Annotated in this window: 50 protein-coding genes (2 of these 50 running past the window's edge); 22 read left to right on the top strand and 28 right to left on the bottom strand. The window is 67.1% G+C overall.

All coding sequences use genetic code 11. The features are described from left to right. Positions 1-1,180, bottom strand: partial view of an NAD(P)H-hydrate epimerase gene (locus tag AC3WS4_RS11720; protein WP_492742794.1) — the 5' portion only. The gene continues 194 nt to the left of window position 1, outside the view; the window shows 1,180 of its 1,374 coding nt (coding positions 1-1,180); its start codon is at positions 1,178-1,180; its stop codon lies off the left edge, out of view. A gap of 27 nt (positions 1,181-1,207) precedes the next feature. Between AC3WS4_RS11720 and AC3WS4_RS11715 the strand changes: the two genes are divergently transcribed. Continuing rightward, positions 1,208-1,783, top strand: a complete 576-nt coding sequence (locus AC3WS4_RS11715; protein WP_492742792.1) for a hypothetical protein — start codon at positions 1,208-1,210, stop codon at positions 1,781-1,783. On the opposite strand, the gene AC3WS4_RS11710 is transcribed toward AC3WS4_RS11715, so the two are convergent. From AC3WS4_RS11710 to AC3WS4_RS11680, 7 genes are all read right to left on the bottom strand, one after another. Then, positions 1,768-2,064: a hypothetical protein gene (locus AC3WS4_RS11710; RefSeq protein ID WP_187141545.1), complete on the bottom strand. Its 297-nt coding sequence runs from the start codon at positions 2,062-2,064 to the stop codon at positions 1,768-1,770. The genes AC3WS4_RS11715 and AC3WS4_RS11710 overlap by 16 nt on opposite strands. A 12-nt stretch (positions 2,065-2,076) precedes the next feature. After that, positions 2,077-2,466: a hypothetical protein gene (locus AC3WS4_RS11705; protein WP_187141544.1), complete on the bottom strand. Its 390-nt coding sequence runs from the start codon at positions 2,464-2,466 to the stop codon at positions 2,077-2,079. Beyond that, a complete protein-coding gene (gene ilvD / locus AC3WS4_RS11700; RefSeq protein ID WP_492738557.1) occupies positions 2,463-4,325 on the bottom strand; it encodes a dihydroxy-acid dehydratase in 1,863 nt (620 codons plus the stop codon). The genes AC3WS4_RS11705 and ilvD overlap by 4 nt, the downstream gene beginning before the upstream one ends. A 59-nt stretch (positions 4,326-4,384) precedes the next feature. After that, positions 4,385-5,116 (bottom strand): N-formylglutamate amidohydrolase, encoded by a 732-nt coding sequence (locus AC3WS4_RS11695; protein WP_492738560.1) that lies wholly within the window; start codon positions 5,114-5,116, stop codon positions 4,385-4,387. Then, positions 5,113-5,961, bottom strand: a complete 849-nt coding sequence (locus tag AC3WS4_RS11690; RefSeq protein WP_492738562.1) for a 4-(cytidine 5'-diphospho)-2-C-methyl-D-erythritol kinase — start codon at positions 5,959-5,961, stop codon at positions 5,113-5,115. Before AC3WS4_RS11690 ends, AC3WS4_RS11695 begins: the two co-directional genes overlap by 4 nt. Next, positions 5,958-7,418 carry a tetratricopeptide repeat protein gene (locus AC3WS4_RS11685; RefSeq protein WP_492738563.1) on the bottom strand — a complete coding sequence of 487 codons (1,461 nt, stop codon included), beginning with the start codon at positions 7,416-7,418 and terminating at the stop codon, positions 5,958-5,960. The genes AC3WS4_RS11690 and AC3WS4_RS11685 overlap by 4 nt, the downstream gene beginning before the upstream one ends. A gap of 187 nt (positions 7,419-7,605) precedes the next feature. After that, the gene (locus AC3WS4_RS11680; RefSeq protein WP_492738564.1) at positions 7,606-9,261 is read right to left on the bottom strand and encodes an electron transfer flavoprotein-ubiquinone oxidoreductase; all 1,656 of its coding nucleotides are present in this window, start codon (positions 9,259-9,261) and stop codon (positions 7,606-7,608) included. A gap of 143 nt (positions 9,262-9,404) precedes the next feature. On the opposite strand from AC3WS4_RS11680, the gene AC3WS4_RS11675 reads away from it, so the two are divergent. The 4 genes from AC3WS4_RS11675 (at position 9,405) to AC3WS4_RS11660 (ending at position 13,676) form a co-directional block, all read left to right on the top strand. Next, positions 9,405-10,175 carry a uracil-DNA glycosylase family protein gene (locus tag AC3WS4_RS11675; RefSeq protein WP_492738565.1) on the top strand — a complete coding sequence of 257 codons (771 nt, stop codon included), beginning with the start codon at positions 9,405-9,407 and terminating at the stop codon, positions 10,173-10,175. A gap of 3 nt (positions 10,176-10,178) precedes the next feature. Then, positions 10,179-11,924, top strand: coding sequence for a lytic transglycosylase domain-containing protein (locus AC3WS4_RS11670; protein WP_492738566.1), 1,746 nt, complete (start codon positions 10,179-10,181; stop codon positions 11,922-11,924). Then, complete coding sequence (gene moaB / locus AC3WS4_RS11665; RefSeq protein ID WP_492738568.1) at positions 11,914-12,438, top strand: molybdenum cofactor biosynthesis protein B; 525 nt, start codon at positions 11,914-11,916, stop codon at positions 12,436-12,438. Before AC3WS4_RS11670 ends, moaB begins: the two co-directional genes overlap by 11 nt. A 149-nt stretch (positions 12,439-12,587) precedes the next feature. Continuing rightward, the gene (locus tag AC3WS4_RS11660; RefSeq protein WP_492738570.1) at positions 12,588-13,676 is read left to right on the top strand and encodes a PA0069 family radical SAM protein; all 1,089 of its coding nucleotides are present in this window, start codon (positions 12,588-12,590) and stop codon (positions 13,674-13,676) included. A 31-nt stretch (positions 13,677-13,707) separates the two neighbouring features. On the opposite strand, the gene AC3WS4_RS11655 is transcribed toward AC3WS4_RS11660, so the two are convergent. From AC3WS4_RS11655 to tpiA, 12 genes are all read right to left on the bottom strand, one after another. After that, positions 13,708-14,106, bottom strand: coding sequence for a hypothetical protein (locus AC3WS4_RS11655; protein WP_492738572.1), 399 nt, complete (start codon positions 14,104-14,106; stop codon positions 13,708-13,710). Positions 14,107-14,183: 77 nt separating this feature from the next. Then, a complete protein-coding gene (locus tag AC3WS4_RS11650; protein WP_492738574.1) occupies positions 14,184-15,788 on the bottom strand; it encodes a long-chain fatty acid--CoA ligase in 1,605 nt (534 codons plus the stop codon). A 95-nt stretch (positions 15,789-15,883) separates the two neighbouring features. Continuing rightward, positions 15,884-16,291 carry a GFA family protein gene (locus AC3WS4_RS11645; protein ID WP_492738576.1) on the bottom strand — a complete coding sequence of 136 codons (408 nt, stop codon included), beginning with the start codon at positions 16,289-16,291 and terminating at the stop codon, positions 15,884-15,886. A gap of 4 nt (positions 16,292-16,295) precedes the next feature. After that, positions 16,296-19,784 carry a DNA polymerase III subunit alpha gene (dnaE, locus tag AC3WS4_RS11640; protein ID WP_492738577.1) on the bottom strand — a complete coding sequence of 1,163 codons (3,489 nt, stop codon included), beginning with the start codon at positions 19,782-19,784 and terminating at the stop codon, positions 16,296-16,298. Positions 19,785-19,841: 57 nt separating this feature from the next. Continuing rightward, positions 19,842-20,039, bottom strand: coding sequence for a hypothetical protein (locus tag AC3WS4_RS11635; RefSeq protein WP_492738579.1), 198 nt, complete (start codon positions 20,037-20,039; stop codon positions 19,842-19,844). A 10-nt stretch (positions 20,040-20,049) separates the two neighbouring features. Continuing rightward, a complete protein-coding gene (locus tag AC3WS4_RS11630) occupies positions 20,050-20,526 on the bottom strand; it encodes a glutathione peroxidase (protein ID WP_187141532.1) in 477 nt (158 codons plus the stop codon). Then, a complete protein-coding gene (locus tag AC3WS4_RS11625; RefSeq protein ID WP_187141531.1) occupies positions 20,513-21,232 on the bottom strand; it encodes an ABC transporter ATP-binding protein in 720 nt (239 codons plus the stop codon). Before AC3WS4_RS11625 ends, AC3WS4_RS11630 begins: the two co-directional genes overlap by 14 nt. After that, positions 21,225-22,475: a lipoprotein-releasing ABC transporter permease subunit gene (locus AC3WS4_RS11620; RefSeq protein ID WP_187141530.1), complete on the bottom strand. Its 1,251-nt coding sequence runs from the start codon at positions 22,473-22,475 to the stop codon at positions 21,225-21,227. Before AC3WS4_RS11620 ends, AC3WS4_RS11625 begins: the two co-directional genes overlap by 8 nt. 336 nt (positions 22,476-22,811) lie before the next feature. Beyond that, the gene (locus tag AC3WS4_RS11615; RefSeq protein WP_056347846.1) at positions 22,812-23,498 is read right to left on the bottom strand and encodes a Crp/Fnr family transcriptional regulator; all 687 of its coding nucleotides are present in this window, start codon (positions 23,496-23,498) and stop codon (positions 22,812-22,814) included. 27 nt (positions 23,499-23,525) lie between these two features. Further along, positions 23,526-25,157, bottom strand: coding sequence for a CTP synthase (gene pyrG / locus AC3WS4_RS11610; protein WP_492738582.1), 1,632 nt, complete (start codon positions 25,155-25,157; stop codon positions 23,526-23,528). A gap of 118 nt (positions 25,158-25,275) precedes the next feature. Then, entirely contained in the window at positions 25,276-25,716 is a 441-nt protein-coding gene (secG, locus tag AC3WS4_RS11605; protein WP_443028037.1) for a preprotein translocase subunit SecG, read from the bottom strand. A 225-nt stretch (positions 25,717-25,941) separates the two neighbouring features. Beyond that, positions 25,942-26,694: a triose-phosphate isomerase gene (gene tpiA / locus AC3WS4_RS11600; protein WP_492738585.1), complete on the bottom strand. Its 753-nt coding sequence runs from the start codon at positions 26,692-26,694 to the stop codon at positions 25,942-25,944. A 178-nt stretch (positions 26,695-26,872) separates the two neighbouring features. Between tpiA and AC3WS4_RS11595 the strand changes: the two genes are divergently transcribed. The 11 genes from AC3WS4_RS11595 (at position 26,873) to lexA (ending at position 39,004) form a co-directional block, all read left to right on the top strand. After that, the gene (locus tag AC3WS4_RS11595; protein WP_492738587.1) at positions 26,873-28,822 is read left to right on the top strand and encodes a peptidylprolyl isomerase; all 1,950 of its coding nucleotides are present in this window, start codon (positions 26,873-26,875) and stop codon (positions 28,820-28,822) included. A gap of 2 nt (positions 28,823-28,824) precedes the next feature. Further along, entirely contained in the window at positions 28,825-30,342 is a 1,518-nt protein-coding gene (trpE, locus tag AC3WS4_RS11590; RefSeq protein ID WP_492738588.1) for an anthranilate synthase component I, read from the top strand. A 462-nt stretch (positions 30,343-30,804) separates the two neighbouring features. After that, complete coding sequence (locus tag AC3WS4_RS11585; RefSeq protein ID WP_492738590.1) at positions 30,805-31,872, top strand: alpha/beta fold hydrolase; 1,068 nt, start codon at positions 30,805-30,807, stop codon at positions 31,870-31,872. Continuing rightward, positions 31,869-32,876 (top strand): NADP-dependent oxidoreductase, encoded by a 1,008-nt coding sequence (locus tag AC3WS4_RS11580; protein ID WP_492738592.1) that lies wholly within the window; start codon positions 31,869-31,871, stop codon positions 32,874-32,876. The genes AC3WS4_RS11585 and AC3WS4_RS11580 overlap by 4 nt, the downstream gene beginning before the upstream one ends. Before the next feature lie 79 nt (positions 32,877-32,955). Continuing rightward, on the top strand, positions 32,956-33,546 hold the full coding sequence (locus tag AC3WS4_RS11575) for an anthranilate synthase component II (RefSeq protein ID WP_187141524.1): 591 nt from the start codon (positions 32,956-32,958) through the stop codon (positions 33,544-33,546). Continuing rightward, complete coding sequence (trpD, locus tag AC3WS4_RS11570; protein WP_492738594.1) at positions 33,543-34,541, top strand: anthranilate phosphoribosyltransferase; 999 nt, start codon at positions 33,543-33,545, stop codon at positions 34,539-34,541. Before AC3WS4_RS11575 ends, trpD begins: the two co-directional genes overlap by 4 nt. Further along, positions 34,538-35,323, top strand: coding sequence for an indole-3-glycerol phosphate synthase TrpC (gene trpC / locus AC3WS4_RS11565; RefSeq protein WP_492738596.1), 786 nt, complete (start codon positions 34,538-34,540; stop codon positions 35,321-35,323). Before trpD ends, trpC begins: the two co-directional genes overlap by 4 nt. A 341-nt stretch (positions 35,324-35,664) precedes the next feature. Next, on the top strand, positions 35,665-36,537 hold the full coding sequence (locus tag AC3WS4_RS11560; RefSeq protein WP_492738598.1) for a hypothetical protein: 873 nt from the start codon (positions 35,665-35,667) through the stop codon (positions 36,535-36,537). A gap of 57 nt (positions 36,538-36,594) precedes the next feature. Next, on the top strand, positions 36,595-37,068 hold the full coding sequence (gene moaC / locus AC3WS4_RS11555) for a cyclic pyranopterin monophosphate synthase MoaC (protein ID WP_492738600.1): 474 nt from the start codon (positions 36,595-36,597) through the stop codon (positions 37,066-37,068). Beyond that, a complete protein-coding gene (locus tag AC3WS4_RS11550) occupies positions 37,065-38,255 on the top strand; it encodes a molybdopterin molybdotransferase MoeA (protein ID WP_492738602.1) in 1,191 nt (396 codons plus the stop codon). Before moaC ends, AC3WS4_RS11550 begins: the two co-directional genes overlap by 4 nt. A gap of 65 nt (positions 38,256-38,320) precedes the next feature. Beyond that, a complete protein-coding gene (gene lexA, locus AC3WS4_RS11545) occupies positions 38,321-39,004 on the top strand; it encodes a transcriptional repressor LexA (RefSeq protein WP_492738604.1) in 684 nt (227 codons plus the stop codon). On the opposite strand, the gene AC3WS4_RS11540 is transcribed toward lexA, so the two are convergent. Then, on the bottom strand, positions 38,958-41,045 hold the full coding sequence (locus tag AC3WS4_RS11540; protein ID WP_492738605.1) for a ComEC/Rec2 family competence protein: 2,088 nt from the start codon (positions 41,043-41,045) through the stop codon (positions 38,958-38,960). The two genes, lexA and AC3WS4_RS11540, sit on opposite strands and share 47 nt — an antisense overlap. A 130-nt stretch (positions 41,046-41,175) precedes the next feature. On the opposite strand from AC3WS4_RS11540, the gene gltX reads away from it, so the two are divergent. Beyond that, positions 41,176-42,630: a glutamate--tRNA ligase gene (gene gltX / locus AC3WS4_RS11535; RefSeq protein ID WP_492738607.1), complete on the top strand. Its 1,455-nt coding sequence runs from the start codon at positions 41,176-41,178 to the stop codon at positions 42,628-42,630. Between the two features lie 36 nt (positions 42,631-42,666). After that, positions 42,667-43,953 carry a citrate synthase gene (locus AC3WS4_RS11530; RefSeq protein ID WP_492738609.1) on the top strand — a complete coding sequence of 429 codons (1,287 nt, stop codon included), beginning with the start codon at positions 42,667-42,669 and terminating at the stop codon, positions 43,951-43,953. A 236-nt stretch (positions 43,954-44,189) separates the two neighbouring features. On the opposite strand, the gene AC3WS4_RS11525 is transcribed toward AC3WS4_RS11530, so the two are convergent. From AC3WS4_RS11525 to AC3WS4_RS11515, 3 genes are all read right to left on the bottom strand, one after another. Further along, the gene (locus AC3WS4_RS11525) at positions 44,190-45,566 is read right to left on the bottom strand and encodes a sensor histidine kinase (protein WP_492738611.1); all 1,377 of its coding nucleotides are present in this window, start codon (positions 45,564-45,566) and stop codon (positions 44,190-44,192) included. Continuing rightward, the gene (locus AC3WS4_RS11520) at positions 45,563-46,534 is read right to left on the bottom strand and encodes a hypothetical protein (protein WP_492738614.1); all 972 of its coding nucleotides are present in this window, start codon (positions 46,532-46,534) and stop codon (positions 45,563-45,565) included. The genes AC3WS4_RS11525 and AC3WS4_RS11520 overlap by 4 nt, the downstream gene beginning before the upstream one ends. A gap of 61 nt (positions 46,535-46,595) precedes the next feature. Then, positions 46,596-47,807, bottom strand: a complete 1,212-nt coding sequence (locus tag AC3WS4_RS11515; protein ID WP_492738619.1) for a hypothetical protein — start codon at positions 47,805-47,807, stop codon at positions 46,596-46,598. A 291-nt stretch (positions 47,808-48,098) separates the two neighbouring features. On the opposite strand from AC3WS4_RS11515, the gene gyrA reads away from it, so the two are divergent. The 3 genes from gyrA to AC3WS4_RS11500 all read left to right on the top strand — a co-directional run bounded on the left by gyrA (position 48,099) and on the right by AC3WS4_RS11500 (position 53,273). Next, positions 48,099-50,765 carry a DNA gyrase subunit A gene (gene gyrA, locus AC3WS4_RS11510; protein ID WP_492739173.1) on the top strand — a complete coding sequence of 889 codons (2,667 nt, stop codon included), beginning with the start codon at positions 48,099-48,101 and terminating at the stop codon, positions 50,763-50,765. After that, the gene (locus AC3WS4_RS11505) at positions 50,762-51,070 is read left to right on the top strand and encodes a DUF952 domain-containing protein (RefSeq protein WP_056347881.1); all 309 of its coding nucleotides are present in this window, start codon (positions 50,762-50,764) and stop codon (positions 51,068-51,070) included. The genes gyrA and AC3WS4_RS11505 overlap by 4 nt, the downstream gene beginning before the upstream one ends. A 130-nt stretch (positions 51,071-51,200) precedes the next feature. Further along, positions 51,201-53,273 carry an amidohydrolase family protein gene (locus AC3WS4_RS11500; RefSeq protein WP_492738626.1) on the top strand — a complete coding sequence of 691 codons (2,073 nt, stop codon included), beginning with the start codon at positions 51,201-51,203 and terminating at the stop codon, positions 53,271-53,273. Between the two features lie 655 nt (positions 53,274-53,928). Here AC3WS4_RS11500 and AC3WS4_RS11495 read toward each other — a convergent pair. Beyond that, entirely contained in the window at positions 53,929-54,486 is a 558-nt protein-coding gene (locus AC3WS4_RS11495) for a peroxiredoxin (protein ID WP_492738629.1), read from the bottom strand. A gap of 139 nt (positions 54,487-54,625) precedes the next feature. Continuing rightward, on the bottom strand, positions 54,626-55,006 hold the full coding sequence (locus AC3WS4_RS11490) for a glycine zipper 2TM domain-containing protein (RefSeq protein ID WP_056347888.1): 381 nt from the start codon (positions 55,004-55,006) through the stop codon (positions 54,626-54,628). A gap of 165 nt (positions 55,007-55,171) precedes the next feature. On the opposite strand from AC3WS4_RS11490, the gene AC3WS4_RS11485 reads away from it, so the two are divergent. Further along, positions 55,172-56,014 (top strand): TauD/TfdA dioxygenase family protein, encoded by an 843-nt coding sequence (locus tag AC3WS4_RS11485; RefSeq protein WP_492738632.1) that lies wholly within the window; start codon positions 55,172-55,174, stop codon positions 56,012-56,014. Between the two features lie 44 nt (positions 56,015-56,058). Here the strand turns inward: AC3WS4_RS11485 and AC3WS4_RS11480 are convergent, their stop codons facing one another. Both AC3WS4_RS11480 and AC3WS4_RS11475 read right to left on the bottom strand, forming a co-directional pair. Next, positions 56,059-56,757: an SDR family oxidoreductase gene (locus AC3WS4_RS11480; protein ID WP_492738634.1), complete on the bottom strand. Its 699-nt coding sequence runs from the start codon at positions 56,755-56,757 to the stop codon at positions 56,059-56,061. 109 nt (positions 56,758-56,866) lie between these two features. Continuing rightward, positions 56,867-57,255 carry the 3' portion of a lysoplasmalogenase gene (locus tag AC3WS4_RS11475; protein ID WP_492738636.1) on the bottom strand. Its footprint extends 298 nt past the window's final position, so only the last 389 of its 687 coding nucleotides appear in the window; the start codon falls outside the window, past its right edge — the gene reads right to left on this strand; its stop codon occupies positions 56,867-56,869.

Raw genomic sequence — 57,255 nt, 5'->3', positions numbered from 1 at the left:
GCCAGGCCGCGACGACACGGCCATCGGGCGCGGCGATCACGGTATCGGCGCCCTTATAGATGAGCACCGCGCCCGCATCGGCGGCGGCGGCCTTGGCGCGATCGATCTTGCTGCCCGCCAGCCCCGGAAAGGCCCTGGCGAACTCGCCCTCATGCGGGGTCAGGATCGCGGGCACCGCGCCACGGGACGCGCGCAGGCGCGGCAGAGCGGCAGCGATGGCAGCGGCATCGAGCACCAGCGGCTTCGCGCTATCGAGCGCCGACGCGACATCGCGCTCCAGATCGTCGCCCCCCGGATAACCCGGCCCGACGATCACCGCGCCGACCCGCGCATCGCCCAGCCGCTCGCCATAGCGCGCCGCCTCTTCGGCAATGATCGCATCGAAAGGCGCATCGTCGACGCCGCTCAGCACGACATAACCCGCCCCGCTCCGCAGCGCCGCGGCGGCGGTCAGCCGGGCGGCACCGCACATTGGCCCCGACCGGACCAACACCATCCCGCGGTTGAACTTGTGCGCGGTGGCGCCGGGTGCGACGATCAAGGGCAGCGCCGCGCTCCGCATCGCTCGCTCGGCCGCGATCCCGATCGCCGCCAACAAAACCCGCCCGCAATGCGGCGCAGCCGGCAGCAGCACATGCGCGGGCTTGAGCGCCCCCAGGGCGAGCGTCACATCGGCGGACAGCGGCGGTGTCCAGTCGTGAACCCCATCGCCATCGACCCCGCTCGGCACATCGACCGCCAGCACGCGACGCCCGGCGAAGCTCCGCAAGATCGCCGCGAGGTCGCCGCCGATCGGCCGCGTCAATCCGACGCCGAACAGGGCATCGACGATCAGTGGCGCCGGGCCCGTATCGCCCGTCAGCGCCTCGACCGGCCCGCCCCACAGCGCCCGCGCCGCGCGCGCCAGATCGGTCGCCGGTCCGGCCAGCGCGGCAACCCGCACCACCGCGCCACGCTCGGCAAGCAAACGCGCCGCCACATAGCCATCGCCGCCATTATTGCCCGGCCCGCACAGGATCAGCACCGGCCCGCCCGCCGCCATACGCCATGCCGTGTCGGCCACCGCCGCGCCGGCCCGGTCCATCAATTCGGACAGCGAGGTCCCGGCCTCCACGCACGCCGCCTCTGCCGCACGCATCGCGGCGGTGGTCAGGATCGGGGCGTCGCGGGGAATGACCATTTCCTTGTCGTAGCGCGTTTGCCGTCGATGCAGAACATTATACGCGTCCTGGTCGCCGATGCCCCGAACCGGCACGCCCGGTTGTTGACGTCCCGCAAAGCCGCGATAGGTTTGTATTCCAGGGTTTCGGGGACAGGGGAATATCGCCGCATGACGTCCGCCTTTTCGATCGAACCGGGTTCCGGCAACCTTTGCGTGGGCGAAGCACGCTTCGCCCCCTATCAAACCCGTGCCGAGATCGAGCCGCAGATCACCCATCTCGTCGAAAGGTCGCGAGACCATGGCAATGGATATGCATGGCTATACCTGCACGGCCTGAGTTTTGGCGGCCACCCGGCGATCGTCTCGCTATGTTTCCAGGACGACCGTCTGGAACAAGCCGGCTGGGGCGTGACCCTGCCGGATGCGGCAGAAGAGGACGGCTGGCCAACGCGCGGCGCCATCGATGCCGAGATCGCCTTTGTTCGCAAGGCGCTGGCCGAAAATCTCGGCCTCGGTCCGAACTGGAAATCCCCCATGACCTTCAAGTGGGGGGAAATCTGGAGTGCGTTCGACGCAAAGGGAGGTTTCGCGAGCAACGGCCTCCGCTACCGGCCGGCCTGACGCCTCGCCCATATGCCGACAAGCGCCGCGGTCGCAGTCAGCAACAGGGTCAACACGCCCGCCGCGAGCGGATAGAGGCCATCCATTTCGTCGAAAGCGCGGCGCCCGGCGGGCGTATATTGCCCCCACCAGGCAAAAATGCCGAGGGGGACGGCCGCGACGACGAAGAGCGGTACGAGCCATCGAATGACGCTCGCTTCAGGAAGTCCGCGCGTCCGACGCCAGGCCAGAGCGGCAAAAACCACGGAAAGAAACAGGCCGAGCAGCGACAGAATGTCCATGCCCCGCAAGGCTTAGTCGACCCCGCCCGTATCCGCCGGCAAACGATACTTGTCCGCTCCGATCGCGACCTCGATCATGCCTTCGCCGATGATCGTCACCGTCGCTTGTTCGGACCCGTCGGCCGAAATCACCCCGCGCCCGTCGGTGGTGATCTGCAAACGCCGATAACCGACGTCGCCGCGCCCGACCACCAATATGGTGCCCGCTTCGCCGTTCATTTCCTGCACCGTGCAGGTGCGGTCGAACAGCTTCGCGCCTTCGAGCGCGCATTCGATGCGCCCGTCATTCGCCGCATCACGCGATTGCTTCGCTTCGGTTTCGGCGAGCTTGGCATTGTCGGGGGCGCGGTCGCACGCCGCGAGCAACAACAGCGGCAGCGCCGCCAGTCCGATAGTCCTCAACCCTTGCCCCCCTTTAGCTGCGAAAGATCGCGCACCGCGCCGCGTGCGGCGCTGGTCGTCATCGCGGCATAAGCCTGAAGTGCTACCGAAACCTTGCGCGGACGCGCTTTCTCGGGCTGCCAGGCAGCCTCCCCCTTCGCCTCCATCACGGCGCGACGCTCGGCCAGCACGCTGTCGGCGACCGCAAGCGTGATCGTCCGCGACGGAATGTCGATGTTGATCAGATCGCCATTCTCGACCAGCCCGATCGTCCCGCCCTCGGCCGCTTCGGGCGAAACATGGCCGATCGACAGCCCCGAGGTGCCGCCGGAAAACCGCCCGTCGGTGATCAAAGCGCAGGCGGCGCCCAGCCCTTTCGATTTGAGATAGCTCGTCGGATAGAGCATTTCCTGCATGCCCGGCCCGCCCTTCGGCCCTTCGTAGCGGATGACGACGACGTCACCCGTCTCGACCTGCCCGGTCAGGATTCCGGCGACCGCAGCATCCTGGCTTTCATAGACCTTCGCAGGACCCGAAAATTTCAGGATGCTCTCGTCGACCCCGGCGGTCTTCACGATGCAGCCGTCGAGCGCGACATTGCCCGACAATACCGCCAGCCCGCCATCCTGGCTGAACGCATGCTCGGCCGAGCGGATCACGCCGGCTTCGCGGTCGAGGTCGAGGTCGTCCCAGCGCCGGTCCTGGCTGAACGCGACCTGCGTCGGCACGCCCCCGGGCGCCGCCATGAAGAATTTCTGGACCTCGGGGTCGTTGGTCCGCGAAATATCCCATTTGTTGAGCGCATCGCCCAAGGTCGCGCTGTGGACCGTCGGCAGGTGCGCGTGAAGCAGCCCGGCGCGCTCAAGCTGGCCGAGGATCGCCATGATCCCGCCGGCGCGATGGACATCCTCCATATGGACGTCGCTTTTCGCCGGCGCGACCTTCGACAGGCACGGCACGCGGCGCGACAGCCGGTCGATGTCGGCCATGGTGAAATCGACCCCGGCCTCGAACGCCGCAGCGAGCAGGTGCAGCACCGTGTTGGTCGATCCGCCCATCGCGATGTCGAGGCTCATCGCATTTTCGAACGCTTCGAAGGTCGCGATATTGCGCGGCAACACGCTGTCGTCGTCCTGCTCATAATGGCGGCGGCACATGTCGACGACGAGGCGACCGGCGTTCAAAAACAGCGCCTTGCGGTCGGCGTGCGTCGCCAGCGTCGAGCCATTGCCCGGCAGCGACAGTCCCAAAGCTTCGGTCAGGCAGTTCATCGAATTGGCGGTGAACATGCCCGAACAACTGCCGCAGGTCGGACACGCCGCCTGTTCGATCGCCAGCACTTCCTCATCGCTATATTTCTCATCCGCCGCGGCGACCATCGCGTCGACCAGATCGAGCGCGACGGCTTTGCCCTTGAGCACGACCTTGCCCGCTTCCATCGGGCCGCCCGACACGAAGACGACGGGGATATTGATGCGAAGCGCCGCCATCAGCATGCCCGGCGTGATCTTGTCGCAGTTGGAGATGCACACCATCGCGTCGGCGCAATGCGCGTTGACCATATATTCGACGCTGTCGGCGATCAGGTCGCGGCTCGGCAGGCTGTAGAGCATGCCGTCATGGCCCATCGCGATGCCGTCATCGACCGCGATCGTGTTGAATTCCTTGGCGACCCCGCCATGCGCCTCGATCTCGCGCGCGACCATCTGGCCGAGGTCCTTCAGATGGACATGGCCCGGCACGAACTGGGTGAAGCTGTTGACCACCGCGATGATCGGCTTGCCGAAATCGCTGTCCTTCATCCCGGTCGCGCGCCAGAGGCCGCGAGCGCCCGCCATGTTGCGGCCATGGGTGGTGGTGCGCGAACGATATGAAGGCATTTTGAGCAGTCCTGATAATAATATTTCAAAATTTGGCGAAGAAAGGCGCCTCTACACACCTATTCTGCGATATTCAATGCCAGTTTGTTGCACATGCGAGCAAGCCGTTCGGCGAACAGCGCCTGCCCCGCCGCGTCGCGTACCAGATCCTGCCGCATCTCGATCCCGACATACGGAATGCCGTTGGCCTCGGCATGCCGGTTCATCGTCGCGTTCAGGAGCTTGCCCGAATAGGGAAGCTGGTCGCCGACGATAAGTCCTTCGGCCTCCAGCGCCGCGATCGCGGGTGCCGCGAGCCGGTCGTCTTCATTATAAAGCACGCCGACCTGCCACGGCCGCGCCTGCTCCGGATCGCTCGCGAGCGACGGCGTAAAGCTGTGCAGCGACAGGATCATCGCCGGACGCTGCGCCGCGATCGTCGTGGCGATATGGTCGTGATAGGGCCGAAAGATGCGCGCGATCCGTGCCTCGCGGCCATCATGATCCAGCGCATTGCCCGGGATCGCGTGGCCGTCGCTCGCGATCGGCACCGCACCGGGCGCGTCCTCGTCGCGGTTGCAGTCGACGACCAGTCGCGACACCCCGCCGAGGATCGCGGCATCGACCGCTCCTGCCTCGACCAGCAGCGCCGCGACCTCGGCCACACCAAGGTCGATGGCGATATGCTGCGTCAGCAACGCCGGGTCGATGCCAAGGTCGATGTCGGCGGGCACATGGTTCGACGCATGGTCCCCGATCAGCAGCACCCCGCCCGCGCGTGGGCTACCGAGCGCAACCCACGCCTCGCTCATCGCAGCGTCCCCGCCATCTGCCACCAATGAGGGTGGCTCTGCGCCAGCTTCACTGACGCCGCATCGCGTTCGGCAAGCGCATCGAACAGCGCGAAGCAGGTCGCCCCCGAGCCCGACATGCGCACGAGCCAGGGGCTGAGCCCGCCGAGTTCTGTCAGGACGCTGACGATCGCGGGGCATTGCGCGATCGCCGCGCGTTGCAGGTCGTTGCGCGCCGCGAACAATTGCGCGCGCCCCGCCGGATCACCGAACAGCGCGCCCCGGTCGATCCCGTCCCACGCCGCGAACACCGGCCCGGTCGCCACCGCCTCGCGCGGATTGACCAGCAGCACCGGGGTATCGCCGAGGCGCAATTCGGGCACCGGCGAGAGTTGCTCGCCTACCCCCACGCCGAGGCAGGTCGCGCTCGCGACGCACGCCGCGACATCGGCGCCCAGCGGGGCGACGACCCGCGCCAGTGTCGCGTCGCCCAATTCGGGCAGGAAATGTGTTCGCACCAGCCGTGCCATCGCCGCGGCGTCGGCAGAACCGCCGCCGATCCCCGCCGCGACGGGCAACCGCTTGGTCAGCTCGATTGCGAGCGGCGGCACCCGGTCGGCGCCATAGCGTTCGCGGAGCAGGACAACTGCGCGCTGCACCAGATTGTCCGGCCCGGCGCTCAATCCCCCGGCAAATTCGCCGTCGATCGTCAGCCTATCGGCCTCTGCCACCCGCGCCGCGATCCCGTCGCCATGGTCGACGAAGGCGAACAGCGTCTCGATCTCGTGATAGCCATCGGCCCGCCGCGCGCGGACATGCAGCGCGAGATTGATCTTCGCCCAGCCCGTCTCGGTAAACGCGGTCATGGTGCGGTCGTCGCGGGGGTCAGCCCGTCGCGCAGCTTCGCCGCGATACGCGTCGCCATATCGGCTTCCGCAAGCAACGCCGCGGCACGCCAGGTGTAGCGCGCCTGGAACCGCCGCCCCGCCTGCCAATAGGCATCGCCCAGATGCTCGACGATCACCGCATTGCCCGGATCGCCGCCTTGCGCCTTTTCGAGCAGCGGCACCGCTTCATCGACACGCCCGGTCAGGAAATAGGCCCAGCCGAGCGAGTCGGTAACCGCCGCGCTTTGCGGGTCCTGCGCCCACGCCGCCTCGATCTGCGCGAGCGACTTGTCGACATTCTTGCGGCGCTCGATCGACGAGTAGCCGACGAAATTCAGGATGTTCGGATCGTCCGGGCGCAGCGCGATCGCCTTGTCGAGCAACGGCTCGGCCGCATCCCAGTCGTTCGCCTGCAACAGCAGTTCGGCGCGCGCGATCAAGATGCTGCCGTGCAGCGCCTTGTCGAAATCATCGTCGCCCAGATCGGCTTCGAGCCGCGCATAGGCGCGCTCGGCGGCGCGCGGATCGTTCGAGCGCCGCGCGACATCGGCATAGCGCACCAACAAGGTGCGTGCCGGCTTGTCGGTTGCCACCGCCTGTTCGGCGAGCGCCACCGCATCGGCCGTCTTGCCGTCATCGGCCAGCAGTTCGGCCCGCCGCATCATCAGCACCGGGGGCAGAGGCACCCGGCCGTCCTGCAGCACGCCGAGCGCATCATCTTGGCGCTCGTTGCGGTCGAGCGCCTCGACCAGCGCGGCGCGCGCCTGCCAGTCGCTGCCTTCAAGCCAGTAAGCGACGCGCGCGAAGAGCAACGGAATCTTCGGATTGCTGTTCGGGGTGCGCGCAAAGCCATCGGCGAGCAGGCCGAACCAGTGCGCCACCCCGCCGCGCGGGTTGATCACCGCCTGGTCGGGCAGCAACAGCACCGGATCTTCGCGCTCGCCGGCCGCCAGCGCGATCCGCCCACGCAGCCGCTTCGCCGCATCACTCTCGCCCGCCTTGTCGAGCGTCGCGGCAAGGCGAACCGCGACCAACTGGCTCGTGCGATCGGTCAGCGTCACCTTGTCGGCGAGCGCCACCGCATCGGCCTTGCGTCCCGTCGCAAGCTGGACCAGCGCCGCTTCGAGTTGGAACGCCGGCTGCGGCAGTCCGCGCCCGCCAGCGTCGAGCAGATGCCGTTCGGGCGATTTTTCGCGCAGTCCCGCGTCGATCCAGCTGTTCAGCGGCGGCGTCACCAGCCGCGCGACCGCATCGCCGCCGGTCTTGTCGGCGCGACCCGCGACATAGTCGCGCGCGGCATTCCAGTCCGACCGGCGCAGCGCGTCGGTGACCAGCACCAGTTGCGCATCGAACCGGCGGTCGCCGCCGGCCCACAGCAGCGCCGCGGCGCTGCGCGCGGCCTCGAGATTACCCGCGTCGATCGCCTGTTCGAGCATCCGCCCGCGCAGCCCGGGCAGGTTGGGGATCAGGCTCGACGCCGCGGTCAGCGCGGCGAGTGCCTGCTGCGGATCGCCGGCATCCTCGGCCAGCCGCGCGCGTGCCAGTGCGTTCAGCGCCGCATCGCCGCCGTCGGCCGCCTGCGCAGCGAACGGCGCCAGCGCCGCGACCGCGATCAGGCCAAACTTACATATTCGGATAATTGGGGCCTCCGCCGCCTTCGGGGGTGACCCAGTTGATATTCTGGGTCGGGTCCTTGATGTCGCACGTCTTGCAATGGACGCAATTCTGCGCGTTGATTACGAACTTCGGGTCGCCTTCGGCTTCGCCGACGATCTCGTACACCCCCGCCGGGCAATAGCGCTGCGCCGGTTCGTCATAGAGCGGCAGATTATACGCGACCGGGATCGACGGGTCCTTGAGCTGCAGGTGGACCGGCTGGTCTTCCTCATGGTTGGTGTTCGACACGAACACCGACGACAGGCGATCGAAAGTCAGCACGCCGTCGGGCTTGGGATAGTCGGGCTTCGGCATCATGTCGGCGCGATAGAGGCTCTCGTTGTCCGGATGATGTTTCATCGTGAACGGAACCTTGATCTTCAGCGTTTCGAGCCACATCGTCATGCCCGACAGGATCGTGCCCGCAAGGTCGCCCCATTTCTCGACGAGCGGCAGCACGTTGCGCACGACGCTGAGTTCCTTCTTCACCCAGCTGTCGTCATAGGCGTCCTGATAGGCGGTCAGCATGTCGCTCGTCCGCCCGGCGGTCACCGCCGCGAACGCGGCTTCGGCCGCCATCATGCCCGACTTCATCGCGGTATGCGTGCCCTTGATACGCGGCACGTTCAGAAAACCGGCGCTGTCGCCGATCAAGGCACCGCCCGGGAAGGCCAGCTTCGGCACCGACTGATAGCCGCCGTCGCTGATCGCGCGCGCGCCGTACGACACGCGTTTGCCACCCTTCAGGATTTTGGCGATCTCGGGGTGGGTCTTCCACTTCTGCATCTCCTGGAACGGGGAGATATGCGGATTGCGATAGTTGAGCCAGGTCACGAAACCCAGCGCGACCTGCCCGTTGGCCTGATGATAGAGGAACCCGCCGCCATTGGCATTGTTGTCGAGCGGCCAGCCCTGCGTGTGGATGACACGGCCTTCGGCGTGGTTTTCGGGCTTGATGTCCCACAATTCCTTGACGCCGAGGCCATAGACCTGCGGCTCGCAATCGCTGTCGAGCGCGAACTGCGGCTTGAGCATCTTGGTCAGATGGCCGCGCACGCCTTCGCCGAAGAAGGTGTATTTCGCATGGAGTTCGAGCCCGGGGGCGTAGTCGCCCTTGTGGCTGCCGTCGCGCGCGACGCCCATGTCGCCGGTCGCGACGCCCTTGACCGAGCCATCGTCGTTATAAAGGATTTCGGCGGCGGGAAAGCCGGGGAAGATTTCGACCCCTAGCCCCTCGGCCTGTTCAGCGAGCCAGCGGCAGAGATTGCCGAGGCTGCCCGTATAGGTCCCCTTGTTGTGCATGAAGCCGGGCGAGATGAATTCGGGAAGCCCGAACTTCTTGGTTTTGGTCAGCACCCAATGCTGGTTGTCGTTGACCGGCACCTCGGCAAGCGGGCAGCCCGAGGTCCGCCAGTCGGGCAGCAGCTCGTCGAGCGATTTGGGGTCGATGACCGCCCCCGACAGGATATGCGCGCCGACCTCCGACCCTTTTTCAAGGATACAGACCGACAATTCACTGCCCGCTTCGTTCGCCAGCTGCTTAAGCCGGATCGCCGCCGAAAGCCCCGCCGGACCCGCCCCGACGATAACCACGTCATAGGGCATCGATTCCCGTTCGCTCACCGCAATAACCTTTCTGCCGTCCCGGCGCCGGACATTCATCGTGCCCTGCGCTCATTCTGTCACGAATTGCGATGCCCGCCAATTGACGCGTCCGTCAACTGCCTGTTTGAACAAATCACATGGGTGGGCCGAATTCAGCTTTGTTGGCGGAGAGCTATAACGACTGGTGGTCGCTGGCGGGCGTCGACGCGCTTGTCGGCGAAACGCCGGCGGGCTGGCTCGCTGCGCCGCCCGCGAACGACCCGGCGCCCGCGCGTCCCAAAATGGCGCCCGCGATCGCAGCCGAGCCCGAAACCGCGCCCCTTCCCGCCGCGCTCCAGCGTCAGGAGGCCGTCGCAGCGCCCGTCGCCAAGGGCCCGGCCGAGTTGCCCGGGGATTGGGCGACGTTCCAAAGCTGGCTCGCCGACCATCCCGATGTGCCGGGCAGCCAGTGGGACGCGCGCCGCGTGTTGCCCGTCGGCGACGCCGGCGCGCCGCTGATGCTGCTCACCGCCTGGCCCGAAATCGACGACCAGCGCGACGGCGAGCTGTTCGCCGGCCCCGCCGGCAAGCTGCTCGACGCGATGCTGCGTGCGATCGGCACGACGCGCGACGCCTGCTATATGGCCAGCCTTGCGGTCACCCGTCCGCCCGGCGGTCGTTGCGACGAGCGCGACCTGGGCGAACTCGACCGGCTGCTCTGGCATCACCTCCGCCTCGCACGGCCTGACCGTTTGCTGCTGATCGGCAGCGACATCGTGCGGATGGCGGCAAAGCTCGCGCTGCCCGACGCGCGCGGAAACTTACTCGATATTAACCAAGATGGCGGCAAGGTGGAGGCGGTGGCAATCGCGCACCCCGCAATGCTGCTGGCCCGGCCCGCCCAGAAAGCGGCGGCCTGGGATAGCCTCAAACTGTTCAACCGGGGACGTTGACAGATGATCAAATGGACCGCGGCTCTCGCCGCATCGCTTCTTGTTTCAGTTGCAACGCCCGCGATCGCGGCCGACGCCGGAGACCCGCTCACCGCCGCGCCGCAGACGGTGCCGTCGGTCCTGTCGGGCAAGCAGAAACAGCTCTATTCGCAGGTTCTCGTCGCAATCCGCGCCCAGCGCTGGGCCGACGCCAAGGCGCTGCTCGACAGCACCGAAAGCGGTCCGCTCACCGACTTCCTGCGCGCCGAACTGCTCCTCGCGCCGAACAGCCCCAAGGCCGAAGTCGCCGACATCATGCCGATCCTGTCGCGCTCGCCGAATCTGCCGCAGGCCGAACAGCTCGGCCGCCTCGCCGCCAAGCGCGGCGCGACCGACCTGCCTAGCCTGCCCTATCAGACGCGCCTGTCCTGGTCGGGCAGCGCCCCACGCCGCCTCGGCGCCGACAGCGTCAGCGATCCCTTCGCCAGCGGCCTCGCCAGCAGCATCCCCGACCGCATCAAGAACGACGATCCCGCCGGCGCCGAGGCGCTGCTCAACGCGGTCCTCGACAAGCTCAGCCCCGACTCGCGCGCCGAGTGGCAGCAGAAAGTCGCCTGGTCCTATTATATCGAGAATGACGACCAGAACGCGCTGCGCCTGTCGCTCGCCTGCACCGCCAACGGCGGCGCCTGGGCCACGCAAGGCGCGTGGGTGCAGGGTCTCGCCGCCTGGCGGCTCCACGATTATCGCACCGCGCTGGCCGCTTTCGACCGCGTCGCCAGGGAAGCGCCCGACAGCGAACTCCGCGCCGCCGCTTATTATTGGGCCGCGCGCGCCGCAATGGCGGCCGGCGAACCGGCCGCGGTCCAGCCGCGCCTGCGCTCCGCGGCGACCAACGAGGAAACCTTCTACGGACTGCTCGCCGCCGAAACGCTCGGCCAGCCGTCCAACAATCCGACCGTCCGCGCCGACCGCAGCGCCTGGCGCGCGCTCGAGGAACAGTCCAATGTCCGCGCCGCGATCGCGTTCGCCGAGATCGGCGAGGACAAATATGCCGGCGACCTGATCCGGCATCAGGCGCGCATCGGCAACGCCGAACAGCATGAGCGGCTGATCGGCATCGCCGGCGCCCTGAGCCTGCCCGAGACCCAGCTCTATCTCGCCCACAACACCCCGCAGGGGCGCAAACTCGCCGCCGCGACGCGCTATCCGCAGCCGAAATGGGAACCCAATGGCGGCTGGCGGGTCGACCCCGCGCTCGTCTTTGCCCACACGCTGCAGGAATCGCGCTTCCAGCGTACCGCGGTCAGCGGCGCCGGCGCGATGGGGCTGATGCAGGTCCGCCCTGGCACCGCGCGCGACCTCGCGCGCTGGAACGGCGACGCATCGGGACCCGGCGACCTCAAGACCCCTGCGGTCAACATGGACTTCGGCCAGCGTTACCTCGAATATCTGAGCCGCGACGGCTCGACTGGGGGCCAGCTGCCGAAAGTGATTGCAGCCTATAATGCCGGCCCCGCGCCGATCGCGCGCTGGCAGACCGAGGTCCGCGACCAAGGCGATCCTTTGCTCTACATCGAATCGATCCCCTATTGGGAAACGCGCGGCTATGTCGGCATCGTGCTGCGCAACTACTGGATGTACGAAGCGCAGCAGGGCAAGCCCTCGGTCAGCCGCGCCGCGCTCGCGCAGGGTAAGTGGCCGCGCTTCCCCGATACCAAGGACCGGGTGCAGCTGACCTACGCCAGCGGCCTCACCAATGCCGATTGACGAAAGCCTGGCTTTCAAGCCGGTCCGCATCGCGGTCCTGACGATTTCGGACAGCCGCAGCGCGGCCGAGGACAGGTCGGGCGACAAACTCGTCGAACTGCTCACCGGCGCGGGGCACATCCTCGCCGACCGCGCGATCATCAGGGACGAAAAGGCGCTGATCGTCTCGCGCCTCCACAACTGGATCGACGATCCGGCGGTCGACGTCGTGATCACCACCGGCGGCACCGGGGTCACCGGCCGCGACGTCACGCCCGAGGCGCTGCACATGCTCGACGGCAAGGACATTCCGGGCTTCGGCGAACTCTTCCGCTGGCTCAGCTATCAGACGATCGGCACCTCGACGATCCAGTCGCGCGCCTGTGCGGTGGTCGCGCGCGGCACCTATATCTTCGCGCTGCCGGGATCGACGGGGGCGGTGAAGGACGCGTGGGAGGGCATTCTCTCCACTCAGCTCGACAGCCGGCACAAGCCCTGCAATTTCGTGGAACTGATGCCGCGGCTGACCGAATAACAACCATATTAGTCATCCCCGCGAAAGCGGGGACCCAGAGCGAAATTGCGCTAACCCTGGCTGCTGGAACTGGGTTCCCGCTTTCGCGGGAATGACGATGGAAGAGAAATGTTCTTCCTTTGTTCTATCCGGCGCGATATCCTCGCCAAGTGGAATCGCCCAAACCCCTCCCCCCGATCGCCGGCCGCGGCGCGCCGACCAACCTCCGCCCCACGCGCACCGGCTCGCTCGAACGCGCCGCCGATGGCGACTGGCTCGACGAAGCCGAGGCGATCGACGGCGACGCACCGCGCCTGCGCACAACGGTCACCGTCGAGCACCCGAAAACCATCATCGCGCGCAACAGTTCGCCCGACATCGGGTTCGACCGCTCGATCAACCCCTATCGCGGCTGCGAGCATGGCTGCATCTATTGCTTCGCACGTCCGACCCACGCCTTCCACGACCTGTCGCCCGGGCTTGATTTCGAAAGCCGCCTCTTCGCCAAGCCCGACGCCGCGAAGCTGCTGCGTGCCGAGCTTGCCAAGCGCAATTACCGGGTCGCGCCCATCGCGATCGGCACCAACACCGACGGTTACCAGCCGATCGAGCGCGAATGGGGCATCACCCGCGCGGTGGTCGAGGTGCTCGCCGAGACCAGGCATCCGCTGATCATCACCACCAAGTCCGACCGCCTGCTCCGCGACCTCGACCTGCTCGCGGGCATGGCGAAGGACGGGCTGGTCGGCGTCGCGGTGTCGGTGACCAGCCTCGACCCCGCGCTCGCCCGCACGCTCGAACCGCGCGCCCCGCACCCCCGCCGCCGCCTCGCCGCGATCCGCAAGCTGATCGACGCGGGCGTGCCGACGCAGGTCAATATCTCGCCGGTCATTCCCGCGATCACCGATCACGAGATCGAAGCCATCATGGCCGCTGCGGCAGAGGCAGGGGCGATCCGCGCCTCGTACATCCTCGTCCGCCTGCCGCACGAGGTCGCACCTTTGTTCCGCGTCTGGCTCGCGGCGCACTACCCCGACCGCGCCGACAAGGTGATGCACATGATCCAGGATATCCGCGGCGGCCGCGACAACGACCCGAATTTCGGCACGCGAATGAAGGGTCAGGGCGTGTGGGCCGACCTGATCCGCACCCGCGTCAAACGCGCCGCGCGCGAACATGGCATGGACCGGAAATTCCCGCCGCTCCGCTGCGACCTGTTCCGGCCGCCCGAACGCGACGGGCAGATGGAATTGTTTTAAAAGCTTTTCGCCACCGCGAGAGGTGGGGCCGCTACTTCGACACGCTGACGCTCGTAATATCCTCGATGAGAACAGTTTGGGTGGCGTCGCCCAGATAGCGCTTCTCGTGCGGATTTAGGCTTAGGCGTCCGACCAACTTTACCGCAAACCTTCCCCAAGGCGGCTCAGCCTTCCGCCAATCCGCTGCTTTTCGGGCTGCAGCGTCCAATTGCGCGCATGTGTCCCGAACGCATTTGATCGACGCGCCGTCGCCCTCTTGAAGCAGCTTTCCCGTCGCGTCCTGACATTGTTCAAACCGGCTATTCTCGAAGTTAGTGAACCAGGTGCAGGTCAGGCTTCGTTGCGGCCCGAAGGCTTCGCCATCGACGCTAAGCTTCGGTTCCCCAAGGGGAACCGAGGACACCAACGCAAAGATAGCCAGTTGCCACATATGATCGCCTATCCCCAGGCTCGATTTTCGAAATCCCGCCGGCATCGGCAAAATTAATAGGGACTGTCCCTATTTAATCACGCCGCAGCCAGCGACTTCAGCCGATAGTCCTTATAATCCTCGCGCAGCTGGCGCTTGAGCAGCTTGCCGGTCGCGGTGTGCGGCAGGGCGTCGACGAAGATCACCTCGTCGGGCAGCCACCATTTGGCGATCTTGTCGCCCAGATAGGCGGTAATGCTCGCCTCGCTGACATCCGCCCCCGGTTTCTTCACAACCAGCAGCACCGGCCGTTCGTCCCATTTGGGGTGATAGACGCCGACCGCCGCCGCCTCCTGCACCCCCGGTGCACCGAGCGCGGCATTTTCCAATTCGATCGAGCTGATCCATTCGCCGCCCGACTTGATGACGTCCTTGGCGCGGTCGGTGATCTGCATGACCCCGTCGGGGTGGATCAGCGCGACATCGCCGGTGTCGAACCAGCCGTCTTCGTCGGCCGCATCCTCATCGGCGCGGTAATAGCGCTGGATGATCCACGGCCCTCGGATCTGTAGCCGTCCGCTCGTCTCGCCGTCGCGCGGCAGGATCTGGTCCTCGTCATCAACGATCCGCAGCTCGACACCAAAGGGCGGGCAACCCTGCTTGGCGACATTGTCGACCTTTTCGTCGAAGCTCATCGCGTCCCAGTTCCACGGGCGCTTGCCCATGGTGCCGATCGGCGACGTTTCGGTCATCCCCCACGCGTGGGCGACCTCGATATCGTCCTTCATGAAGCGTTCGATCATGGCGCGCGGGCACGCCGAACCGCCGATGATCACCCGCGCGAGCTTGCCATAGCCCATGCCGGTCTTGTCCATATGCGCGAACATCGCGATCCACACCGTCGGCACGCCCGCGCTGTGCGTCACGCCTTCATTATGGATCAGGTCGCAAAGGACCTGCGCGTCGTTGCTCGCCGAAAACACCAGCTTCGCGCCGACAGTGGCGGCGGCGAAGGGGATTCCCCAGCTGTTGGCATGGAACATCGGCACGATCGGCAGCACCACGCTGCGGTTCGACATGTCGAACACATCGGGCTGGATCTCGGTGATCGCGTGGATGACGTTCGAGCGATGCTCATAGAGCACACCCTTCGGATTGCCCGTCGTGCCGCTGGTGTAACAGAGTCCGACCGGATCGCGTTCGTCGAGGTCGACCCACTCGAAACGGCCGTCCTCGGCGCCGATCAGATCGCGGTAGGATTTATAATCGCCCTGCGCAGGCGCATCAAACAGGATGAAATGCTCGACCGTCGGCAACTGGTCGCGCAGTCGCTCGACGATCGGCAGGAACATCGCGTCGAACAACAGCACGCGATCCGCGGCGTGGTTGATGATGTAAACGAGTTGCTCGTCGAACAGCCGCGGGTTCACGGTGTGCAACACCCCGCCCAACCCCGCGCTGCCGTACCAGCTGACCAGATGATGGCCATGGTTCATCGCCAGCGTCGCGATGCGGTCGCCCTTGGCAATGCCCAGCCGCGCCATCGCCCCCGCGAAGCGCCGCGCATCCTTGCCCACCTCGCCCCAGGTCGAGCGCGTCACACTGCCGTCGGCCCAGCGCGACACGATTTCGCGCGACGCATGTTCGCGCGCGGCGTGATCGATCAGGCTGGTGACGAGTAACGGCTGGCCTTGCATGGACATAGGGGCATCCTCTTTGTGATTTTGCCTTGGAATAGAGGCGGCAGGGCGCGCCGCGCAAGGCCAAAGGCGCATTTTGCTGCCGTCACCGGCGCGCCTCAGCCGGGCAGCCCGTCCAGTTTCGCGACATGCTCCAGTTCGACATCCCAGTCCGCGCGGCTCGCACAGCTGATATGCGCGGTCGGCCGGATGGCGACCGGATCGTCGAGGCTCCCCGCCGGCACGACAAGCATGGCGCCGTCCATCTGCACGCTCGGCAGCGCGCTGCCGCATTCGCTGCAAAAGCTCCGCTCGTGGCGGGTGCCGGGAAGGCGCCAGGATTTGGAGGTCTCTTTCCCCGCCAGCCAGGCGATCCTCGCGCTCGACGAGAACAGGTTCGCTGCGTGCGCCGAGCCGCTATCCTTCCGGCACCGTGAGCAGTGACAGAGGAAAAAGGCGTCAAACTCGCCCGAAATCTCGAAGCGGACGGCGCCGCAGAGGCAGGAGCCACGGGTCGTTCGCGTCATCGGGCTAGCGCACCCGAAAATCGCGCGGTGCGACGAGCGACAGCTTCGGATCAGTCACCCCGGCGACCGTTTCGAGCCGCGCGACGAGGTCGGGGTCGAGCGCGAAGCGGCGCCCGAGGTTGATCCGGATATCCAGACCGGTATCGGGGTCGAGCGTCGTGATGATAATGGTACCGCGCGCATCGTCGCGCTGCTCGGCAAGCCGCGCGAGGTCGGTGATCGCGCTCGCCGCCGCGATCCGGCATTCGAGTTGCAGCGCGGCGGTCGCGGCGATGTCGGCAAGCGGCTGCGCCCCCCGCACCGTCACGCGCGGCGTCTCTTCGCCTTCGAGCAGATCGAGTTCGACGCTCAGCATCGCGCAGCCGCCGTCGACCGCCAGCGCTTCCAATATCTTGCCCGCCTGCTCGTCGAAGCAGCTCGACTGGAACTGACCGCTACGGTCGGACAGCGTCAGGTTGAGGAAACGATTGCCGCGCTGCGACATGCGCGGGCGCGCGCTTTCGACCATCGCCGCCATCATCATCGGGATGCGTGTTCCCGGGGTCATCGCGACATTCGTGCAGATGTCACCGTAACTCCGCGCCCCACGGGCAGCGATGATCGCCTCATAATTCTCGACCGGATGCGCCGAGAAATAAAAACCGAACGCTTCCTTCTCGCGCGTCATCCGCTCGCCGAGCGTCCAGGGTTCGGCGGTCGGCAGTTGCAGCGCCGGGGCGATCGCAATGTCGCCGCCGAACAACCCGCCCTGCCCGGTCGATCGCTCATGCGCCGAACTGTTGGCGCAGGCAAGCAACGCCTCCGCCCCGGCAAAAGCGCGCGGCCGTTCGGGTTCGACCGGGTCGAACGCCCCGCCGCCCGCGAGTGCCTCGATCTGGCGGCGGTTGAGCTGCTTGGGGTCGATCCGTCCGGCAAAATCATCGAGGCTCGCGAAGTCGCCATGCGCGCGGCGCTCGGCGACCAGCGCCTCCATCGCCTTCTCGCCGACCCCCTTCAGCGCGCCGAGGGCATAGCGCACCGCCAATCCATCATCGGTTTCGCCGACCGAAAAATCAGCCTCGCTGTCGTTGATCGAGGGCGGCGCGATGCCGACGCCCAGCCGCCGCATATCGTCGATGAAGATCGAAAGCTTGTCGGTCTGGTGGCTGTCGAACGACATCGATGCCGCGAAAAATTCGTGCGGATGGTGCGCTTTTAACCAAGCCGTCTGGTACGATAGCAGCGCATATGCCGCCGCGTGGCTCTTGTTGAAGCCATAGCCCGCAAATTTGTCGATCAAGTCGAACAGCTCGTTCGCCGCCTTGGGCGCGATCTGGTTATGCTCGCCGCAGCCCGTGACGAAGGTCTCGCGCTGCGCGTCCATCTCTGCCTGGACCTTCTTGCCCATCGCGCGGCGCAGCAAATCTGCGCCGCCGAGGCTGTAGCCGGCGAGAATCTGCGCCGCCTGCATCACCTGTTCCTGATAGACGAAGATGCCATAGGTTTCGGCGAGGATACCCTCGAGCAGCGGGTGCGGATAGGCGATCGCCTCGCGCCCGTTCTTGCGCGCGCCGAACAGCGGGATATTGTCCATCGGCCCCGGGCGATACAGCGCGACGAGCGCGATGATGTCGCCGAAATTGGTCGGCTTCACCGCCGCCAGCGTGCGCCGCATGCCTTCGGATTCCAGCTGGAACACCCCGACCGTCTCGCCGCGCTGGAGCAGCTCGTACACGGCCACATCGTCCCATTCGAGCGTATCGAGATCGACGTCGATCCCGCGCAGCGCGAGCAGGCGCTTCGCTTCCTTGAGCACCGACAACGTCTTGAGACCGAGAAAGTCGAACTTCACCAGCCCCGCGCTCTCGACATATTTCATGTCGAACTGCGTCACCGGCATGTCCGAGCGCGGATCGCGGTAGAGCGGGACGAGCTGGTCGAGCGGCCGGTCGCCGATCACCACGCCCGCGGCATGGGTCGAACTGTGGCGCGGCAGGCCCTCGAGCTGGCGCGCCATGTCGAACAGCCGACGCACCCCGTCGTCCTGCTTATATTCGGTCATCAGCTCGGCGACGCCGTTCAGCGCGCGTTCGAGCGTCCAGGGATCGGTCGGATGGTTGGGCACCAGCTTCGCGAGCCGGTCGACCTGCCCATAGCTCATCTGGAGCACGCGCCCGGTGTCCTTCAGCACCGCCCGCGCCTTCAGCTTACCAAAGGTGATGATCTGCGCGACGGTATCGCGGCCATATTTCTCCTGCACATAGCGGATCACCTCGCCGCGCCGCGTTTCGCAGAAGTCGATATCGAAGTCGGGCATCGACACGCGTTCGGGATTGAGGAAGCGTTCGAACAGCAACCCCAGCTTGAGCGGGTCGAGGTCGGTGATCGTCAGCGCCCAGGCGACGACGCTGCCCGCGCCCGACCCGCGCCCCGGCCCGACCGGGATGTCATGCGCCTTGGCCCATTTGATGAAGTCGGCCACGATCAGGAAGTAACCGGGAAAGCCCATCTGGACGATGACCCCGACCTCGAAATCGAGGCGTTCGACATAGGCCTGCCGCTCTTCGGCGCTAAGCTCGGGATAAAGCGCCAGCCGCGCCTCCAACCCCGCGCGCGCATCGACAGCAAGCTGCGCCGCCTCGCCCTCGCGGTCGCCGGCGAGGCTGGGCAGGATCGGCGCGCGTTTGGGTGCCATGAAGGCGCAGCGCTGTGCAATGACAAGGCTGTTGCGCATCGCCTCGGGCAAATCCGAGAACGCGTCTTCCATCGCCTCTGCGGGCTTCAGCCAGGCTTCGGGGCTCGACACGCGCCGGTCCTCGCTCTCGACATAGGCCGATTGCGCGATGCACAGCATCGCGTCATGCGCGGCGTGGAATTGCGGCTCGACGAACGACGCCGGGTTGGTCGCGACGATCGGCAGCGCGCGCGCATAGGCCATGTCGATCAGCGCCTTTTCGGCCGCCTTCTCGGCCGCATCGCCGCGCCGCGACAGCTCGATATAGAGCCGCCCGCCGAACAGCGCTTCGAGCTGTTCAATATAATCGTCCGCCGCCGTCTTCTGTTCGCCCGCGAGCAATTTCACGAGCGCGCCCTCCCCGCCGCCAGTCAGGCAGATCAACCCATCGGTGCGTCCCGCGAGCTTGGCGAAGGTGACATGCGGATCCTGGTCGACCGGGCGGCCGAGATGCGCATCGGACACCAGCGCGCAAAGATTGTTATAGCCCGCCTCGTCCTGCGCATAGAGCGCGATCCAGTCGATCTGCGGTGCGCCATTGGCGAGTCGCGGCCCGGGCCGCGCGACGCTGAGGAATATGCCAACGATCGGCTGGACGCCCGCCGCCTTGCACGCCTCGCCGAACGCCATCGCGCCGTACAGCCCGTTGCGGTCGCAGATCGCTACCGCCGGAAATCCGCGCTCGCGCGCCGCTTTCGCAATGGCTTTCGGGTCGATCGCCCCCTCCAGCATCGTGTAACTGGAAAAGACGCGCAGGGGGACAAAGGGGCTGTAGGCCATCGAATGACGCTAGGCATATGTGACGATTCGGGGAAGGCCCGATACGGTCTCCCGCACTCATTTAATCGCGTCGCGCTCCGCCCATTTCCGCGCGATCATCGGCACGACATATCCGATCGCGAAGGCGACCGGCACGAGCAGGAGAACGCCTGTCCACCCGAAATTTTCGCGCACCACAAAATAGACGGCAAGCCATGCGCAGATGATCGCGAACCGCTTCAGGACCATCCGCGTCGTCCGCTTCATCCCCGCCACCGGCTACTCCTCAGCCCAGCAATTCCTCGATCTCTTTGCGCAGCGCTTCGGGCTTGGTCGTCGGCGCATGGCGCGACACCACCTTGCCGTCGCGGCCGACCAGGAACTTGGTGAAATTCCACTTGATCCCGCTGCCGAGCAGACCGGTCTGCTCCTTCTTCAAATGCTTGAAGATCGGGTCGGCATCGCTGCCATTGACGTCGATCTTCGCCATGAGCGGAAAGGACACGTCATAGGTCAAGGAACAGAAATTCGCGATTTCCGCCGCATCGCCGGGCTCCTGCGCGCCGAACTGGTTGCACGGAAAGGCGAGGATTTCGAGCCCTCGATCCTTATAGTCGCGGTACAATTCCTCCAGCCCCTCATATTGCGGGGTGAAACCGCATTTCGACGCGGTGTTGACGATCAGCAGCACCTTGCCCTGATAATCGCCCAGCGATTGCGTGCCGCCGCCCGGCAGCTTTGCCGAAAGATCATAAAGTCCCATCTCGCCCTCCCCTCAGATCCGCCATGATGATTTCTTCCTCGATCCGCCCTTCGTGCAGCCGCAGGACGCGGTCCATCCGCGCCGCGAGCCGCTCGTTGTGCGTCGCGACCAGCGCCGCCGATCCATTGTCGCGCACCAGCGCGACGAACTGGTCGAACACCCGGTCCGCGGTCGCCTCGTCGAGATTGCCGGTCGGCTCGTCTGCGAGCACCAGCAAAGGCCGGTTGGCCAGCGCACGCGCGACCGCGACGCGTTGCTGCTCGCCGCCCGACAGCTTGCTCGGCTTATGATGCAACCGCTCGCCCAGCCCCAGCCGGGTCAACAGTTCCTCGGCACGCGCCTCCGCCTCGGCTTGCTTCGCGCCGCGGATGAGTTGCGGCAGCACGACATTCTCGATCGCGTTGAAATCGGGCAGCAGGTGGTGGAACTGATAGACGAAGCCGATCTTCTCGCGCCGCGTCTTGGTGCGCTCGCCCTGGTCGAAGCGCGTCGCATCCTCGCCGTCGATCATGATCTTGCCGCCAAAGCCGCCTTCGAGCAGCCCGACCGCCTGCAGCAAGGTCGACTTGCCCGACCCTGAAGGGCCAAGCAGCGCCACGATCTCCCCCGGACGCAACCGCGCATCGATGCCGCGCAGCACATCGATGCGCGCGCCGCCCTGTTCGAAGTGGCGCGTCAGCGCTGTCAGCTGCAAAATATCATTCATAACGCAGCACCTGCACCGGATCGGTATTCGCCGCCTTGAACGCCGGATAGAGCGTCGCGAGGAAGCTGAAGACGATCGTCATCACCACCACCACCCCGATCTCGACCGGATTGGGTTTCGACGGCAATTCGGTCAGGAACCGCACCGATGGATCCCACAGATTCTGCCCCGACAAATAGCCGATCCCGTTCAATATCCCCTTGCGGAAATAGAGCGCGACAAAGCCGAGGATCAGCCCGACCAGCGTCCCGCCGACCCCGATCGCCACGCCGATCGCGACGAAGATGCGCAGCACCGAATCGCGCGGCGCGCCCATCGTGCGGATGATCGCGATGTCGCGCGTCTTGGCGCGCACCAGCATGATCAGCGACGACACGATGTTGAACGCCGCGACGAGGATGATCAGCGACAGGATCACGAACAGCGCGACGCGCTCGACCTCCAGCGCCTCGAACAGGCTGCTGTTGGTCGACCGCCAGTCGGCGACGATCGCCGTCGCCGCGAGTTTTTGCGACAGCGGCGCGAGGATTTCGCCGACCTTGTCGGCATTTTCGGTCTGAACCTTGATGATTCCGATCTGGTCGCCGGTCAGCAGCAGCAACTGCGCATCGGCCATCGGCATGATGATATAGCTTTTGTCGAAGTCATAGACCCCGATCTCGAAGATCGCCCCGACCGAATAGCTGATCTCGCGCGGCACCGTCCCGAACGGGGTCGAACGCCCGGCGGGGTTGATGATCGTGATCTGCGACCCGACGTTCGCGCCCAGATTGCGCGCCAGTTCGGACCCCAGCGCCACCTCGCCCGACCCGTCGGTGAGGCGATTGAGATTGCCCTGCAGCACCTCGCCCTTCAGCACGTCGTTCTTGCGGATGTCGTCGACCAGCATGCCGCGCACCGCAACGCCCTCGACCCGGCCGTTGAAGGTGGTCAGCAGCGGTTGTTCGATGATCGGCGTCGCCGACGTCACCCCGGGCGTCGCGCGTACCTCTTTCAGCACGTCGCGCCAATTATCGATGCGGCCGCCAAAGCCCTGCACCACCGCATGGCCGTTGAGCCCGACGATCTTGTCGAACAACTCGCCGCGCACCCCGTTCACGACGCTCATCACGATGACGAGCGCCGCGACGCCGAGCATCACCGCGACGAAGCTGAACGACGCGGCGACGAAGATGAACCCCTCGCCGCGCGCCGGAAGCAGATAACGTTTGAAGATGGTGCGTTCATAGGGACGCAGGATCATAGGGTCGGTCCGTCAAACGCGCTGGAAAATGCCGTCATAGCGCCGCTTTAGGGGGCCTCCCGGTTGCTGGCAATGGGCGCCGTAAGCGGGGAGTCCTTGCGAGCGATTCGCAAAATCTGTTGCTCATCGGCCACAGGGCTGCGCAAAAGCATCGCAAGCTAACTGCCAGAGGGTGACAAGCGGCGCCCGGGAGCCTAGCCCGATGACTTCTGGATCACGCGGCTAAAGGCCCGGTTTCAGGGAGTGTGGACGCTTCGCCTCGTCCACGCAAAGGGGGATGGCGGTAGTTCGTCACAGGCGCCCGGGTCTCGAGATCGAGGCCCGGGCGTTGTGATTCTACCCCTCGCTCTCGCTGATATCCTCAAGCATGTCGGTATCGAGCACGCGCACCCGCCCCTGTTCGAGCGAGATGACTCCCGATTCCTCCCAGCTGCGCAATTGGCGATTGATATGCTCGCGGCTCATCCCCGCGAAATTGCCGAGTTCGGTCTGGCTGAGCTCGACGCGGTGCGTCGTCTCGATGCTGTCCTTGCGAATCAGGCGCTTGAGGTAGCGCGCCAGCCGCGGCCCCGACGCATAGGCGCGATCGCTTTCGATCGTCTGGTCGGCGGTGCGCAGCCGCCGCGCCAGCTGCTGCATCAACGACCAGGCGAAATCGGGGTGGCTGGTGGCAAAATCGCGCAGCGCGTTGCGGCCAAGCTGGAGCGCGCTGCCGGCGCTCGTCGCGGTGACCGAAGCGGTGCGCTCGCCGCCGTCGAGCAGCGCGATCTCGCCCAGCACCGCGCCCGGCTCGGCATAGGCGAGCACGATCTCGCGTCCCCCGGCGGTCAGCATCGACACGCGCGCCGTGCCTTCGGTCAGGATCAGCATCATGTCGCCGGGATCGCCCTGGACGAGCAATTCCCTGCCCTTGACGAAGTTGATCTGCACCGCGCGGCTCGCGATGTCGGCCCAATCCTCGACCGACAGGCCGGAAAATATGCTGTCGGGACCCTGTAGCTCGGCGAGTTTCGCGTGATCCATAAGCCCCGTTGCCCCTGTTGCCCGGCGTCAGACCAGCCGGCTGTGCTTCACCGCCGCTTCGATGAACCCGGCGAACAGCGGGTGCGGATCGAAGGGTTTCGATTTGAGTTCCGGATGGAATTGCACCCCGATAAACCAGGGGTGATCCGGCCGCTCGACGATTTCGGGTAGCATGCCGTCGGGCGACATGCCCGAAAAAACGAGACCGCCCGATTCGAGCCGCTCGCGATAGGCGCCGTTGACCTCGTAGCGGTGGCGGTGGCGCTCGCTGATCGCATTGGCGCCATAGACCGCCGCGACATGGCTGTTCGGCGACAGCTTCGCTTCATAGGCGCCCAGCCGCATCGTACCGCCAAGGTCGGTGTCGGCGCCGCGCTGCTGCAGCCCCTCATCGCTCATCCATTCGGTGATCATGCCGACCACCGGCTCGTCGGTCTTGCCGAATTCGGTGCTCGATGCCGCCGCGATGCCGCTCGTGTTGCGCGCGCCCTCGATGCACGCCATCTGCATGCCAAGGCAGATGCCGAAGAAGGGCACATTCCGTTCGCGCGCGAAACGCACGCTCGAAATCTTGCCCTCCGACCCGCGTTCGCCGAAGCCGCCGGGGACGAGGATGCCGTGCAGCGGCTCGAGATTGGCGGCGAGATCCTCGCCGCTTTCGAACATCTCGGCGTCGAGCCAGCGGATGTTGACCTTGACCCGGTTCGCCATGCCGCCATGGACCAGCGCCTCGTTCAGGCTCTTGTACGCATCGGGCAGCGAGACATATTTGCCAACGACGCCGATCGTCACTTCGCCCTCGGGGTGCTGCTTGCGGTCCATGATGTCGAACCAGCGCGTCAGGTCGGGGTCGGGCGCGTCGTGGATGCCGAAATGGCGCAGCACTTCGTTGTCGAGGCCTTCGCCATGATATTGCACCGGCACCGAATAGATGCTGTCGGCGTCGAGCGCGGGGATCACCGCTTCCTTCCGCACGTTGCAGAATTGCGCGATCTTGGCGCGCTCGCCATCGGGCAGCGGCTTTTCGCAGCGGCAGAGCAGGATGTCGGGCTGGACGCCCAGCGACGCGAGTTCGCGCACGCTGTGCTGGGTCGGCTTGGTCTTCAATTCGCCCGCGGCGGCGATGTACGGCACCAGCGTGACATGGACCGACAGCGTCTTGTCGCGGCCTTCCTCGTTGCGCAGCTGGCGGATCGCCTCGATGAACGGCAGCGATTCGATGTCGCCGACCGTGCCGCCGATTTCGCACAGCACGAAATCGAGGTCGTCGATGTCGGTCCGCGCGAACGCCTTGATCGCGTCGGTGACGTGCGGGACGACCTGCACCGTCGCGCCCAGATAGTCGCCGCGGCGTTCCTTGGTGATGATCTGCTGATAGATGCGGCCCGAGGTGACGTTATCGCTCTGCCGCGCCGCGACGCCGGTGAAGCGCTCGTAATGGCCGAGATCGAGGTCGGTCTCGGCGCCGTCGTCGGTCACATAGACTTCGCCATGCTGATAGGGCGACATCGTCCCCGGATCGACGTTCAGATAGGGATCGAATTTCCGGATACGGACGCGATAGCCGCGCGCTTGCAGCAAAGCCGCGAGGCTTGCCGCCATCAAACCTTTGCCAAGCGAGGAGACCACGCCGCCGGTGATAAAAATGAACCGCGCCATGGGAGGAAAGACTTACTCAACAGGAGGGGGACGGCGCAAGCCGTCGAATCGCAAACGGCGGAAATAATTCCGCCGCGCACGAATGCGGGCAGCGGGAGGCGCCTTGCGGCGCCGCCGCTTATTTCTTGGCGGGAGCCGGCGGTGCGGCGGGGGGCGTGTCGGCCGCGGCGGCCGCCGCGGCGGCGGCCAGCGGATCGTCGCTCGGCAGTGCCTGCGCCGGGGCGCCGTTCGCGGGGGCCTGCGCCGGGGCGGTCAGCCCGGTCGCCGCGCCGCTTGCGGGCTGCGCCGATTTCGACAGCGAGGTGTCGAGCGTGGTGCTGCCCGAACCGCCGACCGAAGCCATGGCGGCGAGCACGATCGACAGGCCGACGAACGCCGTCGCGAGGATCGTCGTGGCGCGCGTCATGAAATCGGCCGCGCCGCGCGCCGACAACAGACCCGCGGGGCTGCCACCGACACCAAGCCCGCCACCTTCCGACTTTTGCATCAGGATGACGCCGATCATCGCGGCCGCCACGACGGCCTGGACGACAAGCAGGAAGGTGAAGAGGTTCGACATCATATCATCCTGAAACGGGGTGCCGCAAATGGGCCAATCTGGCGGTGCACATAGAGATGGCGCGCGAAATCTTCAACCCGCAAGGACCAGCCAGGGTCCACGCAAGAAAAACGATGCTGTCGGCCCTCCCCTTTCCCATTCGTGTCGAGCGAAGTCGAGACACCCCGCGACCGCGCGCGACCGATCGGCATCTCGACCGCGCTCGATGCGAACGGACTTGGAAGCCTATTGAGAGAGGCTCCCTCCCGCCGCGACGATCGGCAGGAACTTGCCCGCCGTCAGGCTCGCCCCGCCGACCAGCGCGCCGTCGACGTCGCCGGCGCCCAGCAGTTCGGCGGCATTGTCGCCATTGACCGACCCGCCATAGAGCAGCCGCAGCACGTCCGATCCCGTGCCGATCCGCGCGGATAGCGCGGCGCGGATCGATCCGTGCATCGCCGCGACATCCTCGGTCGTCGGTACCAGCCCGGTGCCGATCGCCCAGATCGGTTCATAGGCGATCGCGAGCCGCGTCGGATCGAAACTGTCGGGCAGCGATTCCCGCACCTGCGCCAGCACATGGTCGATCGCACCGCCCGATTCGCGGACCGTGCGCGGCTCGCCGACGCACAGGATGACATCGAGTCCGGCGCCCAGCGCCGCCTCGGCCTTCGCTTTTACATCCTGGTCGCTCTCGCCGCATCCTTCGCGGCGTTCGCTGTGTCCGACGATCACCAGGCTGGCGCCGGCATCGGCCAGCATCGCAGCGGCGACCGACCCGGTGAAGGCGCCCGATGCGGCGCTGTGGCAATCCTGCCCGCCGACCGCTCCGCCCGGCACCGCGGCGACCATCGCGCCGATCAGCGTGAAGGGCGGGCAAAGCGCGACATCGACCGCCTTGTGCCCGGCGGCGGCGGCGAAGATCGCCTGCGCCTCGGCGAGCGATGCCGACACGCCGTTCATCTTCCAGTTGCCGACCACATATTTGCGCCGCGCCATCGCCATTTCCTCTCGCTGTTGTTCCGGTTGCGACGCCCCTAGCGGCGGGCGATGGCGCTAGGCAAGACGCGCCTGCGGCGCGCCGGGCCACTTTCGCGCCTTGATGCCGCTGCCCGACCCGCCTAAAGCCGCACCGAATTGCGCGCCCGCGCACCCTATTCGAAAGATTGCCCCTTCGATGATTACCGCGATCCGCAGCCTCTTTTCCTCCACGATCGGCAAGATTCTCGCCCTCGCTTTCGTCGCGCTCGTCGGCGTTGCCTTCGCGCTCGGCGATATCGGCGGCAATTCGCCGCTCGGCGGCGGGGTCGGCGGCTCCAATGTCGCGCGCGTCGGCGATACCGACATCGGTTATGCCGAACTACGCGACCAGGTGCGCCGCTCGTTCGATCAGGCACGCCGCGACCAGCCGACCCTGACGATCGACGCCTTTGTCGAGGCCGGCGGGCTCCAGCAGACGCTCGACCAGCTCATCGACGGCGCGGCCTTCACCCAATATGCCGACACCCTCGGCTTGGGGATCAGCAAGCGCCTGATCGACAGCCGCATCGCCGACCTGCCGGTGTTCAAGGGCGTATCGGGCAATTTCGACAAGACGGTGTTCGACGCGTTCCTGCGCCAGAACAACATCACCGAAGCCGCGCTGCGCAGCGACATCGCGCAGCAGATTTACGCCGAACAGCTCGCGGTCCCGGTCGGCAGCATGCCGCGCGTCGCGCCCGCCATGGCGCAGCCCTATGCCGCGCTGCTGCTCGAACGGCGCGAGGGCCAGGCGACCTATATTCCCTCCAGCAGCTTCGCCCCGACCGCCGATCCGGGCGACGCGGTGCTGCAGAAATATCTGGGCGAGAATCGCGCCCGCTTCAGCATTCCCGAGCGCCGCGTGCTGCAATATGCAGTGTTCGACCGCAGCATCGCGCCGGTCGCGGCGGTGACCGACAAGGAAATCGCCGACATCTACAAGGCAAACGCCGCGCGCTTCGCCGCGACCGAGACGCGCCGCTTCGCGCAGGTCATCGCGCCCGACCAGGCGAGCGCGAACAGCATCGCGGCCAAGGTTCGCGGCGGTTCGTCGATCGCCGCCGCCGCGCAGGCCGCCGGCCTCACCGCCGGTTCGTCGGGCGACGTCACGCTGACCGCCTATTCGGGCATGACCAACAGCGCCGCCGCCAAGGCCGCCTTCGCCGCCAAGCGCGGCGACATCCTCGGCCCGACACAGACCGGCCTCGGCTGGACCATCGCGCAGGTCGAGACGATCACCGCGACACCGGCCAAGACGCTCGCCGACGCCACCCCCGAAATCCGCGCCCAGCTTCAAAAGAGCAAGGCCGAAGAGGCGATCATCAGTTTCTACAACGGCGTTCAGGACGCGGTGAACGAGGGCGTGTCGATCGACGAGATCACCACCGACCGCAAGCTCACGCTCGTCGAAACCCCGGCCTTGCTGCCCAGCGGCCGGGCGCCGGCGCAGCCCGCCTTCGCGCTCGCGGCCGACCTCGCGCCGATGATCAGCCAGGCGTTCCAGGGCAGCGACGCGGGCGAGACCCATCTCGCGACGCTGGTCGAGAACGAGAAATTCGCCGTCTATGCGATCAAGTCGATCGTCCCCGCGGCGCCGCCGCCCTTCGCGCAGATCCGCGCCGACCTCCTCGCCGACTGGAAGCTCGCACAGGGCCAGAAGGTCGCCCGCGACAAGGCGCGCGCGATCGTCAAGGCGGTCGACGGCAAGCAGAGCTTCGCCGACGCGGTGCGCGCCGCCGGGCCGAACATCGGCAACGTCCAGACGATCGGCGGGCTTCGCGCCGAACTCGGCGCGGGCGGCCAGCGCGTGCCCCCCGAACTCGCCCTGCTCTTCTCGATGGCACAGGGCAGCGTCAAGACGCTCGAAATCCCCGGCAACCGCGGCTGGATGGTGATCGCGCTCGGCAAGGTCGAGCGTCCGAACCCGAAGGATATCCAGCCCGAACGCGTCGCCGCGATCGCCGGCCCGCTCGGCCCGGCCTTCGGCAACGAACTCGTCGCCCAGATGATGCAGGACGCCCGCAAGCGCGTCGGGGTCAAGCTCAACCAGAAGCTGATCGACCAGCTGCGCAAGGAGCTGACCGGCGACGCACCGGTCGCCGAATAAGGGTGAGCCTGGAGGGTAGAGCTGCCGCGCTCGAAGCGCTGGCCGGGGGCCGCGGCGCGGTCGTCTGGCAGCGGCTGATCGCCGATGTCGAAACCCCGGTGTCGGCGGCGCTCAAGCTGATCGCGCCGGGACGCGGCGACTGGGTGCTCGAATCGGTCGAAAGCGGCGAAACGCGCGGCCGTTACAGCCTGATCGGGCTCGATCCCGATTTGATGTTCGAGGTACGCGGCGACGCCGCGCGCATCAACCGCGACTGGCAGCGTGACCGCGAAAATTTCGCACCCGTCGTCGCTCCGGCGCTGCAAGCGCTGCGCGACCTCGTCGCCGAATGCCGTTTCGATGTGCCCGACGCGCTGCCCAAGGCGCTCGCGACGCTGGTCGGCTTCTTCGCCTATGAAACCATCGGCCTCGTCGAGCGCATCCCGCGCGCGCCGGGCGCCGGGCTCGGCCTGCCCGACATGGTCTTCGTACGCCCGACGGTGATCCTCGTCTTCGACCGGCTCGCCGACGAACTTTTCCTGATCGCCCCGATCTGGCCCGACGACGATGCGCCGATCGACCGCGCGATCGACGCCGCGCAGGACAAGCTCGACGCCATCGCCGCGCGCCTCGCGACCGGCAGTCCGCATGCCGAGCACGCGACCACGCTGACCGACCCGGCGACCATCGCCGCCAATCCCGCGACCACGCCCGAGCATTTCGCCGCAATGGTGGCGACCGCGAAGGACTATATCGCCGCGGGCGACATCTTCCAGGTCGTGCTGTCGCAGCGCTTCTCGACCCCGTTCGACCTGCCGCCCTTCGACCTCTATCGCGCGCTCCGCCGCATCAACCCGTCACCCTTCCTCTATTTCCTCGACCTTCCCGGCTTCGCGCTGATCGGCTCGTCGCCCGAAATCCTCGTCCGCGTCCGCGACGGCGAGATCACCATCCGCCCGATCGCGGGCACCCGCCCGCGCGGGCGAACCAGCGCCGAGGACGCGTATAACCGCGAATCGCTGCTCGCCGATCCCAAGGAGCGCGCCGAGCATCTGATGCTGCTCGACCTCGGCCGCAACGACGTCGGCCGCGCGGCAATCGGCGGCAGCGTCGCGGTGACCGACAGCTACACCGTCGAATTCTACAGCCATGTCATGCACATCGTATCGAACGTCATCGGCCGCATCGCGCCCGACAAGGATGCGATCGACGCGCTGTTCGCGGGCTTCCCGGCTGGCACGGTCAGCGGCGCGCCGAAGGTCCGCGCCTGCCAGATCATCGCCGAACTCGAGGCCGACGCGCGCGGGCCTTACGCGGGCGGCGTCGGCTATTTCGCCCCCGACGGCAATATGGACAGCTGCATCGTGCTGCGCACCGCGATCGTCAAGGACGGCGAAATGCACGTCCAGGCCGGTGCCGGCATCGTCGCCGACAGCGACCCCGCCTACGAACAGCGCGAGTGCGAGGCGAAGGCCGGCGCGCTGTTCGCGGCGGCACGCGAGGCGGTACGGCTGGCGGGCATGCCGGGGTATGGGCAGTGAGCGCCGGCACCATTTGATCCGTCCGATAGGGTCAGCCGGGCGGCGACCGATCGCTATCATCTCATCTTTCGTCATCCCGGACTTGATCCGGGATCCATGGCCTGCCCTTTCGACGAACGAGGTGCCGAACGAAAAGTCCGGCCATGGATGCTGAAACAAGTTCAGCATGACGAGGATTTAAGGCAGCTCACGACCATTTGCGGACGTAAGATCCTCCCCATCGCGCAGCGTTGGGGAGGGGGACCGCGCCCGAAGGGCGTGGTGGAGGGGTCGAAAGGTTGGACCGACGCCTGCGGCGTCGACCCCTCCGTCAGCCCTGCGGGCTGCCACCTCCCCAACGCTTCGCGATGGGGAGGATCTTCGTGTCCGCTTCCCACCCCAACGCAGACAATGCCGAAACCCTCGTCGATCTCGCGACGCAGAGGACTTATCACCGCTCCGCAAACGCGCTAGCCTCACCCCATGCTGAAATTCATCGCCCCCCTCGCCCTGCTCCTCGCAGCGACCGCTCCAGCCCACGCCCAGGTCGAAGGCGCGACCGAGGCCGACGCGAGCCTCAAGGATTTTACCTTCGCCACCGGCGAAAAACTCGCCGAACTCAAGCTCCACTATACCACGCTCGGCACCCCGCAGCGCGACAAGGCGGGCCATGTGACCAACGCCGTGATGATCCTTCACGGCACCGGCGGCACCGGCAAACAATTCTTCCAGCCGCAGTTCGCGAGCGAGCTTTTTGGCCCCGGCCAGCCGCTCGATACGAGCAAATATTACGTCATCCTGCCCGACAATATCGGCCATGGCGGCTCGTCGAAGCCCAGCGACGGGCTGCGGATGAAATTCCCCAAATATGACTATGCCGACATGGTCGCGGCGCAGCACCGCCTGCTCACCGAAAAGCTCGGGGTGCAGAAGCTGAAGCTCATCCTCGGCACCTCGATGGGCTGCATGCACGCCTTCGTCTGGGGCGAAACCTGGCCCGGTTTCGCCGAGCGCCTCGCCCCCTTCGCCTGCCTGCCGGTCGAGATCGCGGGGCAGGACCGCATGTGGCGCACCTTGTCGATCGACGCGATCAAGGCCGATCCGCTGTGGCAGGACGGCAATTACAGTGCGCCACCCGCCGCCGGCCTGCGCACCGCCGCCGCGCTCAGCATGATCGCGGGCGCCAACCCCTATGCGCTGCAGGCGCAATATCCGACCCGTCAGGCCGCCGAAAAATATAAGGATGAGGCCTTTGCCCGCACCTATGGCCGCAACGACGCCAACGACACCATCTACCAGCTAGAAAGCTCGCGCACCTACAACCCATGGGCCGACCTCGAAAAAATCACTGCGCCAGTGCTCTGGATCAACAGCGCCGACGATTTTATCAACCCGCCGCTCTACGGCATCACCGAAAAAGCCGCCCCGCGCATGCCGCGCGCCAAATTCATCCTCATCCCCGCCAGCCCCGAAACCAAGGGGCACAGCACGCATACCTGGGCCAAATTCTGGAAGGACGATCTCGCGAAACTGATGGCGGAAAAGCCGTGAAGGCCCTCGTCCTCACCCGCTACGGCGGCCCCGAAGCCACCGAATTGCGCGACGTCCCGGCCCCGACGCCCGGCCCCGACGACATCCTCGTCCGCGTCCACGCCGCCGGGCTCAACCCCGTCGACTTCAAGATTCGCGACGGCATGCTCAAGGTCGTGCAGGGTTATAAAATGCCCGTCGTCATGGGCAATGAATTCGCCGGAGTGGTCGAGGCGTGCGGCAAGAAAGTAACCGGCTTCGTCCCCGGCGACCGCATCTTCGCGCGCGTGCCCAAGGAACGCATGGGCGCCTTCGCCGAACTCGCGGTCGTCCCTGCCGATCATGCCGCGTTGCTGCCTGCGTCGCTCGATTTCACCACCGCCGCCGGCGTCCCGCTCGCGGGGCTCACCGCGCTGCAGGCGCTCCGCGACGAACTCCACCTCAAACCCGGCAGCCGCGTCTTCATCCCCGGCGGCGCGGGCGGGGTCGGCACCTTCGCGATCCAGCTCGCCAAATGGCTGGGGGCAGAGGTCACCACCACCGCTTCGCCGCGCGGCCGCGACCTCGTCGAACGCCTTGGCGCCGACCGCGTCATTGATTACACGACGCAGGATTTCGCGAACGAAGTCCGCGACATGGACGGCGCCTTCGACCTCATCGGCGGCGACACGCTCGCCAAATGCTTCGCCGTCGTCAAACCCGGCGCCGCCGTCGTCTCGGTCGCGGGGCTGCCCGAACCGCTCACCGCGACAAAGGATCTCGGCCGCGGCCCGCTCCTCGCCGCGCTCTTCTGGTTCGCAAGCTTCGGCATCCGCGCCAAGGCCCGCAAGCATGGCGCGATCTACCGCTATCTGTTCATGCACCCCAGCGGCGCCGAACTCGCCGAATTGGCGGCGCTGATCGAGCAAAAACGGCTCGAACCCGTGATCGACCGCGTCTTTCCCTTCGCCGCCATCGCCGACGCGATCGCCTATCTCGAATCGGGCCGCGCCAAGGGCAAAATCGTCGTCCGGATGGTCGACTAGGCCTCGAAAAGCCGGACTTGCGCCTTCCCAAGCTTCTATCCCTTCCCCCACTCCCGCAAAATCGCTACCGCCCCATCCCATGATCCTCGTCATCGACAACTACGACAGCTTCACCTTCAACCTCGTTCATTATCTGATCGAGCTGGGCGCCGAGGTGCGCGTCGAACGCAACGATGCGCTCACGGCTGCGCAGGCCCTCGCCAGCGGTGCCGATGCGATCCTCATCTCGCCCGGCCCCTGCACGCCCAATGAAGCGGGAATCAGCCTCGATCTCGTCGCCGCCTGCGCCGACGCCGCGCGGCCCTTGCTCGGCGTCTGCCTCGGGCATCAGGCGATCGGCCAGCATTTCGGCGGCATCGTGCAGCGCGGCCATCTGATGCACGGCAAGACCTCGCCCGTCTGCCACGACGGCAGCGGGCTGTTCACCGGCCTGCCCTCGCCGCTCACCGCGACGCGCTACCACAGCCTCGAGGTCGTCGACATTCCCGCCAGCCTTGTCATCAACGCGACCAGCGACGACGGCGCGGTGATGGGCTTCCGCCACGCCGAACTGCCGATTCACGGCGTCCAGTTCCATCCCGAAAGCATCGCCACCGAACATGGCCATGCGATGCTCGCCAATTTCATGGCGAGCGCGGGCCTGCCGGTGCGCGAACGCCAGTCGGCATGAGCCGCTTCGGTCCCTTCCCCGATCCCGCCGCGCTGCTCGATCATGACGAGGCCGCGCACGCCTTCGCGACGATGCTCGACGGCGGCGGCAGCGACGACGATATCGCCGGCTTCCTGGCCGCGCTGTCCGACCGCGGCGAGACGATGGTCGAAATCGCCGCCGCGGCGCAGGCGATGCGCGACCGGCTGATCGCGATCGAGGCCCCTGCGGGCGCGATCGACGTCTGCGGCACCGGCGGCGACGGCCATCATACATTGAACGTCTCGACCGCCGTCGCCATTGTCGTGGCAGCATGCGAGGTTCCGGTCGCAAAGCACGGAAATCGCGCTGCTTCGTCGAAATCCGGTGCGGCCGATACCTTGGAAGCCCTCGGCCTCGACATGGACCGCGCCGACCATATGGCGCAGGAACAGCTTGCCGACCTCGGCATCTGCTTCCTCTTCGCGGGAACCCGGCATCCGGCGATGAAGCGCATCATGCCGATCCGCAAGGCGCTCGGCCGCCGGACCATCTTCAACCTGATGGGCCCGCTCGCCAACCCCGCACGCGTCACGCGCCAGCTCGTCGGCATCGCGCGCCCCGCCTATGTCCCCGTCTATGCCGAGGCGCTGCACCGGCTCGGCACCGAGCATTCGCGCGTCATCTCGGGCGACGAAGGCCTCGACGAACTGTCGCTCGCCGGCGGCAACGAAGTCGCGGTGGTCACCCCCGAAGGCGTCGTCATGCAGCGCAGCCACGCCGCCGACGCGGGCCTGCCGACACGCCCGCTCGAGGAACTGCGCGGCGGCGACGCCGCTTTCAATGCGAAGGCCCTGCGCGGCCTGCTCCAGGGCGAGCCCGGTGCCTATCGCGACGCCGTGCTCTACAACGCCGCCGAGGCGCTCCTCGTCGCAGGCTCGGTCCGGACGCGGATCGAAGGCGTCGAGGAAGCCGCCGAAGCGATCGACAAGGGCCTCGCCAACACGCTGCTCGACTGCTGGATCGCTTACAAATGAACAAACTCACCCAGATCCTCGCCACCAAGGCCGAAGAAGTCGCCGAACGCCGCCAGTCGCGCACGATGGCCGATCTCGACGGCATCGACGCCGGCCCGGTGCGCGGCTTCGCCGCCGCGCTGCAGGCAAAGATCGACGCCGGCGGCTTCGCGCTGATCGCCGAAATCAAGAAAGCTTCGCCGTCCAAGGGATTGATTCGCGAAGATTTCGATCCCGCCGACCATGCCCGCGCCTATCAGGCCGGCGGCGCGGCGTGCCTCTCGGTGCTCACCGACGCACCTTATTTCCAGGGCCATGAGGAATTTCTGATCGCCGCGCGCACCGCGTGCGACCTGCCGGTGCTGCGCAAGGATTTCATGATCGACCCCTGGCAGGTCGCCGAAGCACGCTCGATCGGCGCCGACGCGATCCTGATCATCGTCGCCGCACTGGAAGACGCCGAGATGCAGGCCATCGAGGCCGCGGCGATCGAACGCGGCATGGACGTCCTGGTCGAGGTTCATGACGAAGCCGAGCTAAGCCGCGCGCTGACCGCGCTCCAGTCGCGCCTGATCGGCGTCAACAACCGCGATTTGCGGACGTTCGAGACCGACCTCGCGGTCACCGAACGCGTCGCGAAACTGGTGCCCGCCGGCACGCTGCTCGTCGGCGAAAGCGGCATCGCCACTCACGCCGACTGCCAGCGCCTCGCGGCCAGCGGCGTGAAAAGCTTCCTCGTCGGTGAAAGCCTGATGCGACAGGACGATGTGGCGACGGCGACGAAGGCGTTGCTGGAAGGATAGCGTCTACTTCGGGGTGGGGAGCGGACATCCCCAATCCTCCCTGTCGCGAAGCGATGGGGAAGTGGCAGCCCGCAGGGCTGACGGAGGGGCCGACACCGTAGGCGTCGCGCTACCTTTCAGCCCCTCCACCACCGCTTCGCGGCGGTCCCCCTCCCCATGGCCTGCGGCCACAGGGAGGATCTCTCTATGCCCCCTTCCGCCCGGAACCGGTTTTCGTAACCCGCAGCAGAACCAGCTCGCCCCCATCACCGACCGGTATCCTATACGAACCGGTAATATCTCGCCGGTTACAGCAGGCGGTTACAAGAACCGGATCGACACCGGGAACCAGGGAACGAAGGATGGCGGGAATCAATCGGCTATCATGGCTTTTGGCGCTGCCGTCGACCGCCCCGTTACTGGTTCAGGCGGCGTGGGGGCGGGAGGGTGGCTCGGTCCAAGCGGCCGAATGGCCGAAAACCATGTATCAATGTCGTCACCGCGCGCCCCTCGACGGCTTCGGCGGCACGCTCGAATTCGACACGCTGTACACTGAAGCGGGCACGATCTTTTCCGAAAGCGGCCGATGGACGTCCGATTATCTACCCAGGCGCGCCCCGCCCCTCCCGGCCGGCCTGATGGCGGAACAGTCCATCATCCTCCCCGCCGGACAGCCAAGCGGCATGACGGTCATGATCGAATGGCCCGGCGGCAATGTCTGGGACAAGACGCCTACGCCCGATCCGTCTGCCAAAGCGATGATCCGCATCGTCAATATCGACGGCGTCGCCCGGTCGATGCGGAAAAAGGAGCGCTGGCACCAATCGGTCGTGGTCCGCAACAGCGAAGTCCTCCCCTACGCGAACGGCAATGACCGCATGCTTTTCCTCAGCCCGCTCGAACCCGCGCTGATCAGCAATTATGGCGATACCTCCAACATGGACCTGACGATGCCGGTCGCGAACCTCCTGGCTTGGGGCAGCGGGCTCGAAGCGCTGACGGTCTTCGATGTATTCGTCGAACCCCGGAAATACGACCCGCATAGTTTTCCCAACGGACCCGCCGGACCGATGCGGGTCGTCGGCGAATATCACATCGACATGACCGCGCTCGCCGCAGGCTTCGACAAGATCCGTGCCGAGCACCGGTGGTGGCGCGCCGGCCTCGCCGATTTCAAGACGCGCTGCGAAGCGACGCAGGTGTCGGACCCATCGCTGGAAATCATCGTCACCTGACCGCCTGTCATTATCTCTACTTGCCTTTCCTCCGCAGCGTTGCTTCGCTTCATCGCCATGACCCAACGCCCGACTCATCTCGACGAAAGCGGCGCCGCCCATATGGTCGACGTCGGCGCCAAGCCCGCAACCGCGCGCCGCGCCGTCGCCACCGGCCGCATCACCATGTCCCCTGCGGCGCTCGAAGCCATCCGCAGCGGCAACGCGCCCAAGGGCGACGTCCTCTCGACCGCGCGCATCGCCGGGATCATGGGCGCCAAGCGCACCGCCGACCTCATCCCGCTCTGCCATCCTCTCGCGCTCACCAAGGTCGGCGTCGAGTTCGAATGGGAGGAGACCGGCATTTCGGTCACCGCGACCGCCGCGACCACGGGGCCGACGGGGGTCGAGATGGAAGCGCTCACCGCCACCTCGGTCGCGCTGCTCACCCTCTACGACATGGCGAAGGCGCTCGACCGCGCGATGATGATCGGGGATATTCGTTTGCTCGAAAAGAGCGGCGGCCGCTCGGGCGACTGGCGCGCCGAATGAGCAAGCTGCTCCCCGTCGAGGAGGCGCAGGCACGCCTGCTCGCGCTCCGCGCCCCGCTGGCGCCCGAGAATATCGCCTTTTCCGAATCGCTTGGCTGCCATCTTTCGCGCGATGTCATCGCATTGCGCGACCAGCCCGCGGCGCCGCTTTCGGCGATGGACGGTTATGCGATCCGTTTCGCCGACCTGCCGGGACCATGGACGATCATCGGCGAGGTCGCCGCAGGCTCCGCGCCCGTCCTGCCCCTCGGCGCGGGTCAGGCGATCCGCATCTTCACCGGCGCGATGGTCCCCCACGACGCCGACACGGTCATCCTGCAGGAAGATGTCGCCGCCGACGGCACGGTCCTGACGCTGACCGGCGATGGCCCGGAGGCCCAGGGCGCCCATATTCGCGACCGCGCCAGCGACTTCGCGACCGGCGCCATGCTCGTCGCCGCCGGAACCCGGCTCAACGCCGGTGCGATCGCCGCGGCGATCATGGGTGGCGACGCGCAGCTTGTGGTCGGCGCCCGCCCGCGTGTCGCGATCCTCACCACCGGCGACGAACTCGTCCAGCCGGGCCGCGCGCTCGCGCCCGGCCAGATCCCCGACAGCAACGGCACGATGCTCGCCGCGATGCTCGCCGCCGAGCCCGCCATGGTCAGCATCCCGCTCCACATCCGCGACGACCGTGAAATTTTATCCAAGGTATTAAAAGACCTGGCGCGACGTCACGACGTCATCGTCACCGTCGGCGGCGCCTCGGTCGGCGATCACGACCATGTCCGCGGCGCGCTCGACGATGCCGGCGGGCGGCTCGATTTCTGGAAGATCGCGATGCGCCCCGGCAAGCCGCTGATCGCGGGCACGCTCGGCGACGCGCTGCTGCTTGGCCTGCCCGGCAACCCCTCGTCGGCCTTCGTCACCGCGACCCTGTTCCTGCTCCCCCTCGTCCGCCATCTCGCCGGCGCGCGAGACCCGCTCCCGCCACTGCGCACGGCCCCGCTCGCGGCCCCCCTCGGCCCCGGCGGCGCGCGACGCGACTATCTGCGTGGACGGATCGACGGCGGCCTTCTCTCGCCCTTCGACGGACAGGACAGCGGCCGCACCTTTCCGCTCGCTGCGGCGAACGCCCTCGTCATCCGCGAGATCGGTGCGCCGTCCCGCGCGGCGGGCGAAGCGGCGGATTATATCGACATCGCTTGACAAGTTCGCTTCTGTTCCATTATCGTTCTCCTTATGTCCGAAACCGGCATCATGGAGAACGCCCGATGTTGACCGCCAAGCAGCATGAACTGCTCCACTTCATCCAGCAAAAGCTCGACGCGAGCGGCATCTCGCCGTCGTTCGAGGAGATGAAGGAGGCGCTCGGGCTCAAGTCCAAATCGGGAATCCACCGCCTGATCAGCGCGCTCGAGGAGCGCGGCTTCCTTCGCCGCCTCCCCAACCGCGCCCGCGCGCTCGAGGTCGTCAAGCTTCCCGAGGGCGGCAAGGCGGTCGTCAGCACCGATCGCGACAATGTCGTGCCGCTGCGCAAACCCGCCCCCGCGATGCGCCCGATCGCCGCGAACGACATCGTCGAGGTCCCGCTCCACGGCAAGATCGCCGCGGGTGTGCCGATCGAGGCGTTCGAAAATCATGACAATCTCACGGTCCCCGCCGCGCTGCTCGGTTCGGGCGAACATTATGCGCTCGAAGTGTCGGGCGACTCGATGGTCGAGGCCGGCATCTTCGACGGCGATTATGCGCTGATCCAAAAGGTCAACACCGCGCGCGAGGGCGACATCGTCGTCGCGCTCGTCGACGGGCAGGATGCGACGCTCAAATATTTCCGCCGCGAGGGCAAGATGATCCGCCTCGATCCCGCGAACAGTGCCTATGAGCCGCAGCGCTACGCCGCCGAGCGCGTCATCGTGCAAGGGAAGTTGTCGGGACTGCTTCGTCGTTACCACTGACCTGCGGCGGGCGGCGCCACATATGCTCGTCGCCCGCGCCTAACGCCGTCACCGCGCGCGGCCGCTCACCGAGGTAAAGCGCCAGCCCGCCGGTCTGCGGCAGCGTATCGCGATCGATCGTCAGCCAGCGGCCGGCGCATTCGTGCGGCAGCCAGCGCTCGCTGATCACCACATCGGCGGCGGCGCACGCCGCCGCCATGTCCGCCCCCTCGATCCGGTCGCGCCCGCGCGCCGCGAGGATGGTGCGGTCATCCTGCGTCCAGCGACAGAAATCGCGGTTGCAGGCGACATGATCGAGGTCGGTGAGCGCGGCGAGCGGCGCATCGATCCCCGCCGCCTCGGCCACCGCGTCGCGCACATAATCCCCCGCCCGCTCGCGCAGCAATGCATAGCTGCCGTCGGGGAGCGCCGCGGCGATATGCTTGCCGTCGCCGGTAATCAGCACATCGGGGCGCGGCTGGGCGAGCAGGACGATCATGCCGAGGACCAGCGGCACCGCCCCCGCCCAACGCCAGCGCGTCCGCCACAGCAGCAGCCATATCCCGCCGAAGATCGCGAGTCCGAAACCCCAGGGCGGGAACACCGGCAGCGTCGCGACCGCGCCGGGCGCATCGGCGACGCTGTGCGCGAGCCAGATCAGGGCGTTCAGCGCCTGCTCGGCGACCCACCAGAAGGGCGCGCCGAGCCCGACGCTGTCGAACAGCAAAGCCAGCGCCTCGGCGGGCATGATGACAAAGGTCGTCAGCGGGATCGCGACGACATTGGCGAGCGCGCCATAGAGCCCCGCCTTGTGGAAATGGAACAGCGCGATCGGCGCCAGCGCGACCTCGACCGCGAGCCCGGTGATCACCAGTCCCGCGACCCCGCGTCCCAGGCGAAACACCCATGGCTCCTCGCGCCGCGCCATGAACCGCTGCATCGCCCGGCTTTCGTGGAGCGCGACGATCGCGGTGATCGCCGCGAAACTCAGCTGAAAACTCGGCCCCGCCAGCGACTCGGGACGCCAGATCAGCACGATCAGCGCGCCCGCCGCGACCAGCCGCAGCGTCAGCGCCTCGCGCCCGAGCAGGAACGCGATCAGCACCAGCAGCGCGGCGATGAACGAGCGCAAGGTCGGCACCTCGGCCCCCGCGAGCAGCGTATATCCCCCGCCAGCGAGTGCCGCGACCGCCGCCGCCAGCGGCAGCACATAGCCCGCCAGCGCCAGCCGCCGGCTGAGCGCGAGCAGGCTCATCGCGATCAGCATTGCAAAGGTCACCACCGCGGTCACATGCAGCCCGCTGATCGACAGCAGATGCGCCAGCCCGCTCCGCCGCATCGCCTCCTCGTCGGCCTCGCTGATCGCGCCGCGATCGCCGGCGACGAGCGCCGCGGCGATCCCCCCCGCCGATCCGTCGATCTGCCCGTGGATATGATCGCTCAGCCGCGCGCGCAGCGTCTGCACCCCGTCCCCCGCACCCGGTGCCCGCCCGATCTCGCCGAGCACCGTGCCGACCGCGCCGATCCGGTCGAACCAGGCGCGCTGCGCGAAATCATAACCGCCGGGCAGGCTCGCGGTCGGCGGCGGCATCAACCGCGCGCGCAGGCCGATCGCCTCGCCCGGCGCGATGCCCTTGCCCTGCTCGCCCGCCGCGGTGATCCGCAACCGCGGCGGCAGATCGGGTCGCCTCAGCGGCCGCACGATCAGCCGGACCTGGTCTTTCGCCGGCAGCGGCTCGACGCTTTCGACGCTCGCCGAAAATTCGGTCACCACCGGCAGCGCCAGCACGGGCGCCGACACCCAGACCGCTCGCCCCCACACGAGCAACAGCCCCAGCGCCATCACCGCGCACCCGACGACGACCGCGCGCCCGAACCGGCGTTGCCAGCCGATCAGCAGCCCGGCGAGCGCCCCGGCACCCAACATCAGCAACAGCCCGATCCAGTGGGTCCGGGTGGGCAGCGCGAACCAGGCGGCGATCCCCGCGCCGAGCGCGACCGGCAGCCAAAGCGCGATCCGTTCGCGCTCGGCATCGAGCCGCGCTTCGATCGACTCGGGCATGCGCCGCACCATCGCCGCCGCGCGCAAACCAATGGGCGTTTGAAGCGGCCTTGTCGCCATGCTAGGGGCACCCCCGATCCCCGTCCCCGCCGTCCGCGGGGACCCGCAAAACTGAGTGAAAGAGGCCGTTGTGGCAACCGAAAATCAAACCATATCCGGCGAAGCGACCGGCGCCGATGTGGTGACGCGCTTCGCGCCGTCGCCCACGGGTTTCCTCCACATCGGCGGCGCGCGCACCGCGCTGTTCAACTGGCTGTTCGCGCGCCACCACGGCGGCAAGTTCCTGCTGCGCATCGAGGATACCGACCGCGCGCGCTCGACCGACGCGGCGATCGACGCGATCCTCGACGGGATGCGCTGGCTCGACCTCGATTGGGACGGCGACACCGTCTATCAATTCGCCCGCGCCGACCGCCATGCCGACGTCGCCGCGCAACTGCTCGCCAAGGGCGATGCCTATCGCTGCTATCTGACCCAGGACGAACTCGCCGCCATGCGCGCCGAGGCCCAGGAAAAGCGCCTGCCCTTCCGCGTCCGCAGCCCCTGGCGCGACCGAAACGACGGCGACCCCGCCGTGCCGCACGTCGTCCGCCTGCGCGCGCCGCAGGACGGCGCGGTGACGATTCCGGACAAGGTCCAGGGCGACGTCACCGTCCAGAACGCCGAACTCGACGACTTCGTCCTGCTGCGCAGCGACGGCACCCCGACCTATATGCTCAGCGTCGTTGTCGACGACAATGACATGGGCGTCACCCATGTCATCCGCGGCGACGATCATCTCAACAACGCCTTCCGCCAGCTCGCGCTGATCCGCGCGATGGACTGGCGCGAGCCCGTTTACGCGCATGTCCCGCTGATCCACGGCGCCGACGGCGCGAAGCTGTCGAAACGCCACGGCGCGCTCGGGGTCGATGCCTATCGCGACGAATTGGGCTATCTGCCCGAGGCGGTGAACAATTATCTGCTCCGCCTCGGCTGGGGCCATGGCGACGACGAGATCATCAGCCGCGCGCAGGCGACCGAGTGGTTCGACCTCGCCCATGTCGGCCGTTCGCCGTCGCGCTTCGATTTCAAGAAGCTCGAAAATCTCAACGGCCATTATCTGCGCGAAGCCGATGATGCCCGCCTCGCCGCGCTCGTCGCGCCGATGACCGGCACGCTTCTCGGCCGCGATCTCTCCGCCGCGGATCAGGCGCTGCTCGCGCAGGCGATGCCCGCGCTCAAGCCGCGCGCCAAGACGCTGCACGAGATCGCCGACGGCGCGTTCTTCCTCTTCGCCGACGAACCGCTGGTGATGGACGAGAAGGCCGCAGCGGTGCTACAGGACGCACCGGAGGGGATGCTCGCTTCGGTCGCCGACCGTTTGCGCGCGCTGTCCGGCTGGTCGCAAGAAATGGTGGAGGCCGCAATTCGCGAAGAGAGCGAAGCGGCCGGCGTCGGGCTCGGGAAACTGGCCCAACCGCTGCGGGCGGCCCTCACCGGGCGGACCGTATCGCCGGGGATTTTCGACGTGCTGCTGCTGCTGGGCCGCGATGCCAGCCTGGCGCGACTTGACGCAGCGCACAAACATCCGGCAGGGGCGTAGCCACAGCGACTCCCGCCGCCACAACAGGGGAAGAATATGACCGACCAGACCGCAAAGATCACCCTGGGGGACACCACCGTCGAGAACCCCGTGCTCAAGGGCACCGTCGGCCCCGACGTCATCGATATCCGCAAGCTTTACGCGCAGACCGGCGCCTTCACCTATGACCCCGGTTTCACCTCGACCGCGAGCTGCGAATCGAACCTGACCTATATCGACGGCGACGAGGGCGTCCTGCTCCATCGCGGTTATGCGATCGGCGACCTCGCCGAAAATAGCAGCTTCATGGAAACCTGCTACCTGCTGCTCAACGGCGAACTGCCGAGCGCGGACGAACTCGCCACCTTCGACACCACGATCACCCGCCACACGATGCTGCACGAACAGCTGTCGACCTTTTATCGCGGTTTCCGCCGCGACGCGCACCCGATGGCGGTGATGTGCGGCGTCGTCGGCGCACTCAGCGCCTTCTACCCCGACTCGACCGAGATCCACGACCCGCGCCAGCGTATGATCGCCAGCCACCGGCTGATCGCGAAAATGCCGACGATCGCCGCGATGGCGTATAAATATTCGGTCGGTCAGCCCTTCGTCTATCCCGACAATTCACTGAGCTACACCGGCAATTTCCTGCGCATGACCTTTGGCGTGCCGGCGGAGCCCTATGAGGTGAACCCGGTCGTCGAACGCGCGCTCGACCGCATCTTCATCCTCCACGCCGATCATGAGCAGAACGCGTCGACCTCGACCGTCCGCCTCGCCGGCTCGTCGGGCGCCAATCCCTTCGCATGCATCGCGGCGGGCATCGCCTGCCTGTGGGGTCCGGCGCATGGCGGCGCCAACGAAGCCGCGCTCAACATGCTGCGCGAAATCGGCCGCCCCGAACGCATCCCCGAATATATCGCGCGCGCCAAGGACAAGGACGACCCGTTCCGCCTGATGGGCTTCGGCCACCGCGTCTATAAAAACTACGACCCGCGCGCGACGGTGATGCAAAAGACCGTGCGCGAGGTGTTCGACGCGCTCAAGGTCAACGACCCGGTGTTCGAAGTCGCGCTGCAGCTCGAGGAAATGGCGCTCAACGATCCCTATTTCGTCGAGAAGAAGCTGTTCCCGAACGTCGATTTCTATTCGGGCGTGATCCTGTCGGCGATCGGTTTCCCGACGACGATGTTCACCGCGCTCTTCGCCCTCGCCCGCACCGTCGGCTGGGTCGCACAGTGGAACGAAATGATCTCGGACCCCGCGCAGAAAATCGGCCGTCCGCGCCAGCTCTACACCGGCCCGACCCAGCGTCCTTATGTGGCGGTCGACAAGCGCTGATACGGCGACAGACGAAAACGAGAAAGGGGCCGGTTTCCGGCCCCTTTTTTGTGCGTGATGGCGACGGCCGGTAACGACCGAAACAAGACGTCGCCCCCGCGAAAGCGGGGGCCGCTGTCGGTTTACGCAGCGATTCGGAAATAGGCCGTTAGCGGCCCCCGCCTTCGCGGGGGCGACGGTTTAAAAAACGTCCTCTCTCCACCCCAAAGCGGTCAGTTCGCCGCAAGCGCTAAACCTCAATCCCGCGCCGGCAAACTCAGCGTAAACCGCGCCCCCTGCCCCGGCGCACTGTCGACGGTCAGGTCGCCCGCCATCGCGCGCGCCAGTCGCCGCGCGATATAAAGACCCAGTCCCGACCCACCGCTGTCGGTGCGGCCCAGCCGCTCGAATTTCTCGAACACCACCGCCTGCTGCCCGGCGTCGATCCCCTGCCCCTGGTCGGCGACGGTCACCATCGCGCGGTCGCCCTGGCGGTCGAGGCGGATCCAGATCAGCGAATTCTCGGGCGAATAACGGATCGCATTGCCCAGCAGGTTGAGCAGCACCTGCAGCACGCGGCGGAACTCGCCGGTCGCGGGCATGCGCTCGTCGGTCGGCGGGGCGTCGATGCGGATGCCCCGTTCCTCGGCCTTCATGCCCAGCAATCCGACCGCGCGGCGCGCCAGGTCGCCAAGATCGATCTCGTCGCGCGCCGCCTTGAACCCCGGACGCTCGATATTCTGGAGGTCGGCGAGGTCGTCGACCAGCCCGAGCAGATGGCGCCCGGCATGCGCGATATCGCCGGCATAGCGGGCGTAATCGGCGCGGATCGGTCCGTCGAACTGGCCCGAAATCGTCTCGGCGGTCGCGATGATCCGCGCCAGCGGCCCGCGCAGCGCGCCGTCGATGCGGCGCCCAAAGGCGGGGTCGGACAGCGGCAGCGAACCAAAGGCGGGGTCGGAAAGCGCCGCCGGGGCGGGTGCCGGGGTCGAAACCCCCGCCTCGGGCAAGGCGGTCCCGCGAAAACCGGTGAACCGCCCGGTGGCGTCGAACAGCGGATCGGCGGCGAGCGTCGTCACCAGCCGCCCGCCGGGACCGTCGGTCCGCGCCCGCTGGCCGGTGAACCGCGCCTGCCGCGCAAGCGCTTGCAGCACCGGGAAATGCCCGTCGTCGTCGGGCTGGAGTTCGAACAGCTCGGACAGCGAGCGCCCCTCCCAGCCTGCTGCGACCGGCGGCGCATCGGCCCCGCCGCGCAGCGAGACGAGCCGGAGCTGCCCGTCGCATTCCCACGTCCACGCCCGCGGTGAGGCGACCGCGGCTTCGGTGATCGGCGGAATCTGCGGCTGGGCGACCGGCCGCGTCCGCCAGTCGGTGATCTCGAGCGTCGCGCCATCGGCGTCGGGCACGATCCGGACGAGCGCATGGATGTCGCTATGGTCGTCGGCGGCGATCAGCGGCCGGTTGATTTCGCGCTGTAACCGCTGCGCCAGCGCGACGAGCCGCGCCAGATTGGGCAGCGCGAGCGGCTTTTCGAGCGCCCCGCCGGCGCGTTGCTGCAGCCGCAGCAGCGCCGGGTCGCCGCTGACCAGCGCCCCGCTCCGATCGATCCGGCCCCGAATGACGCGCTCGCTCATCGCGCGCCGCCTTCGTCGCCCAACGTCGCGGCGCGTGCTTGCAGCGCGGCGGCATAATCGTCGGGCGCGGCGCTCGCCACCGCGCGGTTCGCCAGCATCGCCAGCGACCCTTCGAGCGGCGCCAACGCGGTATGATCGCGCAGCAACGGCGCGAGCAGCGGCGCGAGTTGCGCCGGCTCGGCGGTGATCAGCGCCAGCGCCATATCGGCATAGCGATAATTCTGTGCCGCCGCGGCGAGTGCGATCAGCGCCGGCCAGTCGTGGCGCGCGATCGCCGTGGCCGCGCTGTCGGACTGGACGCCGACGGCGGCAAGCGCCGCATGATAGCCCATGGCAGCGCGGTCGATGCCCCGCGCGGGGGCGTGCGCGGCCAGCGCCCCCCGCACCGCTTCGCCGAGCCGCGCGGCCTGCGCGGGATCCTTGCCCGAGCGTACGAGCGCCCAGGCGGCGACGTCGAGCAACAGCGAGCGGAACAGGTCGGGATCGAGATCGTCGATCGCCACCACCGGATGGCCGATCGCGTCGAACCGCCGCCGGTCGGCGATGCGCAGCGCGAGATAGCTGCGGTCGACTTCGGACAACGGGTCGTCGGCGGGCGCGGGCGCCGCGAGCGGCCCATCGCTCGTCCCGCTCGAAACCGGCACGACGGTCTCGCTGCCATGCCGGTCCGATTGCTCGCGCCAGCGATGCTCCTCGGCGCGCGCGAAACACAGGCCGGCAAGCTGGGTCGCACCTGGCAGCCCGTGCGCCGACCAGTCGTGCCACAGCGCCGCCGAATCGACCGCGTCGCCGAGCAGGTCGGCGGCATCGCCGACCAGCCGCCGCGCGACGCCAAGCGCCAGCGCGCGCTGCTCCTCCGAAAGCCGCGTCGCGCCGGGCGCGGCGAGATATTCGGCGGTTTCGTGCAGGCACGCCGACAGCGCCGGATTCACCGACGCCAGTTGGGAAAGAAGCGATGCTTGCACCATGTCAGCTCGCGGATAGCAGCTTGGCGTTAATGCGCGCTAAACCTTGAAGCGCTTTGTTTTCTCAGCCCGCGGGACGCCGCGCAAGGCGCAGCCAAAGCAGGATCTGGAACAAGGCGAGCAGCGGCAATATCGCGAACATCAGCGGTGCGATGCCGAAAATCAGCGCCGGTGCCAGCATCATCCACGCCTGATCGGCGTCGGGCAGCAGCCAGTGAAACCGCCGCCGCTCGCCTGAATCCTCGTAGAGCCAGCGCGCCAGCAGGATCGTCGCGGCCAGGCACGGCGCCAGCGCCGCTTCGGAAAAGGGCGGCATCCTGTGGTCGGCGCCCGCCAGCGACAGCAACCAGGGAAAGATCGCGAGCAAGACCCAGGCGAAGGTCCGGATGACCTCGCGCACCCGGTCCTGCGCCGCGCTCTCGGCACGGAAAGCGGACAGGAAGCGCATCGCCGCCAGCCCCAGCCCGCCGAGGATCGCGACGAGCGCGCCGGCCGCCGCCAGCCCGCTCGCCGCGAGCAGTGCGACGATCACCCACAGCAGGCCGGTGACATAGGGCAGATAACGTGCCGTCGCGGGTGACTTGACGAGCATCGGGCCGAACAGGCGCACGATCGGCATCATGATCGCCGAGCGCCCCAGCCCGATGCCGCCATATTCGACCTGCTGCAGGCTCGATTGTTCGAGCAGCGCAGCGGTCGGCCGGTCGGTGACGATCGCGATGTCACCCTGTTCGAACAGCGCCGGCTCGCAATAGAGCCGCCGCGCGCCCGACTGCACCGCCATCCGCAGCAGCGTCAGGATCATGTCCCATTCGCCCGGCATCTCGGCGAGTTCGCGCACCATATGGTCGGAAATGCTCGCGAGTCCGCCCCAGCGCCGAGTCGCATCGATCCGCTCGAAACTCTGGGTCAGCGGGGTGTCGCCGGTAACGAGGATCGCCGGCGACCCCGGCTTGGCGATCGCGGCATAATGCATGCCCCCCGCCTGCAGCCCGTCGGTGACGAGGATGATGCGGTCGTCGCCTTCGACCAGCGCGAGCAGGTCGGCGGCGGCGCGCACGGGGGTCACCTTGACCCCGCGGCGGCGGATGCGATCGCAGGTCGCCAGCAGGTCGGCGGGCACCGCGCCGACCGCGACCGCGACATGGGTAACGCCGACGTCGGCGAGGCGTGCCGCCTGCCGTTCGATCAGCGTTTCCCCCGCGACGGTGACGAGCGCGCGCAACCCGCCATCGGGCAGCGTTTCGCTGGCGCCGATCAGCGCGATCAGGGCCATCGGCGGGCGCAAGGCTGCTTGGGTCTCACCCGCCCGACCTTTAGGGGCGAGTCGCCGATTGGCAAGCCCCGCGTTCGCGGCGGCGTGACGTCACTTTTGGCGTTCGGCGCCCCTGTTTTGGCGTGGAAATATTCCTGTCGAAATCGCCCGAATCGCTGGCCTTTGCCCGCCCCATCGGCTAGACCAAAACCACCTCCCGAAAAGCAGAAAAAAGGCCGGGTCTTGACCGAAGAAAATACGCCTACGCCGCCGCCCAGCGACGGCATTTCGCCGATCAACATCGTCGACGAAATGAAGACCTCCTATCTCGATTACGCGATGAGCGTGATCGTCAGCCGCGCGCTGCCCGACGTGCGCGACGGCCTGAAGCCCGTGCACCGCCGCATCCTCTATTCGGCGTTCGAAAGCGGCTATGTCGCCGGCCGCCCCTATCGCAAATCGGCGCGCATCGTCGGCGACGTCATGGGTAAATATCACCCGCATGGCGACAGCTCGATCTACGACGCCCTCGCGCGCATGACGCAGGACTGGTCGATGAGCGTGCCGCTCGTCGACGGCCAGGGCAATTTCGGCTCGATGGATCCTGATCCGCCGGCGGCGATGCGCTACACCGAATCGCGCCTCGCCAAGGTCGCGAACACCCTGCTCGGCGATCTCGACAAGGACACCGTCGATTTCCAGCCCAACTATGACGGCTCGGAATCCGAACCCACCGTCCTCCCCGCGCGCTATCCGAACCTGCTCGTCAACGGCGCGGGCGGCATCGCGGTCGGCATGGCGACGAACATCCCGCCGCATAACCTCGGCGAAGTGATCAACGCGACGCTGGCGACGATCGACGATCCCGACATCAGCCTCGAAGACCTGATGGCAATCATCCCCGGCCCCGATTTCCCGACCGGCGCGATGATGCTCGGCCAGGGCGGCGCGCGCAACGCCTATGCCACCGGCCGCGGCTCGATCATGATGCGATCGACCTATGTCATCGAGGAAGGCCGCGGTGACCGCCAGTCGATCGTCCTCACCGCCATCCCCTTCCAGGTCGGCAAGTCGGGCCTGGTCGAGAAGATCGCCGAGGCGGCGCGCGACAAGCGCATCGAGGGCGTCGCCGACATCCGCGACGAATCGAACCGTGAGGGCGTGCGCGTCGTCATCGAACTGAAGCGCGACGCGACCGCCGAGGTCGTGCTCAACCAGCTCTGGCGTCACACCCCCGCTCAGTCGAGCTTCCCCGCCAACATGCTCGCGATCCGCGGCGGCCGCCCCGAAATGATGGGGCTCAAGACGATCCTGTCGGCGTTCATCGACTTCCGCGAGGAGGTGATCACCCGCCGCTGCAAGTTCGAACTCAACAAGGCGCGCGACCGCGCGCATATCTTGCTCGGCCTCGTCGTCGCGGTCAGCAACCTCGACGAGGTCGTCCGCATCATCCGCGGATCGCCCAGCCCGGCGGCGGCCCGCGACGCCTTGCTCGCGCGCGAATGGCCGATCGGCGACATCGCCCCCTATATCCGCCTCGTCGAGGCGATCGACGGCGAGATGGATGATAGCGCTTCGTATCGCCTGTCCGAAGTCCAGGTGAAGGCGATCCTCGACCTCCGCCTGCATCGCCTGACGGCGCTCGGCCGCGACGAGATCGGCAAGGAGCTCAAGGAGTTGGCGGACGAGATTGAGGGACTGCTTGCGATCCTCGCCGACCGCGAAAAACTCTATGCCGTGATGCGCGAAGAGCTGGTCGCGGTGCGCGACGAATTCGCCAAGCCGCGCCGCACGTTGCTCGCGCCCGCCGCCGACGGCATCGACGACGAGGATCTGATCGAGCGCGAGGAGATGGTCGTCACCGTCACCCTCGACGGCTATATCAAGCGCACCCCGCTCGACACCTTCCGCGCCCAGCGCCGCGGCGGCAAGGGCCGCGCCGGCATGGCGACGAAGGACGAGGATGTCGTCACCGAGCTGTTCGTCACCTCGACCCACACCCCGGTGCTGTTCTTCTCGACCCTCGGCAAGGTCTACCGCATGAAGGTGTGGCGCCTGCCCGAGGGCGGGCCCGCGACGCGCGGCCGGCCGATGATCAACCTGCTGCCGCTCGGCAAGGACGAGACGATCTCGACCGTCCTCCCGCTGCCCGAGGACGAGGCCGAATGGGGCAAGCTCCACGTCATGTTCGCAACCGCGAAAGGCAATGTGCGTCGTAACAGCATGGACGCTTTCACCAACGTGCCCTCGAACGGCAAGATCGCGATGAAGTTCGAAGGCGAGGACGAGGATGATCGCCTGATCGGCGTCGCCTTGCTCGACGAAAGCGACGATGTGCTGCTCGCCAGCCGTCAGGGCAAGGCGATCCGCTTCGCCGGCGACGATGTCCGCGAATTCCAGAGCCGCAATTCGACCGGCGTGCGCGGCATGCGCCTCGGCGAGGGCGACGAGGTGATCTCGCTGTCGATCCTCCACCGCGTTGGCACCACCGGCGACGAGCGCGAGGCCTATCTGCGCGCCGCTCCGTGGAAGGACAACGAGAATGAGCCGACGCTGACCCCGGACCGGATGGCCGAACTGACCGCGCGCGAGCAGTTCATCCTGACGATCTGCGCCAACGGCTATGGCAAGATGTCCTCGGCCTATGAATATCGCCGCACCGGTCGCGGCGGTCAGGGGATCACCAACATCGACAATATCGGCCGCAACGGCCTCGTCGTCGCCAGCTTCCCCGCGGTTCAGGCCGATCAGCTGATGCTCGTCACCGACCAGGCCAAGCTGATCCGCATGGGACTCGATTCCTTGCGCGTCATCGGGCGCGGATCGGCGGGCGTGCGGCTGTTCGACGTCGCCAACGACGAGCATGTCGTGTCGGCGGCGCTGATCGGCGACAGCGACGAGGACAGCGAGGAAGGGGACGACGAAACGCCCGCGGTCGACGACGCCGCCGACCCCGCACCCGACGGCGCGACCGAATGACCGCGACCACCGCCTTCAAGGTCCTGACCGCCCAGCAATGGACCGACTTCGAACGCGAACGCGTGTTCCGCGGCGCCACGGTGGATATCGCCGACGGCTATATCCACCTGTCGACCGCCGAGCAGCTCGAAGAGACGATCGCCAAATATTTCGCGGGCCAAACCGGTCTGATGATCGCCGAGGTGGACCTCACCTGCCTCGGCGACGCGGTCCGCTGGGAACCGGCGCGCGGCGGCGCGCTCTTCCCGCATATCTACGCCGAACTGCCGATGCATGCGGTGGTCGGGCTGCAGAGGCGCGGCTGACAGGATCGCCCTTGATCGAAGGCTCGTCGCCTTTGGTCGCATCTTGCTTCGCGCGGCCCACCTCCCCTACCAACGTCGGGCCCTACCAACGTCGGGCTTTGCCATGTCCGCGCTCAGGGGAGATTTGACGATGCGCCTGTTCTTGATTGCCGCCCTGCTGGCCTCCGCCGCTCCCGTTGCCGCCTATGCGCATGACGCCGCGCCCGCCACCGCCGCCCAGTCGAAACCGGTGCCCAAGGAAGAATTGCTAAAACCGCCCGCAGACGCGGTCCATTATGTCGTCGTCTCCGAAGCCGGCAAGCATGGCGACCAGTGGCGCTGGCAGATGCCCGACGGACGCATCGCCTATCGCTGGTCGCAGGAATTGCGCGGCTGGATCACCGAGATGGACCAGGTCGACAGCCTCGCGCCCGACGGCACGATCGCCGCGACGACGATCCGCGGCATCACCCTCGCCGGCGACGCTGCCGAGGAGTTCCGCGTCGCCAGCGGTCGCGCGACCTGGAAAACCGCGACCGACGCGGGCGAGGCGCCGGCAGGCGGCTGGTATATCCCGGCCGGCGGCGTCGGCATCGCCAACGCCCCGCTGATCGACGCGCTCGCTGCGGCGGGCAACGCCGGGCTCGCCTTCCTGCCTAGCGGTAGGGGCCACATGACCCTCGCCGGCACGCAGGTCATTCAAGGCCCCGCTGGGCCGAAGACCGTCCAGCTCGCCTTCGTCAGCGGCATCCTCTCCTCGCCCTACCCCGTCTGGCTCGACGACAAGAAACGCTATTTCGCCAATATCGGCTTCATCTCGGTGGTGCCGGAGGGCTATGAAGGCGCGCTCAAGCAGCTCCGCGACGCGCAGGACGCCGCCACCGCAGAGGCTGTCGCGGGCATCGCCAAACGCTTCCTCGCCCCCGCCGCGAAAGCCCCGGTGCTGTTCGACAATGTCCAGCTCTTCGACGCCGACAAGGGCGCCTTCCTGCCCGCGCGCGCCGTGCTCGCGCAGGACGGCAAGATCGCCGCGATCGGCGCCGCCGGCTCGCTCAAGGCGCCCGCGGGCACGCGTGTCATCGACGGGCGCGGCAAAACGCTCGTCCCCGGCATCTGGGACAGCCACCTCCACATCGGCGACGATTGGGATGTGCTGTCGAACATGGCGAACGGCATCACCAGCTTCCGCAGTCCCGGCACCAACATCGACCGCGCGATCGACGCGACCAAGCGGCGCGCCGACGGCACGCTGCTGATGGGCGAACCCTTCATCTCGGTCATCATCGACAAGAAGGACCCGCTCGCGGCGCAGGGCGCCGAGGTGGTGAGCAGCGAGGAGGAAGCGATCGCCGCCGTCCGGCGCGTCAAAGCCGCCGGCCTGTGGGGCGTCAAATTCTACACCTCGATGAACCCCGCGTGGATCGCCCCAGCCGCCGCCGAGGCGCACAAGCTCGGCCTCCACGTCCATGGCCATGTCCCCGCGGGCATGCGGCCGAGCGAGGCGGTGACCGCGGGCTATGACGAGCTCACCCACCTCAATTTCGTCGTGATGGAAGCGATGCCGCGCGACGTGCTCGACAAGGCGAACACGCGCCAGCGTGTCGAGGGGCCGGCGCGCCTTTTCAAGGATATCGACCTCGACGCGCCGCCGATGAAGGGCTTCATCGCCGACCTCGCCGCCAAAAAAACCATCGTCGACCCGACGATCGTCATCTTCGAAGGCATGCTGACGCAGGACGGCGGCACGCCGCAGCCCGCCTATGCCCCCTATATGGGCATCATCTCGCCCGTCCTCGAACGCTCGGTCTTCACCTCGGCGGGCTATCCGCTGGTCGAGGGCTATACGCGCGACGACTACCGCAAAAGCTATGCGAAGATGGTCGAACTGGTCGGCCGGCTCCACAAGGCGGGCGTGCCGATCGTCGCCGGCACCGACGGCTGGGGGATCGAGTTGATCCGCGAGCTGGAAATCTATCAGCAGGCCGGCTTCACCCCCGCTGAAGCCTTGCAGAGCGCCACCATCCTCCCCGCCCGCGTCGTCGGCGCCGACACCCGCACCGGATCGATCGCGGTGGGCAAGGAAGCCGACATGGTCCTCGTCGACGGCGACCCCGCGACCGAAATCGGCGCGCTGCGCCGCGTCGTGACGGTAGTCAGCGACGGCTATGTCATGGACGCCGACGAATTGCGCAAGGCGGCGGGGTACAGCGGGCGACCGAAATAGGTTGCTAGCGCCAACCGAACTCTCTTCGTCACCCCGGGCTTGACCCGGTGTCCCGCTGAGCCGCCTTACGGCGTGGATGATCGATTTTGGGTGGGAAGCGGACCCGCCGATCCTCCCTGTCGCGCAGCGATGGGGAGGTGGCAGCGCGAAGCGCTGACGGAGGGGCCGACGCCGTCAAAGGCTGGCGCAAGGCCGCCGCCCCTCCACCACCGCTGCGCGGCGGTCCCCCTCCCCACGGCTGCGCCGCAGGGAGGATTCATTTCCGCAATCGGTCATTAACGGTCGCCGTCGTCCGCTGGCCTTGAGGGTGAAGGATGGTCTGGATCGAGATATTCGCGACATCCGCAGTCTTTAACCGTACACGACATCTCGCCGTCGCCGTCCCAATGATACCCGATAAGATGGCCACATCGCTGACATCCGCTCGGCTCATTCATCGATCGTCTCCAGTGTCAGCTTTTAGCGCCCCAAAATGGCGACGGGAACGACAGCATTTGATCGAAAGTCGCCTTCTGAAATAATTCGCGCGGAGGCGCAGAGACCGCAGAGCGGATTTCTCTTCTTCTCTGCGGTCTCTGCGCCTCTGCGCGAATATATGACAAATTAACGGCCGCTATCGGCGCTGGCGGCCCGGTGCCACCCGATTCCCACAAGATCAGCGCCGCGCATTCCACGCCCTCACCGCCGCCATCGTCTGTTCGATATGCGCCTGCGGCTTGCTGTCGGTGTAGCTCAGCAGGATCGTCCCGTTCGGGGCGATGACATAGGAGGTGCGACTGGACAGCGTCGTCCCGTCAGGCCGCTGCATCGTCGCGTCATAGGTCGCCGCGACCTTGGCGCCCGGATCGGCGGCGACGGCGAATTTGTCGCGGCACTCCGACCGCGAAAACTCGGCGACGCGGTGGATATTGCCCGCGGTCACCCCGATGACGCGGGCGCCGAGTTGGTTGAAACGGCTGTTCGCTTCGGCGAACAGATGTGCCTCCACCGTGCAACCGGGCGTGAAGGCCGCCGGAAAGAAATAGAGCACCACCGGCCCATTGCGCAGCGTCTGTTTCAGCGACAGGCTGAATTCCTTGCCGCCCTGCGCCGCGTTCAGCGTGAAATCGGGCGCCTTCGCCCCCTGCTTGAGGGCCGCGATGCCCTGCGCCGGAAGCACGGCAAGCGACAGACCAAGGCCGAACGACATCGCGATTTTCGTCAGGGTTTTCATCAGCGGTCTCCACGAAAGGCGGAAAACTTGCTCCGCCCGTCGACCTTACCGCGAAATTCGCCGGCGCATGGCAAAAAATCAGCCTTACCCGCCACGACCGACGGCAGCAGGCCGGTGTCGGCCCGCTGCCGCCGCCGGATCAGCAGCGGCGACCGCCGCGGTCGATCTCGCGGCCGATCAGCGCGCCCGCGGCGCCGCCGATGATCGTGCCGGGAACGCGGTCGCCATAACGGTCGACTTCGCGGCCGATGAGGGCGCCCGCGGCGCCCCCGACGATCAGGCCCGTCGTGCCGCTGCCGCGTCGGCAATGATAGCGGCGATCGCGATAGTCGCTGCGCCGATAATCGCGGCGATAGTCCCGCCGATAGTCGCGGCGATAATCGCGATACCGGTCATTGTCGCGGTGACCATAATAGGACTGGCGGTGGTGCCGGTCGCGCGCATCGGCGTCGGCGGGCAGCGCCGCGAGGGTGCTGGCACCGATCAGCGCCGTAAGCGCCAGTTTCTTGAGCAGGAACATATGTCTTCTCCGTCTTGGTCCCCGCGGATCAAATTAGGGCTGCGAAGATGGCGCCCGGCTGAACTGCGGTTGCGCAAAGGCTCCATTCGCATCGGCTCGGCCAGCTTTCAGGGCGGTTTGCCGCGCCCGATTGACCCCGCGTCGCAATCGGAGCAGCATCGCGCCATGACCCTCACCATCACCCCCAGCGGTCAGTCCTGCGGCGCCCGCGTCACCGGCGTCGATCTGACCCGGCCGCTCGCCGCCGATACCGTCGCGGACATCCGCGCGGCCTGGCTCGACCATCATGTCCTCGCCTTCCCCGACCAGAAGCTGGGCGACGACGATCTTGAGCGCTTCACCCGATATTTCGGCGGTTTCGGCGACGATCCCTTCATCAAGCCGATCCCCGGCCGCGACCATGTCATCGCGGTCAGGCGGCGCGCCGACGAGACCGCGCCGCTGTTCGCCGAAAACTGGCACAGCGACTGGAGCTTCCAGGCGCGGCCACCGGCGGGAACCTGCCTGTTCGGCATCACCATCCCCCCGGTCGGCGGCAACACCGAATTTGCGAACCAACATGCCGCGCTCGACGCGATGCCCGCCGAGATGCGTGCGCGCGTCGAAGGCCTGCAGGCGATCCACAGCGCCCGCGCCGGCTACGCCCCTTCGGGCATGTACGGTGCGAAGGACAAGGATCGCAGCATGGATATCCGCTCGGGCGACGAGGCGCTCGAAACGCAGCGCCATCCCTTCGTCCGCGACCATCCCGAAACCGGCCGCAAGGGCCTGTTTGGCTGCGCGGGTTATATCATCGGCTTCGACGGGCTCGACGATAGCGAGGGCCTGCCGCTGCTCTACGAACTGATCCAGTGGCAGGGGCGCGAGGAGTTTCGCTATTCCCACGCATGGGAACCCGACATGCTCGTCATGTGGGACAATCGATCGGTCCTCCACCGCGCGACCGGCGGTTACGATGGCCACGACCGGCTGTTGCACCGCACGACGATCGCGGCATGGGACGGTTAGAGAAACCTCGCGCCTCTCCCCGGCATTTCGCGGCGAAGTCCGACTCAGCTCAGCGCCAGCCCGCCGTCCACATCGACGATCGCACCGGTCATGAACGGGTTCAGGGCGCAGGCCAGAATCTGGAAGGCGATCTCTTCGGGGCTGGCGACCCGCGCGACCGGTTGCGGCGGCGGCGGGCTCGAAGCCGGACGGACCGATCGCAACAGCGGCGTGTCGACCAGCCCCGGCGAAACGCAATTGACGCGAACCGGCGCGAACTCGCTTGCCAGCACCCGGGTCAGCGCCTCGACCGCGACGGTCGCGGCGGCCACCGCCGCCCGGCCGGCACGCGGTCGACGTCCGCCCGCTCCCGACGTCAGCGTCAGCGAACCGCCGTCGGCAATTTTCGCGTGTCTGGCGATCACATAGCTGCCCCAGAATTTCGAATCGAACGTCGCTTTCGCGTCCGCCAGCGGCAGGTCGCGGATCGGCCCCGACCGGAGCTGCGCGGCGGTGACGATGACATGATCGAACGGTTCGCGGCTGGCGAAAAACGCCTCGACCGCGGCCTCGTCGAGCATATCCAGCGCCGCGCCTTCTCCCCCGACCGTCGCCACCGCCTCGGCCAGTCTGGCCGCATCGCGCCCGGCGATCGTGACCGACGCGCCGTGCCGCGCCGCCATCGCGGCGACCGCCTGCCCGATCCCCGAACTGCCTCCGACGACCAGCACATGCTGTCCCGCCAGCCCGTCAAAGCCCGTCATATGCCCTCCCGCGTGCCACCAATCATTAGCATGCTAAGCTCTATGGAGGCGCGCGGCAAGGATCAACGGCGACGGGCGCGACCCGCTGTCTTTCAGGACCTCTGGTCTTTCAGGCGGTCACCCGCCCGGCATGGCTTTCGCGCGACAGCGTGCTGACCACACCCCACGCGATCAGCGCCTGCCCGGCGAAATAGAGCGGCCAGACGAGCCACATCGTCACCGACCTCGACAAGGTTCCGCCTTCGCCGGCAAAGATGAACAGGTCGCTGGCCAGGAAGATCATCGCGCCGATCCCGGTGCGATAGCGCGGGAACCGGCTCGCCCAGGCGGTCGCCGCCATCACCGCGACCCCGCCGGTATAGGCCATCGCCGCGATCATCTGCCCCGTCTCGGCCGCGTGCGTCAGGCCCCAGGCGATCACCAGCGCGAGCGGCACCGTCGCCCAGACGAGCAGCCGTTGCGATCCCGACAGGCTCGGCCGCCGGTTGCGCAGGTACA

Source organism: Sphingopyxis sp. EU05-FHT14B03 (assembly GCF_058790875.1).
Note: the sequence above shows the minus strand (reverse complement) of the source record. Positions and strands in the feature narration are given on the sequence as shown.

Bases quoted from the DNA above. Each gene is read 5' to 3' on its own strand.
- AC3WS4_RS11710 (WP_187141545.1), bottom strand. From the start codon at position 2,064: ATGGACATTCTGTCGCTGCTCGGCCTGTTTCTTTCCGTGGTTTTTGCC.
- dnaE (WP_492738577.1), bottom strand. From the start codon at position 19,784: ATGGCCTACAGCCCCTTTGTCCCCCTGCGCGTCTTTTCCAGTTACACG.
- AC3WS4_RS11515 (WP_492738619.1), bottom strand. From the start codon at position 47,807: ATGGCCCTGATCGCGCTGATCGGCGCCAGCGAAACGCTGCCCGATGGC.
- AC3WS4_RS11540 (WP_492738605.1), bottom strand. From the start codon at position 41,045: ATGCCCGAGTCGATCGAAGCGCGGCTCGATGCCGAGCGCGAACGGATC.
- AC3WS4_RS11490 (WP_056347888.1), bottom strand. From the start codon at position 55,006: ATGTTCCTGCTCAAGAAACTGGCGCTTACGGCGCTGATCGGTGCCAGC.
- AC3WS4_RS11685 (WP_492738563.1), bottom strand. From the start codon at position 7,418: ATGCTCGAACAGGCGATCGACGCGGGTAATCTCGAGGCCGCGCGCAGC.
- AC3WS4_RS11625 (WP_187141531.1), bottom strand. From the start codon at position 21,232: ATGAATGATATTTTGCAGCTGACAGCGCTGACGCGCCACTTCGAACAG.
- AC3WS4_RS11560 (WP_492738598.1), top strand. From the start codon at position 35,665: ATGGCGGGAATCAATCGGCTATCATGGCTTTTGGCGCTGCCGTCGACC.
- AC3WS4_RS11715 (WP_492742792.1), top strand. From the start codon at position 1,208: ATGCAGAACATTATACGCGTCCTGGTCGCCGATGCCCCGAACCGGCAC.
- AC3WS4_RS11575 (WP_187141524.1), top strand. From the start codon at position 32,956: ATGATCCTCGTCATCGACAACTACGACAGCTTCACCTTCAACCTCGTT.
- AC3WS4_RS11525 (WP_492738611.1), bottom strand. From the start codon at position 45,566: ATGAGCGAGCGCGTCATTCGGGGCCGGATCGATCGGAGCGGGGCGCTG.
- trpD (WP_492738594.1), top strand. From the start codon at position 33,543: ATGAGCCGCTTCGGTCCCTTCCCCGATCCCGCCGCGCTGCTCGATCAT.
- AC3WS4_RS11595 (WP_492738587.1), top strand. From the start codon at position 26,873: ATGATTACCGCGATCCGCAGCCTCTTTTCCTCCACGATCGGCAAGATT.
- AC3WS4_RS11655 (WP_492738572.1), bottom strand. From the start codon at position 14,106: ATGTGGCAACTGGCTATCTTTGCGTTGGTGTCCTCGGTTCCCCTTGGG.
- pyrG (WP_492738582.1), bottom strand. From the start codon at position 25,157: ATGGCGCGGTTCATTTTTATCACCGGCGGCGTGGTCTCCTCGCTTGGC.
- AC3WS4_RS11520 (WP_492738614.1), bottom strand. From the start codon at position 46,534: ATGGTGCAAGCATCGCTTCTTTCCCAACTGGCGTCGGTGAATCCGGCG.
- AC3WS4_RS11495 (WP_492738629.1), bottom strand. From the start codon at position 54,486: ATGAAAACCCTGACGAAAATCGCGATGTCGTTCGGCCTTGGTCTGTCG.
- tpiA (WP_492738585.1), bottom strand. From the start codon at position 26,694: ATGGCGCGGCGCAAATATGTGGTCGGCAACTGGAAGATGAACGGCGTG.
- AC3WS4_RS11690 (WP_492738562.1), bottom strand. From the start codon at position 5,961: ATGACCGCGTTTACCGAGACGGGCTGGGCGAAGATCAATCTCGCGCTG.
- moaC (WP_492738600.1), top strand. From the start codon at position 36,595: ATGACCCAACGCCCGACTCATCTCGACGAAAGCGGCGCCGCCCATATG.
- AC3WS4_RS11585 (WP_492738590.1), top strand. From the start codon at position 30,805: ATGCTGAAATTCATCGCCCCCCTCGCCCTGCTCCTCGCAGCGACCGCT.
- AC3WS4_RS11500 (WP_492738626.1), top strand. From the start codon at position 51,201: ATGCGCCTGTTCTTGATTGCCGCCCTGCTGGCCTCCGCCGCTCCCGTT.
- AC3WS4_RS11630 (WP_187141532.1), bottom strand. From the start codon at position 20,526: ATGGGACTTTATGATCTTTCGGCAAAGCTGCCGGGCGGCGGCACGCAA.
- AC3WS4_RS11485 (WP_492738632.1), top strand. From the start codon at position 55,172: ATGACCCTCACCATCACCCCCAGCGGTCAGTCCTGCGGCGCCCGCGTC.
- AC3WS4_RS11650 (WP_492738574.1), bottom strand. From the start codon at position 15,788: ATGTCCATGCAAGGCCAGCCGTTACTCGTCACCAGCCTGATCGATCAC.
- AC3WS4_RS11530 (WP_492738609.1), top strand. From the start codon at position 42,667: ATGACCGACCAGACCGCAAAGATCACCCTGGGGGACACCACCGTCGAG.
- AC3WS4_RS11645 (WP_492738576.1), bottom strand. From the start codon at position 16,291: ATGACGCGAACGACCCGTGGCTCCTGCCTCTGCGGCGCCGTCCGCTTC.
- AC3WS4_RS11615 (WP_056347846.1), bottom strand. From the start codon at position 23,498: ATGGATCACGCGAAACTCGCCGAGCTACAGGGTCCCGACAGCATATTT.
- AC3WS4_RS11550 (WP_492738602.1), top strand. From the start codon at position 37,065: ATGAGCAAGCTGCTCCCCGTCGAGGAGGCGCAGGCACGCCTGCTCGCG.
- AC3WS4_RS11670 (WP_492738566.1), top strand. From the start codon at position 10,179: ATGATCAAATGGACCGCGGCTCTCGCCGCATCGCTTCTTGTTTCAGTT.
- secG (WP_443028037.1), bottom strand. From the start codon at position 25,716: ATGTCGAACCTCTTCACCTTCCTGCTTGTCGTCCAGGCCGTCGTGGCG.
- AC3WS4_RS11505 (WP_056347881.1), top strand. From the start codon at position 50,762: ATGACCGCGACCACCGCCTTCAAGGTCCTGACCGCCCAGCAATGGACC.
- AC3WS4_RS11620 (WP_187141530.1), bottom strand. From the start codon at position 22,475: ATGATCCTGCGTCCCTATGAACGCACCATCTTCAAACGTTATCTGCTT.
- AC3WS4_RS11480 (WP_492738634.1), bottom strand. From the start codon at position 56,757: ATGACGGGCTTTGACGGGCTGGCGGGACAGCATGTGCTGGTCGTCGGA.
- AC3WS4_RS11695 (WP_492738560.1), bottom strand. From the start codon at position 5,116: ATGAGCGAGGCGTGGGTTGCGCTCGGTAGCCCACGCGCGGGCGGGGTG.
- lexA (WP_492738604.1), top strand. From the start codon at position 38,321: ATGTTGACCGCCAAGCAGCATGAACTGCTCCACTTCATCCAGCAAAAG.
- trpC (WP_492738596.1), top strand. From the start codon at position 34,538: ATGAACAAACTCACCCAGATCCTCGCCACCAAGGCCGAAGAAGTCGCC.
- gyrA (WP_492739173.1), top strand. From the start codon at position 48,099: ATGAAGACCTCCTATCTCGATTACGCGATGAGCGTGATCGTCAGCCGC.
- ilvD (WP_492738557.1), bottom strand. From the start codon at position 4,325: ATGCCTTCATATCGTTCGCGCACCACCACCCATGGCCGCAACATGGCG.
- moaB (WP_492738568.1), top strand. From the start codon at position 11,914: ATGCCGATTGACGAAAGCCTGGCTTTCAAGCCGGTCCGCATCGCGGTC.